This is a genomic window from Paenibacillus sp. GCM10012306, from assembly GCF_042649265.1.
Taxonomy (GTDB): Bacteria; Bacillota; Bacilli; order Paenibacillales; family Paenibacillaceae; genus Paenibacillus_AQ.
The window spans coordinates 230686-286603 of record NZ_JBHRYW010000007.1 but is presented as its reverse complement, the minus strand read 5'-3'; the positions used below and the strand labels follow the sequence as shown (position 1 = coordinate 286603).

Sequence of the window (55918 nt, the reverse complement as noted above, 5' to 3'; positions counted from 1 at the left end):
GTATTACTTTTTTATCCTCTTTAGTAGATTCAGTCCAATCGCATGTATAGGAATGATTGCATATATGAATACAGAACCCCATTCGGATAATGGTAGAGTTATTGAGCTGGAGTTGGTGCTGATACGCCATGGCCCTACACAGTGGAACGCGGAGCGGCGCTACCTGGGTCACACGGATCTCCCGCTGCTGCCGGACAGCGGAGGGTTATTGCTCAGGCTCAAGGAGCAGCTAGCCGGATACGAGAGCTTCAAGGAAGTGTGGTGCAGCGATTTGCTTCGCTGCCGGCAGACCCTGACTGCAGTCGCTTCCCCTCTCGCAGCCAGTGCTGTCTATGATCAGCGGCTGCGTGAGATGAACTTCGGTGAGTGGGAGGGCTGCAACTATGAGCAGTTGAAGGACCAAGCGCTTTACCGGAACTGGATCGATGATCCCGCCGCCTTCACCCCTCCAGGGGGCGAGTCTTGGGCACAGTTCTCAGATCGAGTGGCCCATTTTCTGGACAGTTTGGAGGTAGCCACAGGGGTGCCTTCTTGTTCTTCTCAGGGAGAGCTCTGCCAGCCCCGACGTGTGCTGGTGGTGACACATGGGGGCGTGATCCGTCAGCTGCTGGCCCTCACCCGAACGGGGACTTCATTCCGGGAGGCGATCGCTCCTCCACTGGGATCTTTACTGTTACTTCGGCTGCAATGGAACAGAGGCAGATGGAGCGAGAGAGCAGATCTACGCAGATAACGCAGTTACCGGGGAAATACTCATCACAGAGAAGGCCGTGTTTTCAACAGGGCCAAGGATAGGCACGGGAACAGAGGTAGGAACAGAGGTAGGAACAGAGGTAGGAACAGAGGTAGGAACAGAGGTAGGCACAGAGGTAGGAACAGAGGTAGGAATAGAGGTAGGAACAGAGGTAGGAACAGAGGTAGGAACAAAGGTAAGAACAGAGGTAGGAACAAAGGTAAGAACAGAGGTAGAAACAGAAGTAGGAACAAAAGTAGGAACAAAAGTAGAAACAGAAGTAGAAACAGAGATAGGCACAGAGATAATTATAGGTATTTGGAGCATCAACCAAACAAGATCATAACCCCTAAGAACCACGACTGGATGAAAAATCCGGGATCGTGGTTCTTTTTTTACCCTGCTAACTATGCCATGATAGCTATGGGGGCGATGATGGATGTTTAAAGATTTTAAGCTCATTGCCGGACGACCGGTATATATACAAATCAAAGACTATATGAAGCACTTAATTATAAAAGGCGCACTGCAAGGTGGTCAGAAGCTGCCGTCCACCCGCGAGATGTGTGTGCTGCTGCAAGTTAGTCGCAACTCTGTAATCGCGGCGTATGAAGGACTGGAGGACGATGGGTTTGTCTACGCCGTTAAAGGGCAGGGCAATTATGTAGCCTCTTCTGCACCCGGTACCGTGACGGTTTCTTCCCGCACTATGGACTGGAAGCGACATCTGAACGATCATGCCATGCTGGCGGAAGAACTGGATATTATGAAGCACGGGCTTCGTGCGGAAAAGGGTACTATTTCTTTTACCAGCATTGCGCCGGATGAGAGTTTATTCGATCTAGACAATGTTAAACGGGCCTTCATGGACCGTATGGCAGTGGAAGGCAATGTCCTGTTGAACTACGGCTACGCCAAGGGCTACAAACCGTTAATCGATTATTTACATCAATATATGGAACACAAGGGCGTGGACATGAAAGGCAAGGACATCCTGATCACCAATGGTTTCACGGAGGGCTTCAATATCGTATTGTCAGCCCTGAACCGGAAGAGTGGCCAGGTCCTGACCGAGAACCCTACGCATCACACAGCGATCAAGAACCTCAAGCTGCATGGCTTCGGGATTAAGGGCATTCCGATGGAGCGGGATGGTATTCATTTGGGTGAGCTGGAGAAGGCATTGGATGCGGGAGAGTATGATTGTGCGTACTTCGTGCCTTCGTACCATAATCCGACCGGGATTGTCATGTCTCCTGAGAAAAGACAGGGTCTGATGAAGCTGATGGCGGGATACGATATTCCGGTTATTGAGGATGGTTTTAATGAAGAGCTGCGTTATTCAGGATCGCATGTATCGCCACTGATTGCGACGGCGGGTGCAGGCAATAGTGTGATTTATCTCGGAAGCTTCTCTAAAGTATTGTTCCCAGGGCTTCGGGTAGGCTGGGTGCTGGCTGATCAGGAACTGATCTATTATCTGGAGAGCCTCAAGCGGGCGCAGACGATTCACACTTCTACTCTGGATCAGTCGATCCTTTATCAATATTTGTACAACGGCAATCTGGAGAAATATTTGAAAAAAGCGAGAGCGGAATATAAACGAAAATATGAGCTGACCCTGGAATGCTGTAAGCAACATGTTCCGTACCAAACGTTGACGAGTGATGGGGGACTGCATTTGTTCGTCGCATTTGCGGAGGGCTTTAGCACAAGAGCTTTGCTTGAGGCGTGCCGTGCGCAGGGGGTTATTTTTACGGCAGGAGAGATGTTCTATACCGATGGCGGCGGGCAGCATACGATGCGGATCGGCTTCTCTCGAGTGGCGGATGAGGATATTGTCAAAGGAATCGAAATCATTGGGAGAACGGCTAGGCAATTAATGGGATGAAGGGGTGCTGGAGATGAAGGTTGGCGTGATTTTGGGGGGCATTTCTTCAGAAATTGAGGTATCGATGAACACGGGCAGAGAGATGATGAATCATCTGGACCGTAATAAATACGAGGTGGTTCCGGTTGTATTCAGTTCACGGGAGGAGCTTGTAGAGAAGGTCAAAGGGCTTGATGTTGCTCTTCTAGCTCTGCATGGCGCTTACGGGGAGGATGGAACGATACAAGGAACGCTGGAGACATTGGGCATCCCGTATACGGGAAGTGGCGTGCTGGCGAGCAGCCTGTGCATGAACAAGGATCTGGCCAAAAAAATCCTCCGGTACGAGGGAGTCAACACACCCGACTGGCTGTGTTGGGACAGCATGGACGATTATTCCCCGGAAGCTGTGGAACGTTTGGGTTATCCCGTGATGGTGAAGCCGAATTCAGGCGGTTCCAGCATCGGAATGGAAAAGGTGAATGATGAGCAGGGGCTGCGAGGTGCGGTGCTGAAGGCTTTTACCAGTGATCCCGATCAGTCGATCCTGATTGAACGGTATACCGTAGGCCAGGAAATCACCTGTTCCATCCTGGACGGGGAGCTTCTCCCGGTGGTAGGCATTACTTCGGCGTCTTCGGAGTGGTTCGATTACAGTGCCAAGTATGAGGTAGGTGGGGCGCAAGAGGTTGTGATAACCCTGCCGCCAGAGGTGGAGCAGTTGGTGCGCAAGGCGGCAATGACCTGTTATAAGGCGTTGAAGTGTAGCGTATATGCCCGGGTCGATATGTTGTTGATGGACGGTGTACCTTATGTACTGGAGGTCAATACGCTGCCTGGAATGACAACAACGAGTCTGCTTCCTAAAAGCGCAGCGGCAGCCGGATTGTCATTCAGCGCATTATTGGATCGGATTATCAGCTGTTCTCTGACGGAACGCAGCAAGAATAAGGGGGTGCCGGTTCATGTTGAATAATTGGATAGCGCCTCGCGTACGGGACATCCCGCCTTCCGGAATCCGTGCATTCTTCGAGCTCAGTGCCGGCAACCAGGATATTATCTCGCTCGGCGTGGGTGAGCCGGATTTTGATACCCCGGAGCATATCAGAGAAGCTTGTATGGCGGCGCTGAGTCAGGGAGCAACGAGATATACACCGAATGCAGGCTTGCCGGAGCTTAGAGAGGAAATTGCTCACTATTTGCAAAATAACTTCAACCTGCGCTACGACCCTGCAAGCGAAATAGTAGTCACTGTAGGCAGCAGCGAAGCGCTGGATCTGGCGTTGCGGGCGTTCACTGCTCCAGGAGATGAGATTCTTCTGCCCTCACCCAGTTATATCGCTTACTCGCCAATCGCTTATCTTAATGGGGCTACCATAGTGGAGGTGGACTCGAGGGCGGAGGATGGCTTTAAGCTAACTGCCGAGGCGTTGCAAAAGGCAATTACCCCGCGTTCCAAGCTGCTGATGCTGAATTATCCCAACAACCCGACAGGCGCAATCATGACTGCCGAGGATTGGCAGCCGATTGCGGAGATCGTGAAGGCACACAACCTGCTGGTTATCTCCGATGAAGTTTATGCCGAGCTAACCTATGACCGGAAGCATGTCAGTATTGCCTCACTACCGGGGATGCAGGAGCGGACCATTGTACTCAGCGGCTTCTCCAAAGCGTTCGCCATGACCGGCTGGAGAATTGGCTATGCCTGCGGCCACCGCGAGCTGCTGGCAGCAATGCTGAAGATCCACCAATATACAGCCATGTGTGCCCCGGTGTTGGGACAGATTGCTGCAATAGAATCTCTGCGCCATGGCCTTGAGGCTATGAACGAGATGAGAGAAGTATACCGGCAGCGCCGGGAGCTGCTGGTAAACGGATTCCGTTCGATCGGGATGCCTTGCCATGTACCGGAGGGTGCATTTTATGCTTTTCCGAGTATCGCTCACACCGGGCTTGATTCTGAGACGTTTGCGTTGCAGTTATTGAAGGAAGTTGGTGTTGCAGCCGTGCCCGGTCATGTGTTTGGAGCGGGAGGAGAGGGGCATATTCGCTGCTCATACTCAGTATCCACAGAGAAGTTATCGCAGGCGCTGGAGCGGATGGAGAGCTTCATGAAGGTAAAAATGTAATTGTAAGATGTTTGCATATCCCCTATAATCCTTAGCAGAAGAAATGGGGATATGCATCAGAATGGCTATGGAAAGCTTCGCCCCCCTCTTTATAGAGCGGGGGTTTTTGGCGTAATCTGCTTCGAAGTCTAAGGCAGCATCTAAGGCGAAAGCAGTAACGAAGTCAAAACCAAAATCAAAATCTAAAGGGAAGGCTAAAGAAAAGCCAAGGAGAAGCTAAGCGGAGACGTTATAGTTACGAACTAACCCGGACTGAGAAGGACGCACAAGAATTTAATAAATCTGGAGGGGAACATTGGATGTTATCTGCAATTTATGAAATGACGGGAGAGATTGTCCCGCCGGATGAGGACGCCTCGCGTCAGGCACTTCTTCGCCTGAACAGCCTGACCAAGCCACCAGGGAGCTTAGGGCAGCTGGAGGCGCTGGCAGTCAGACTGGCCGGCATTTCTGTGACAGAGCAGCCGCTCTATAACAAGCGTACGGTGGTTGTGATGGCTGCCGATCACGGGGTATGCTGCGAGGGCGTCAGTGCCTTTCCTCAAGAGGTAACCCTGCAGATGGCGGATAATTTTCTTCACGGCGGCGCGGCGGTAAATGTACTGGCCCGCCACGCCGGGGCTGAGGTGAAGTTCGTCGATATCGGAATGAATGGCAATGTGAGCCACCCCGATCTGCTGAACGTCAAGGTGCGTTTTGGTACGGATAATATGGCACAGGGGCCGGCTATGAGCCGGGACGAGGCTTTGCAGGCGGTTTTGGCCGGAATTCGTGTGGCACAGGATGCCGTTGCGAGCGGCACGGAGCTACTGATTACCGGTGAGATGGGAATCGGCAACACGACGGCGAGCTCTGCCGTCCTGTGTGCGCTGGAAGGAGTCACACCGGAGACTGCAGTCGGCCGGGGAACCGGTATCAACGGTGAAGCTCTGAAGCATAAGATCACCGTGGTGGAACGGGCGCTGAGCATCAACAGGCCGGATCCAGAGGACGGGCTGGACGTGTTGTCCAAAGTCGGCGGGCTAGAAATTGCCGGGCTGGCAGGGCTGATTCTTGGGGCGGCTTCTTGCCGCATACCTGTTGTGCTGGATGGCTTCATTTCCGGCGCGGCGGCACTGGTAGCCAGAGCCATTGCCCCGGAGGCGAGCGCCTACATGATAGCTTCCCATGTCTCGGGCGAGCAGGGCCATCGTCTCCTGCTGGAACGGCTTGGGATGGAGCCGCTACTGAACCTTGGCATGCGGCTCGGCGAAGGCACAGGGGGCGTCTTGTGCCTGCATATGATCGATGCGGTCTGTCGTATCATGCGCGAGATGGCGACCTTTGAAAGTGCTGGAATATCCGGCGCGGAGAAGGAGCCGTCATGAGCATTCTGATAACGGGCGGGGCGCGCAGCGGCAAGAGCGGCTTTGCGGAGCGGCTGATGGAGTCACTAGCGGATCGGGCTTTATACGTAGCTACCGGACAAGCCTTCGATGGAGAGATGCAGGAGCGGATTGCCCTACATGTCAGGCAGCGGGAAGAAAGCGGCTATGCCTGGGAGACCGCTGAGGAGCCGCTGGACTTGCCGGGGCTGCTGGACAGCCTCTCTGGTGGGAGGGCAGTGCTTGTGGACTGCCTGACCCTGTGGCTGTCCAACGTGCTGCTGGCTGTGGAGGAAGATAATGAGCGAAAGCTGCTGGTGGAGCGGGAGATCGGCAGACTTGAACAGAGCGTGGCTTCTTTTCAGGGCACACTCATCCTGGTTACGAATGAGGTGGGCGATGGTATTGTCCCGGAGTACGCACTGGGGCGGCTGTACCGTGATCTGGCAGGGCGAATGAATGCCAGACTAGCTCAGCAATGCAGTCAGGTCTTTCTGGTGACCGCCGGGATTCCAATTGAATTGAAAAGCCGGGAGTACAAGCTATGAGGACCCAGAGAGACGCCGCTACAGCTGCTTTTCAATTTCTGTCGCGCTTTCCCATCCGCCGGGATGTGGGCTTTTCCAAGCAGCTGCTACAGCGCAGCGTGGTATATTATCCGCTGGTGGGTGCAGCCATCGGGTTATGCACAGCAGCGGTAGCGGGACTGTTCGGCCTGCTGCTACCACCGCTTCCGACTGCGGTTCTTAGCCTGATCGTCTGGGTGGCGCTCACCGGCGGACTGCATTTGGACGGCTGGATGGACACCGCCGACGGATTGCTTAGTTACCGTTCAAGGGAACGAATGCTGGAGATTATGAAAGACAGCCGCGTAGGGGCTATGGGTGTGCTCGCCTGTGTGCTGCTGCTCCTGCTGAAGGCGTCGCTGCTGGCAGCGATCTTAGCGGACAACTCCTATACGTCGCTGTTTTTGCTTGTGCTGGCCCCGGTCTGGAGCCGCTGGGCCATGGTGCGGGCCATGGTCCGCTGGCCGATTGCCCGCGGCGATGAAGGACTGGCCGCCAATTTTGCCGGCCTGACACCTACACATGAGCAGCGCGCAGGGATCTGCGCCACGCTGCTCTCACTCGCCGCCGCGGGTGCTGCGCTGGCGCTCGGCGGGGGCACAGCCTGGCCGCTGACGTTGGCCGCGGCCCTCCTGCTGCCAGTTGCCGCTTTCATCTGCGGCAACATGGCTGCCCACAGGGCGGTCAGCCGGCTCGGCGGCCTCACCGGCGACGTGTACGGCGCGCTGAACGAGCTGCTGGAGGCCGTACTCTTGCTGGTGCTGGCAATGCTCCAGCATATCCTGCTATGAACGAGTTGCCGTATCGCAGCCGCTATACGGCGCCTAAAGAAAGAGAGGAATCCCATGGATAAGATTCAAGACAAGAAGGGATCTGCAGCGGTGCTGATGCTGCAGGGAACCGCTTCTGATGTAGGCAAAAGTTTGTTGACTGCGGCCCTCGGGCGGATCATGAAGCAGGATGGGTACCGCACCGCGCCCTTCAAGTCGCAAAACATGGCTCTGAACTCCTATGTCACCGTGGACGGCAAAGAAATTGGCCGTGCTCAGGGGATGCAGGCAGAGGCCTTCGGCATTGAGGCAAACACCGATATGAACCCTATTCTGCTGAAGCCTTCCGGCGAGATGAGTGCGCAAATCGTCGTGCATGGGGTACCTCATACTGCGCTGAGTGCCAGGGAGTATCGCGAGAAATTTCTCCCGGAAGCCAAAGGCACGGTACTGGATGCCCTGAACCGCCTACGCAGGGAATACGACATCGTGCTGATGGAGGGGGCGGGAAGTCCTGCGGAAATTAACCTGAAATCACGGGATATTGTGAACATGAATCTGGCAGGCTGGGCCGATGCGCCGGTGCTGCTGGTGGCTGATATTGACCGAGGAGGCGTGTTTGCCTTTCTGGTGGGTACGCTTGAACTGCTGGAGCCGCATGAACTTGCACGGGTCAAAGGGTTCATAATTAATAAATTCCGCGGCGATCTATCGCTGCTGCAGCCTGGTCTGGATTGGCTGGAGCAGCGTACGGGTATTCCTGTGCTGGGTGTCTTGCCTTTTTTGCCGCAGCTTCGTATTGAAGCTGAAGACTCCGTGGTGCTGGAAGGAACGTCCGGGTACCGCCAAAAGGATGAAGGCAAGGAACTGGATATTGCCGTCATCCGCTATCCGAGAATCTCCAACTTTACCGACTTTGATCCGCTGGGGGAAGAACCGGATACCGCTGTACGGTATGTAACCCGTCCTCAAGAATTGGGGACGCCAGATGTCATTCTGCTGCCAGGTACGAAGAATACGGCTGCTGATCTGTCTTATTTACGTGAGCAGGGTTTCCCGGATGCCATTGATCGGGCGCTGGCAGGGGGGACACTTCAGCTTGCAGGGATTTGCGGAGGTTACCAGATGCTGGGCCTTGAACTGCATGATCCACATGCCGTGGAGAGTCATGAACCGGGGACAACTGCCGGACTGGGGTATTTGCCACTGTCTACAGTTTTTTTACAGCATAAGACTACTGTACGGGTTAGCGGACGCTTGGCTCCTGGCCATCCGCTTCAGCTGTATGGCGCTACTTCTGATACAGACTCGGTCAACGTTATTGCTGGTTATGAGATTCATATGGGTACAACCACGAGTCTTGATGCAGACGCTGTTCACAGCTTGTTCGAGCTAACAGGGGGGAACGGCGAGACGCTTGGCGAAGGATGGGGCACAAAGGACGGAAAAGTATGGGGAACCTATCTACACGGGGTGTTCCATAATGACCGCTTGCGCAGAGCCTGGCTTGACGGGTTGCGTGTCTCCAAGGGCCTGAAGCCGCTGGAGGCAACTTACTCGGCGGCTGCGCTCCGCGAGATGGAGTTCGATCGTCTGGCCGATGCTGCAAGACAAAGCTTGAACATGGAGGCCATCTATGGAATCATGGGGATAGACAGAGAAGGGGGATTTTAATGGCAATTGCTATACTGTTATTCATTGTTGCCGGCCTTGCGGAGATCGGGGGCGGTTATCTGGTCTGGCTCTGGCTGAGGGAATCCCGGCCGCTTTGGTATGGTATTGTCGGGGCTATTATTTTGGTGGGCTATGGTATCATTCCTACACTCCAGAAGTTTCCGTCCTTTGGGCGGGTGTATGCCGCCTATGGCGGAGTGTTTATCATATTGGCCGTGTTGTGGGGCTGGCTGGTGGACAAGAAGACACCGGATGTCTACGACTGGGCAGGTGCCTTGATTTGTATGGTAGGCGTGTCGGTCATTCTGTGGGCGCCAAGGCATTAAGACCAAGAAGATCTAATGGGTATGCCAGTCTGGTAACTGTGGGAAGCCTGATAACATTAAGCGACTATTATTACGGATAGAGGTGCACCCTTTATGTCCAAAAATACACAAACCAACTCCGGTGATGACGGAGCTGGCGCACAGCTGGAATCGGACTTTTCAGCCCTGGCCAAGCCGGCACAGCGAGCGCTTGCTGCAGCCGGATATGTGCGGCTTGAGCAATTGAGCAAGCTTGCCGAGCGCGAGCTTTTGCAGCTGCATGGCATGGGCCCCAAGGCGCTGGGCCAATTGCGCACGGCACTTGCCGAGAAGGGGCTGTCGTTCGCGGAAGGTTCCTGAGATCGGATGACTATGATCGTGAAAACAGCATAGAAGGGCAAACACAAAGAGGCTGCGGACAATAACCGGCAGCCTCTTTGCTATCAGGTGGTGCTATGATTTTACCTCCAAAATCACTTTAACCGAATAGCCTGTCAGAACCCAGCTTGTCCACTAAAGCCGGGTAGCTCACTGGAATCGCCAGTATGGACTGAGAAGTGCCTGAAGCAGCAGCCGGCCACCCAGCTTGAGAACCCGGTACGCTTAACTTCCAAAAGCAGATTTGTCCATATACTGGAAAAAATCTTTCAGGGCTATTATAGCATAGCAGTTGGAACGTTGTGGATTTCAAGAGCCTTCAGTGGGGAATAGAACGAGCGTTTCTAAAGACATATACAAGAGAGCCCCCGTCCATTATAGGACGGGGGCTGGTCACATCTTGGGAATATGTTAGATCTTGAACTGCCGCACGGCTTGCTGCAGCTTCGTGGCTTGCTCATGCAAATGCTCTACTGTACGAGAATGGCCTTCCAGTTCCGCACCCTGTCGCTCGGAGTTTTGGGAGAGTGTATTGGCATTAGCCTGTGATTTTGCAGTAATCTGCGCTGTTTCTTCCACTGAGGCGCTGACCTCCTCACTTCCGGCCGAGATTTGCTGAGTGGCTGCGGACACAGACTGAATGCTGTGGTCGATGCTTTGAATAAGTATCAACAGGTGATTGAACGCATTTCCCGCTTCTGCAACCTTGCCGACCCCGGATGCTACTTCCGAGTTGACGTGGTTCATCTCCGTGACAGAGCGATTCATATCCTCTTGCAAACCAAGTAGAAATTCACGAATTTGGTCGGTAGCTGTCCGGGATTGCTCTGAGAGTTTGCGTACCTCTCCGGCTACCACGGCAAAGCCGCGTCCATGTTCTCCGGCCCGTGCCGCTTCAATCGACGCATTTAGAGAGAGCATCTGAATCTGCTTAGTGATCTCTGTGATGCCCTGCACCACTCCACCGATCTGGAGGGAGCGCTCGTTCATGACCTGGAATTGGCTCAGTGACTGTTCGGAAGCTCGTTCAATCTGACGCATTTTTTCAACAGCCATCTGGGCAATTTCATTGCCGCCGAGCGCTTCGGCTGAGGCTTCGCTGATTTGTTCAGTAACTTCTCCTGCGGCGGAGGCAATATGCTGGATACTGTAATTAATCTCTTCCATAGCCCGCGAGTTGTCCTTCGCGCTGTGAGCTATGGATGTACTGCCTCTGTCAATCTCGATCACGGACTGGGCGGACTGCTCTGCCATCCCGTTCAGGACCTTCACACGCGCTTTGAGATCATTGGAGTCTTCGACAACCGTACTGGAGGTCTCCAGAACCTGGCCGAACATTTCTTTAAGGCGTTCAGTCATGGTTCGGAAACTTTCGGAGAGTTGGCCTACTTCATCGGTACCTTTTATAGTCAACTCCTGGGTGAAATCACCCTGCGCGAGCCTATTACTGTACGCTGCGAGCTGTGTTATAGGGCGTGTGATCCGCCGGCTCATAAGTAGGGCACCGGTGATGCCGAGGATGAGAACGAGCAAGGTGATTCCTGCACTAGTCCAGAGGATGCCGTTCATTCTTTCTGTGATAAAGGCTACATCAGAGCTTACGCCGATAACCATCGGACTGCCTTTAATAGCGATGTAGGCTGTTTTATGTACACCGTAATCGTCGCTATAGATATCGCTGAGCGTCGTTTTTTGGTCCTTGAAGGCCTGTTCCATAGCTGGGGTCACTTGCAGGCTGTCTCCTGCCTTCATTTTGGAGCCATGATCAGCGGTAAGTACGGTAGCTTGACCGTCGTTCAGACTCGCCAGAAAGATCGTTTCTACATCATGTTGGTTGCGTTTGTCCTTGAAATAGTATTCGATATTGGTAATTGACTGCTCATTCTTGCCTAGCGCCCGCTGGGCGTGGGTAGAATTGATGTTCTTGTATACATCCTGAACAGCTCCGGTCAGCAATTTGTTGATCTGCGGCAGTACATAGCTCTCGAACGTATTAGTCGATATGAAATAAAAGCTTGTACTTAACAAAAGAGACGCGAGCAACATGGCGACAAACAACAAGCGCGTGAATTTTCGGCTAATCGAATGCTTGAAACGAAACATTGGATTCTCTCCTTTTCTCTGATATGCCTTTCTATCCCAAGCCTGATGCCTTTTTATGTATGGATAGCTATGATAACTCCGTAAGTAGGGTCGTATATCAGGTTAATACTATCGCTCTGGTGGGATAAACACACATTGTTGATAACTATTTTATATAATTAACCTGCGGTTGAATAGTGAAAAAATCGATTTTCGCTGTATTATTTTCTGAAAAAGATAAAAAAGTGTCGAAACTTTCGAAAATTGAATAGAAGAGGATGGGAAAAAGAGGATTTACGCAAAAAACAAAATATTCTGGTGTCTTTGCTTCTGTTATGGTAGAGTATTTATGTTTTGTTCCGAAAATTCGGAACCGCGGTTCGTAACCATCCCGCGTAAACAAAACTAGGAGGAGTTATAAGATGTTTAATTTATGGTGGGGGATTCTCTTTGTCCTCGTCAATTTTGTGTTTTTTCTGCTGTGCTACCGACTGTTCGGCAAAAAAGGGATGTACGCCTGGGTGGGTGTTGCCACCGTCATTGCCAATATTCAGGTCTCCAAGACTATTTCCATGCCCCCGGGCATCGTCATGACGCTTGGTAATACCATGTATGTGACATTGTACATGGCCAGTGATCTGCTCAACGAGAAGTATGGGCGAGCGGAGGCGCGGACAGCGGTATGGTTTGGCTTTTTCACACTGATTACGACGACGGTGATCATGCAGATGGCGCTGGCGTTCACGCCGCAGGAAAGTGATATCGCCCAGTCTTCGCTGGAGACGATTTTCGGAATGATGCCACGGCTTGCACTGGGCAGTCTGGTAGCCTACTTCGTCAGTCAGTTCCTGGATGTGCGGCTGTATTCGTGGATTCGAAAGTATTATGGCAGCTCCCGCCAGCTCTGGATTCGTACCAATGGTAGCACGATGGTGAGTTCCTTTGTGGACACATTGGTCTTCTGTACGATTGCTTTTGCTGGGATTTACGACTTGAAGGTATGGACAGAGATCTTACTGACCACCTACATTATCAAATTCCTGCTCACTGCAGCAGGGACACCGGTACTGTATATTGCCCGCACATTTACTTTTGCGGAGGATAAACCGAATATGCCACTCCCGGAGGCTTCCGATACGAAGGCGACTACCGCCTAGAAGAGCCAGGAGTCCTTATAGAGCAAGTTAATGTATTATAAAACAGCACGTCTCCTGATTTGGAGACGTGCTGTTTTATATAATTATGCTGAGTTTTCTTGTCAAAAGGTGATTCGATGCCTCTTTATAAATGAAGTACAGTCAGAGCTTTAGGGAAGGTGGTCAGTGTCTGCGCACCGTCTTCACTGACGAAGACATCATCTTCAATGCGCACACCGCCTACGCCCGGTACATAAATGCCCGGCTCCACCGTAAAGACATTGCCCACTTCAATAATGTCTTCATTGAGCCCGTGCAGTGAAGGATATTCATGGACATCTATGCCGAGGCCATGGCCGACACGATGGACGAAGTACTCCCCGTACCCGGCAGCTTCAATGACTTCACGGGCCGCGCGATCCACTGACCCAAAGGTAGCTCCTGATTTAGCGGCGGCAATCCCCGCTTCATTAGCTGCAAGCACGGCATTGTAGATGCCGGTCAGCTTGCTGTCCGCCTCTTCCACGGCAAAGGTGCGTGTAATATCAGAGGCGTAACCCGCAGCATACAGCCCTAGGTCGAACATTAGGAAATCTCCTGGCTCGATGATCCGGCTACCTGGCTCGCCATGTGGGAGAGCGGTGTTCGGTCCCGAGAGTACCAGGGTATCGAAGGCTGGGCCAGAAGCGCCAAGCTTCTTCATCAAATACTCCAGCTCCGCTACCAGTTCAATTTCACTGACACCGGCCTTGACATGCTTCAGGCCACGGCGCAGCACTTCTTCCACTAGCTCTGCGGCATGTTTCATGGCAGCGACCTCTTCTGGCGTCTTCTTCGCGCGCATGCTCCGGAGTAAATAGCCGATATCGCTGAAGCGCTCTGCCGAAACGGCCCCTGCGAGCTGCTCAAATCGGGAAACGGTGAAATGCTCCTTCTCAATACCAACGGCCCCGAGCTTCTTGCCTTGCAGACGCAAGCGCAGCAGTTCATATGGATTATCAGTGTCACTGTGCGTGGCGATATTCTTCACGGAAGAGGCAGCATGGGCTGCTTCAGCATCAAGGGCCGGGACGATCAGGACCGGCTCTTCTCCGCGGACCAGGAGCAGTCCGAGAAAACGTTCATGCGGATTACTGGCGAATCCGGTCAGATAGTAGACATGCTTAGGATCGGTAACGAGCAGAGCGTCCAGTCCCTCACTGGTCAGCCCTTGCTCCAGGCTTTTCAATACATTGCTCATATTCATGGTTCCCCTCTCGGTTTTGCGAAGGTATGCTTTCTCCCATCCGCAAAATGATGTACCATTATATTAAGACAATCGCTCGCAAAAAACCAGAACAGGGGACCGGCCGCTTCTGCCGAATCCAGCCTAAGAGGAGTGAACCCGAATGAAAGGTAAGGTTGTAATCATCACCGGTGCTAATGCCGGCATGGGATTGGCTACAACAGTTGAGCTTGCCCGCAAGGGTGCCAGGGTCATTATGGCTTGCCGCAGTCAAAAGCGCGGGGAGGAAGCGCTAGTGGCCGCCAGACAGCAGAGTGGATCGGAAGAGATTGAATTGATGCTGCTGGATCTATCCTCGCTGGACAGCATTCGCAGCTTCGCACAGGAATTCGCCGCTCGTTATTCCGTACTGGATGTCCTGATCAACAATGCCGGTGTAGTTAGCACCAAGCGCCAGTTGACAGCTGACGGGTTTGAGATGGATCTTGGCGTCAACCATCTGGGACATTTTCTGCTGACTAACTTGCTGCTTGAGCAACTTCAAGCGGCAGAGCAGGGGCGGATCATTGTGGTTGCTTCTGGCGCCTACAAAATTGGATCGATGCACTATAAGGACCCGACATTGTCACGGGGCTTCAATGTGGCGAAGGCTTATGCCCGCTCCAAGCTCGCCAATATCCTCTTCACCCGGGAACTGGCATTGCGCTTACAGGGAACGCGGATTACCGTAAACTCAGTACATCCTGGCGCGGTGGGTACGAGCATTGGGGTGAACCGGGAGACTGGCTTTGGCCGATCAGCGATGAAGCTGATGTCTTACTTCTTCCTGACCCCGGAGCAAGGTGCGGACACCGCTCTTTACCTAGCCACAGCCCCGGAATTGCATCAGGTTACGGGAGAGTATTATTATCGGCGCAAGATTAAGGAGCTGTCGCCGAGAGCGACGGATTCAGTAGAAGCCAAGCGGCTCTGGCAATGGAGTGAAGAACAGGTCGGCTTGTCCTGACCGATTTCAGTAATCGTAAGAACCAAGCGTTATTCATGGCGGACATTCTATTTTAGTGGAGGAATGAAGATATGGATTGGCAGAACTACATCATTGAAGATGCCAAGCTCGCCGATTTGGCGGAAATTGTGGACATCTATAACTCAACGGTTGCCGGACGAATGGTGACCGCCGATCTGGAGCCTGTACGCGTAGAGGAGCGGGAACGGTGGTTCCATGAGCATAACAGCCATCATCGTCCGCTATGGGTACTGAGGAATAACGACGAGATCGCGGCCTGGTTCAGCTTCCAGTCGTTCTACGGACGCCCGGCTTACAATGGGACTGCCGAGATCAGCGTGTATGTAAGCGAGAAGTATCGCGGGACCGGTGCAGGCAGCATTCTGCTGACCAAGGCGCTGGAGACGGCGCCAACCCTTGGGCTGAAGAATCTCGTCGGCTTCGTGTTTGGCCATAATGAGCCTAGTCTGGGCCTTTTGCGGAAATTCGGCTTTACCGAGTGGGGACTGCTGCCCGGGGTAGCTGAAATGGACGGCGTTGAACGTGATCTGGTGATTATCGGCCGCAAGCTGTAACCTCGGAAGCACTTTTATCCGGCTTTAGACTGAACGCCAAAAAGGAAACCGGTATTCTCCGGTTTCCCTGCGTCACAGTATTATTTCGGTCTCCATCCTACGAAATGTGATTTCGTAGGGTCCAGTGAAGCTCTCTATAGTTAGGTAGGATCAGGATTGGCATTCTCCAGGTTCTATCCAGTTCTCGGACCATTGCTGGAGGTCGCGAATGACCGACTCAAGCGCCAGACCTTTTTCCGTCAAGGAGTATTGAATTCTTACAGGCGTCTCGGGAAAAACTTCTCGCAGAACAATACCTTCCTGCTCCAGATCTTTGAGCCGCTCCGAGAGCAGTCTTCCGCTGACGGGGAGCGAGGCTTCGATGGTGCTGAAACGCTGTGGTCCTTGAAGGAGCTGATAGATGATTAGGCCAGTCCAGCGCTTGCCCATAATATCCATGCTTTTTTGTAACCGGGGACATAAATCTGTGGCTTTCATAAGGCTCACCTCTTACAGTACATTATAAACGAAAAGTCCCGTGACTAAAACAAATTTGAATTAATAGTAGGCTGAAAGGATGATTTATCGTGGCAAAAAAGAAAAGAACTCAAACGCCTCCCCGCGCTGCCGCAGCGGACAGTCCGGCTACACTTAAGGACCTACTGAGCAGCGATGTGCTGAGTAAGCTGAAAGCGCAGGCAGATGAACTGAAGGCTGAAGAAAAGCAGCGTCAGGAAGCGGCCCGTCAAGCAGTGGAGGACAAGCGGAAAGCAGAGCAGAAGCGGCTGGAGAATGATTTTGCCCATCTGCTGGAGAACAGTAAACAAGATTGGCACAATTTTAAATAAACGGTTGTATGACCAATGGAGGACACTCGAAAGAGTGTCTTTTTTTATGTGTGATGAAAGAGCGAGCCGGGAGAGGGCAGGATGTGGTACTTTTTTCACAGGAAGCATTGGAATTCACATTGTTCGCAGGTAGTAGGCAGATTGGGGGTAGCCATGAAGTCAATTAAGGTCATTAGTCTGGATATGTTTCAAACGCTGGTGAATCTGGATAGGCGTACTATGAGCATGTGGAATGCGATTTTGGGCGATGACTGCAGTGAGGATCAGGCGAATAGTTATCAAGCCCGGTTATTGGAACATTATTATACTATTGCTGTGCAGATGAGGGGTGACGGCCAATTCCTGCTGACCAAAGAGATATACAGACGGTGTTTTACTAGACTCTTCTCCACGTATAATATCCGATTCGAGCCAGAGCAAGCGCTGGATATTCTCGTTCGGGAGCATTCGCAGGCAGAGCTATATGAAGAGACGGAAGACTTTATCCGCTATATTCTTGGAAAATATGATGTTTGCATTGTAAGCGATACGGACGAGGATATGCTGCCTGCCTTTTATACCCGTTATCCCATTCGCCTGTTCGCTTCAGAAACATATAAATCGTATAAAAATGATCATTCTAACACGCTATTTCAGCAAGTGATTGCTCATTATAATGTTCGACCTGCGGAAATCATACATATTGGCGATACCGCCTCTGACGTTCTGGGGGCGAAGCGCGCTGGAATCCGGGCCTGTTGGCTGAATAGGCTCTCCGTCCCCTGGACACTGGATAATCATAATGATCCGGATTTTATTATCCAAAATTTAAACGACGCCAGACCATTCTTGTAGAAACGTAGAATAACCAAGTGGCTATAAGGTAATAGAGAGCTCACGGCGAGCGAAACAACTGACCTAAACTTGCGTCTGCGGAGTGCAGATTATACAATAATCAGAATTAGTTGGATTCCTGAATAGAATGGAGCTGAGGACATGAAAGTAGGCGTTGTATCCGATACACATATGACCAGAATGGCCAAGGCATTGCCACAGGCCCTTACGGAGGAATTTCGCAAGGTGGACATGATCCTGCATCTCGGGGATTGGGTTGCGCTGGAGATTTACGATTGGCTGGCTGAGTTGGCTCCGGTAGAAGGGATTGCCGGGAATAATGACGGTCCGGAAATTATAGCGCGTTTTGGTGAACGCAAGATCATCACACTGGAGGGGGTCCGTATTGGCATGATCCATGGCCATGCTCCTTATTCGCGCAAAGGGACCGATGGCAACGCGTTGCTCGCTTTTGCAGATGAGGATGTGGACTGCATCCTGTTCGGCCATTCGCATCAGCCGCTGCTGCGCAGGGAGAACGGCATTCTATTATTTAATCCCGGCTCACCGACGGACAAACGGCGGGAGAAGCAGTACTCCTTCGGGCTACTGGATATTGAAGATGGCAAAATAGCCGACGCCCGTCATATCTTCTATGACTCCAAGGAATAGGGATAGCGCTGGAGATAGAGATGGAGATAGGGATGAAGGCAAAGATACAAATTATGCAGTAATCTGTCCATGGGCAGTCCGGCAGTAAGATATTACAATTATGGTAAAAAGGCTACAGCCGGAAAGCAGGATACGATATGCTAAAGAATGATGTACAGAACAATGATGTGCTGAAGGATGATATACAGAAGATCGTGATTAGACAGGCTGTTTTGGAAGACTTGGAGCTGCTCGCTCCGTTATTTGACGAGTATCGTGTGTTCTACAGACAGGAATCGGATCTGAACGGGGCGCGGGCGTTTCTGAAGGAGCGGCTACGGCTTGAAGAGTCTGTAATTTTGCTGGCAGTGGAAGAGGCAGGAGGTCAGCGGCAAGCAGCTGGCTTCACTCAGCTGTACCCCTCCTTCTCGTCAGTGACGCTGCAGCGGCTTTGGATCTTGAACGACCTGTACGTGAATGAAAAACTCAGGGGTGCCGGTATAGGCTCTAAACTGCTGGAGTCGGCGCGTGAATATGCAATGAGGACCGGAAGAAAGGGCCTGACGTTAACGACTACGACAGACAATAATGTGGCGCAGCATTTATATGAATCGAACGGTTACATCAGGGACGAGGACTTCTATACGTATGATCTTTTTTTCAAAAAGTAAATAGAGTAAGGAGACTTAATGTGGAGAACAGCAAGAAACTAGCGGTGTTTTTTGACCTGGATGATACACTGTATGACCATCTGGTTCCCTTCCGGGAAGCGGTGAAGGAAGTTTTGAAGCCAGCGGGTGAGAATCTGGACTTTGCGGATTTATTCTTTAAGGTAAGACATCATAGCGATTTGCTGTGGCCTAAGTATCTGAGTGGGGAAATTCCGCTGGAAGAGACGCGGGTTATGCGGATGGAGCGAGCTTTTGCGGATTTCGGAATGACGCTTGATCGTGCACAAGCAGCAGAGGTGCAGGCAGCCTACATCGACCGTCAGTACAGAATCGAAATGATCCAGGGAGTCCGGCAGCAGTTGGAGCGCTTTATTGCTGGGGGCCATACGGTAGGTGTGATTACGAATGGTCCGGCAGATCACCAGATGAAAAAGATTGTAGGTCTTGGTGTGGATCGCATCCTGCCTGCAGACCGGATTTTTATCTCTGATGCCGTCGGGATCGCTAAGCCGGACCCGGAGCTTTTCGCCTATGTGAACCGCAAAACCGGGACGACAGCAGAACAGTCGCTATACGTTGGAGATGCCTGGGATAACGATGTTGTCGGTGCGCTCGGAGCGGGATGGAAAGTATGCTGGTACAATCCACACGGGAGAGAGCCGCGCACAGCACATGAGCCGACACATACATTCAGTAACTATGAAGAGTTTGCCGGGTTACCGATCCTGTAGGAGAGTTCTGGAGTATACTCGGGTCTGCTCAAAAGTGATGTTCGAAGGAAATAGGAATGTCTCCATTTATCCACAAATTATAAACAAAAGGACCTCCGACTTCCACATTTCGTGGAGGCGAGGTCCTTTTTATAACCACTAATTGCACGGAACTTCAATTCTGAATGATGCTGCCGAATAAATCCCTGGGTAGAACAAATTAAGGGCAAATCTGTACCTTAGTTTGGATGAATAGAACAGATATAGGCAATTAACGGCATAAATGTATCTTAAATTCCATCGATTGCCCCCGAACGAGTGATTTATTGGAAATTAAGGTGCAAAATTGCACTTAATTCTCAAATGTCGAAGGAATTTCTAAATATAAGGTACAAAATTGCACTTAATTCCAAAATCCTGTTCATGTTAACACTATGTTCTGCATTCGACGCTCACATTCGAGGTTTTGCATCCGGTGTTCGGCATTCGGCGCCTGGCATCGACGTTCCACATTCGGCGCTCGGTATTCAATGCTTCGCATTCGCCGTTCCCCACTCGGCGCTCCGCATCCAACACCCGCCCTCAACCCAGCACACGTCCCCTCAATTAATTAGCAAGAGTATAGGTAGTGTCCGTCAGGTTCAGTCTGCCTTTGATGCCCGACGTGGCATAGATCTTGTTGTCATCAGTTATGAAGAACGCCTCGATCTTCTCCGGCAGTGCTTCAATGAATTTCATGCCTTCGTCCAGACCCATCAGGAAGATCCCGGTTGATAGTGCGTCTGCATCCATTGCGTTGGGGCTCATGATCGTGATGCTCTTCAGTCCATTCTGGGACGGAAAGCCTGTCCGCGGGTCGAGAATGTGATGATAACGGACACCATCCTGGATGAAAAAGCGTTCGTACACGCCGGAAGCATCAATGACCTCGTCCTCGATTTTGATCGTACCAAGCTGTGTTCCACGGCTCTGATCCGGGTCCTGCAGGCCGATGTTCCACTTCGCGCCGCCCGGCTTGGCGCCCAGCGCAATAATGCTGCTGCCGCCGAGATTAATCATGGCACTCTCTATGCCTTGTTCTTTCAAGTAATCAGCGATACGGTCAGCAGCATAGCCTTTACCAATCGCCCCTAAGTCGAGCACCATACCTTCTTTGGCTAGCTTAACAGTCTTCGCATTCTCGTCAACGATAACATCCTTATAATTGGTCAGACTTGCAGCCTTCTCGATAGCGGCTTTGTCCGGCACCTTGGTACCACCACTGCCAATATTCCAGAGGTCTACCAGCGGCCCGATGGTAGGATCGAATAGTCCGTTCATTTCTTTGGCATATTTAAGGGATTCCTTAATAATATCCAGAGTTTCGTCGGAGACGACAACAGCTTCTTTGCCTGCTGCTTTGTTCACGGCGTAGATTTCGCCACCTTCTTTGGTCCGGCTAAATTCCAAATCCATCCGTTCCATCATCGTCTGAATATCGTCCATATTCTTCTGAGCGATCTTGTCTCCGAAAATCTTGATGTTCACGACCGTATCATAAATGTAAAATGTCTGCGCCAGGGATTTCGTTCCGTTCTCTTCTACAATCTTGGAACCTTGTCCGTCCGGAGAGGTCGCAGATTCTTTGGTTTTGCCCCCGGTGAACAGCCAGATCCCGCCTGCTAAGGCAACAACAACGATGAGTGCGAGGATCAGCGTTAATTTTTTGTTTTTAAACATGTTCCACCATCCATAAAGTTAGTTTCTTAAACCATATCATGACTATCATACCGCAGATAGGAAGCCCCGGGAACCCATTTCTCCAGTCGGGCGACAATAAGCATACTCCAGGGAAAGGCCCACGAATAGTAACTTTGTCTCACCACAAAACAAAACACCCTCCCTGAAAAGAGAAGGTGTACATGCAAAATAGAGTGGCACTCGTGAGGGTGTGTAATGCGTAGGTGATAGTGTAAAGCCATATAACTCTGGCTTCAGTCCGTCATGTACTCCCTATACTTATTCTTGCGTGGGTTTAATACGAAGAGGATGCCCTGGACATAACCAGCAACAGCGCTCATATTGCGTTTTAACGTTGATTTCCCTGTTAAATAGGCAAGTGTCCAGAGCAAGGCGGCGTAACCGGTTAGCGGAGCCTTGCGTAGGTTCAGCAGATAATAATGATTGACTGCGGTCGCTCTGGCGACACGTCCGGCTTTGTCACGAGAGCTGGGGGATTCGTGATGCGTAATTTGTAGCCGGGGGTTGATGACTAGCTTGCCGTAGCGGCCGGCCAAATGACACATATAGATATCATCGGCTACCGCGTAGCTCGTCATCCAGGGGTAGGGCTTCATATCCTTTAAGGCAGATCGCCTGAAGGACATATTGCAGCCGTGAAAAAAATCGGTCTCAAACGTCTCCTCCGTCTCTCCCCATAGCAATAGAGAGCCAGCGAGGGTGCTTGCTGATAATTTACCCGGCGAGCCTGACATCTGGCAGGTCAGCCGGCCGAGCAATTTGCCTGAAGGGCTGCTGGACAGACCTTTGGCGATACCGCCTACACCGACGATGTTAGGGTCAGCGGCATAGGTATCCAGCATGCGACGGATATACAGTGGATCGTCCAGCTCAGCATCGTCATCGAAGGTTAAGAGGATATCGCCACTCGCGAGACTCACGGCTTCATACCGCGAGAGCCATACGCCCGGCTTGGTCTTGCGGTAATATCGCAGTTCTGTCTGCGGCATTCTGGCAAGTGCTTGGGTGAAATGCTCCAGGACTTCTTTCGGTATATCTCCGTCATCCATGATAAGCAGCTCTATAGAGATGTCCTCCAGCTGAACTTGTCCAGCAATGGATTCGATACATCGCGTGAGGTCACTGACCCGGTTGCGCGTTGGAATCACGATAGATAAGTCAGGCATGCCGTAGTCTCCTTTCAGGTATGTAATTCTCCTTGCTACTTCGCCGAATTTTCCGTTAGTTTCGTTATTTTCATTCTACTCCCCGTCCAAGATGAGCGTATATACCACTTTCGTTTACTTTTTTCTGAAAAATCCAAACATTTTTCGCAACTTATCCATGTCAAAATCTTAAATTCAACCTATATAAGATGAACTTAAGATTCGAACGTTAGGCTCGATCGTCACTACGGTGGAATGTTTGGACTTCCGGTCGCTGTTGTCTATAAGTTTGTAATTTCAGGGATTCAACTATATAATAGTAAGTGACTTGATTGCTGAAAGATCATTTGGGAGGTTATAACGATGAGAATAGATATTTGGTCTGATTATGCATGTCCGTTCTGTTATATAGGCAAAAGAAGACTTGAGCACGCACTGAGCCAGTTTGCAGGCCGCGATAACGTTGAGGTGGTCTACCGCAGCTTTCAGCTCGATCCCCACGCTAAATCTGACGGCGATGTGACCATCCACGAGATGCTGGCTAAGAAATATGGCATGAGTCTGGACAAAGCTAAAGCCATGAATGCACAGCTGACGGAACAGGCTCAAGGCGTAGGATTGGATTTCCGTTTTGATACTATGGTGCATACGAACACGTTCGACGGCCATCGTTTGAGTCACTTTGCAGCCAAGCAAGGAAAAGCTGCCGAGATGACCGAACGTTTGCTGCGCGCCTACTTCACGGATTCACTGAATCTGGGTGATCGGAGTGTGCTTGTCAAGCTGGCTGGCGAAGTGGGACTGAATGAAGCAGACACTACGGCGATGCTGGCATCTGATGATTACAGCGCTGAAGTTCATGCGGATATCGAAGAGGGTGCCCGCTTGAATATTACCGGTGTGCCGTTCTTTGTCTTCAACAATAAGTATGCTGTATCGGGTGCGCAGCCTGGACCGGTATTCTCGGAGGTGCTGGACACCGTTTGGGCAGAAGAGCAGGAAGCTCCGGCGTTGCAGGTTGTAGGTCAGCCCAAAGGCGGAGGCCAAGCAGCTGGCGATGACGGCTGTGCAGACGGCTCCTGCAGTCTGTAATCTGGCGCTTGGAACATAGAAAGGCGGAGAGAAGGGAATCCCTTGCTCTCCGCCTTTTTGGCATATGAATATTATTGCGACAATTATCTGAATGAAGTAATAAAGCTTGAGAACAGGCTTCGCACATCGTATTGATACTGGGTGATCGGCTCAATCGAGCGATTGATGCCCAGCAGCGTGTACACGGCAATTCTGGCGGCTCTCACAGAGTATTCCTCCGTGAAAACAACATCATCCGGAATTTCGCAATACTGTCCAATAAAGGCCAGGTTCGTGGAGCCTTCAGGCACCACTTGCGGTCTGTCGCTGTGCAGTCTCGGCATGAATTGGGACGTGATATAAGGCATCATACATGGGATACAGTTGGCGGTGGCCATAATTTCTTCCCGATGTGCTTCAAAATGAAGATGACCGATTAACTCCTCCATAATCTCTTCCCCGGTACAATCGCACATTCTCTTCTTCACGAAGTCGCCGACCTTGTCCGGGAACAAGCCATAACCCCAGAATACCCGAACATGCTCCGGCTGGTTGCGGAAGTGCGGCTGGAAGGCCAGCACAACCGACATGAGCCAACTGGACTCCTTGAAGGTGACCAGAGCGCCGGTACCAGCACGGTTACGTGTAAATTTCTCCATAAGATCGAAGAACTTGGTGTCCTTGAAGGTGACGGTGAAGGATTCCCACTTCGAACCATCCACATGATCTGCGAAAGAAGAAGGGTTACCGAGCCCCGGTTTCTTGGCGGCGATATTTTCCCACAGCTTCCAGGAGCTGCCCTTGCCGTTCAGACTTGGCGCTTCGGTCATAGAGCCGAGGCTGGAGCCTTCGGTCATGGAACCGTTGGTGATGATGACGAGGTCGCCTTCTTTTACATCAATTACATCCGCCACCCCTTGGCGCAGCACATTCATGCGGGTTACGGTAATGCCGTCACCGTCCTTGAATTCCAGGTCAGTCACGGTACATTTCAGGGTAAAGTCGACACCGAAGCCCTCCAGATATTTATGCATTGGAAGAATAATAGAGTCGTATTGGTTATAAGGAGTACGGGTTACGCCCTCCAGCGTTTGAATTCTTGGGAACTCGTGGATGAAGCGGACCATGTACCGCTTGAATTCAACCGCGCTGTGCCATGGCTGGAAGGCGAAGGTGGTTGCCCACATGAACCAGAAATTTGTTGTGAAAAAATGAGGGCCGAACAGGTCGTTGATCCGCGCTTTGCCGAGCTTCTCCTCTGGTGTGATGATCAGCTTGCCCATTGCCAGACGGTCGGCCATGTCGAAGCCCATCGACAGAACATCTTCTACCTCGCCTCGGCTATTGACCAATCTGGCGTTGGAATGAGTCGGGTTGGCCGTGTCGAAGGCCATGATCTCATCCCGCACAGACAGGCCCGGCCGGTCGATGGAAGGAATCGATGTCAGCAGCTCCCACGTATTCTCATAGGTCTCATCGTTGAGCATCCGCCCGCCGCGAATGACATAGCCGTTCTCTTCATCGCCGGCCCCGTCGTTGCTGCCGCCCAGAATTTTCATTTCTTCAATGATATGAATGTTCTGTCCGGGAAAGTCACAGTCTCTGACCAGGTAGGATGCGCCGGCCAGGGACGCAATGCCTCCACCTACAAAATAGACCTGTTTATCACTGTATTCTTCTCTCACAACTATCGCCTCCAAAGGGTGCTGTAATCACACCCCTAATGTAATACAAGGCGGCAAGCGTGAGTATAATCAAAACCTTGGAAATGTCGGGATTTTGGTCACTTGAGGGAAAGTGTCTAGTTTTTAGACAGGATTCAGCTTAAAGCAGCCACCTATAGGGATTGAGGCGACTTGTTCCCGTACGTGTGCAGGGCCTTAACAAAGTTGCCCTCGAGCAGTTCGCTTAGCTTTTCTATAATCTGCTCGGGTGGCTCCTTCATGCCGTTCTTTATCCATTGGATGACTAGTCCGGTAAAAGCCAGTGTGTAAAAGTTAGCAATGAATTCTTTATCGGCACTACTCACTTCCAGCCCTTCGGACAACTCACGAATCACCCCCATGATCATGTCATGGGTCACTGAATAGAGATAGGCATCAAGATGATTTCGGCCCAGGGAATCCAGGGTGTTGCAGCAGAAGGCTTTGTTGCTCTCGATATAGCGGAATACTCTATAGAAACAGTCCGTCCACGTGTTATAGCTGCGATACTGGGCGATGCTTTCCAGCGCTTCAGTATTATAGATCCAGCCTAGCAACTCAAAAATATCCTGAAAGTGATAGTAGAAGGTCTGTCTGTTCAGACCACAATCATCTACAAGATGCTTGACGGTTATTTTATTCAGTGGAGTATGCTCCATTAGACCTTTCAGTGAGTGAGCCAGCGCATTTTTAGTAAGTATGGCATTGGACAAGAGACATCACCTCCACATTTGGTTGCAGCGTGTGAAACTAGGAATTCCGCCACCACTTTGTCAGCCGTACGAGGCCCTCTACCATCAACCCGCAAGCGAAGCCTCCCAGTGACAATACGGAAAAGGCAAGAAACCCCGCAAGATCCTGCCAGCCAGACATTTCCCTGTAGGTATAAGTGAACATCACGAGAAAGCCTGCGATAATTCCGACAGTTGCCATCACCCAGACCAGCCGGGCACCAAGCCATCCGAAAGTATGCAGAACAGCGGATATCGTAAGGGCTAACAGGGCAAACCGCAGCAGAAGTACAGCTTCAACAGGCCGTCCGAGCAGGACGAAGCGATTGAGGCAGAGCAGCAGCCACAGCAGCAGACTGTAGATTCCCATCCACCAAAACCAGCGTGACTCTTTGGCAGCAGGCAGGAATGACATCGTGACATCCTCCATTCGCTTAGGGTTTGGCTACAAAGTAGAAACTATAAGGCTCCAAGTGCCTCGGCACTTTGCAAGACATGCTTCAACAGCTCTGGAATATCCTCCATCTGTTCCTCGGTAATTTGCCGCTTGAACTGCAATTCAATGCAGTTGTGATAGCCTACCTCTTCCTGACCGTATATAAAAGACAAGGATTGCACTGGCTGCAGATCCGGCCCCCAAATGGTATTCAGTGCACTGACCACAGCGGGGCAGGTCGTAGAGGCGTCGCTGACTTGCATATAAAAGCGGAGCAGCAGATAGCAGCCGGGATTGCTTCCCGGTGTCTCCAGAATCTCATCACTTAGCTCTTTTATAGAGGAACGCAGGACGATCTCGGCAGTGATATTCCCTTTCCCGATGAGCTGGAAGGAAAGCGTGAATTCACGTGACATTAGCGCCAGATCCAGTAGATCGGATCGGTCTGTAACGATAAGGAGTCCATCCAGGTTGTCGTAGTCGTAAATTTGGTTCTCGATAGCGATTTTAATGTTATCAAAGACAGTAGGATGGAACATGAAGGGCACCTTCTTACTTTTATTTTTATTGTAACATGTCGCTAGACGCCGTTAAAAATGCATAAAACTTAGTTGACAAGTTGGAATTATGTGAATATTATAAGTGTCGCGGGATGTAATTTTTTTCCTTAAAATTGAATTAAATAAAAGTTAGATTTGGTAGAATCCCTAGATTCATAGAGTTCTATATTTTTATAACCAATAAAATTTATGAGAATAGTTTGTTTAATGATTGATTTTATTTTCGGAAGCAGAGTAGGTGTGTATATGCAATTAAATTGGGAGTTTATGACGGAGAGTTTGCCGCTGTATGGTGCCGCGATGTGGCTGACCCTCAAGCTGGCCTTCTGGGGCATTTTGTTCTCGCTGCTAATCGGGTTGGTCTTCAGCGTGATTTTATATTACAGGGTCAAGATCGTTAGTCCTGTGATTCATGCTTATGTGGAGCTTTCCCGGAATACGCCGCTGCTGGTGCAATTGTTCTTTCTGTACTATGGCTTGCCCAAGGTCGGCGTTCATCTAAGTGAGACGACTTGTGCCATTATCGGCCTGACTTTTCTCGGAGGAAGCTATATGACAGAAGCATTCCGTAGCGGGATCGAAGCCGTGGGGAGAACACAGATAGAATCCGGTCTAAGCATTGGGCTGTCCAAGGTTCAACTGGCACGATATGTGATCCTGCCGCAGGCGTTTGCGATCAGTATTCCGTCGCTGGGGGCCAATGTAATATTTCTGCTCAAAGAGACGTCCATTGTCGGAGCCATCGCTCTGATGGATCTGATGAATGTGGCGAAGGATCTCATCGGCATGTACTACAAGACGGCGGAGTCGTTGCTACTGTTAGTGCTGGCCTATCTGGTTATGGTGCTGCCATTATCGCTGGTCCTGAGCTGGGTGGAAAGGAAGGTTCGATATGCAGAATTCGGGGATTAACGTGTTGTTTGAAGGTTCCAATTTCGAGCGGCTATTAGGCGGTCTGTTGGTTACGATAGAAATTGCATTTATCTCGATTATTATCGGTGTAGTGCTTGGAACGATTATGGGTCTCTTGCGGACACTGAATTCCCGGCCTCTGAAGTTCATTTTGCGACTGTATCTGGAGGCGTTCAGAATCATTCCAATTCTGGTCTGGCTGTACGTGGTGCACTTCGGATTCTCTCCGCTGCTCGGTATTGATATAGACGGGGAAGTGACAGCCATTCTGGTATTTAGCCTGTGGGGGGCGGCAGAAATCGGTGACATTGTCCGGGGAGGGCTGGAATCCCTGCCGCGCCATCAACTGGAATCGGGGAAGGCACTCGGCCTTGGTACCCGGCAGTTATACCGCCATATTCTCATTCCGCAGGCCGTGCGGCGAATGCTGCCGGGGGCGATCAATTTGGCGACACGGATGGTTAAGACGACTTCGCTGGTTGTACTGATCGGGGTGATCGAAGTGGTGAAGATCGGGCAGCAGATTATAGAGCTGGGTGTAATTAAGGCGCCGACGGCATCCTTCTGGGTATACGGATTCATCTTCATTCTTTATTTTCTCGTCTGTTATCCGTTATCCAGATTGTCCAAGCTGGCAGAGCGGCGATGGCAAAATTAGATACTAGGAAGGACAGATCGCAATGACACAGTCGGGGGAAATTTTGCTGGAGATAGAGGGGCTAGAGAAGAGCTTTGATGATCGTAAAGTGCTGGAGGGGATCGACCTGCAAGTGGGCAAGGGAGAAGTCATCGTCATTCTCGGCCCCTCTGGCTGTGGGAAGAGTACCTTCCTGCGATGTCTTAACGGCCTGGAACCTGTCCAGGCCGGGAGAATTCATTATCGCAATCAGGATCTGGCGAAGCCTGATGTGGATTTTCGCGAGGTGCGGCAGCATATTGGCATGGTATTCCAGAATTACGAGCTGTTCCCGCATATGACGGTTATCGAGAACATTCTGCTCGGGCCGCTGAAGGTGCAGAAGCGCAGCAGAGACGAAGCACAGCGGCAGGCGGAGCAGCTGCTGGAGCGGGTAGGGCTGCTTGACCGGAAGGATGCCTACCCACGCCAGCTGTCGGGGGGACAAAAGCAGCGGATTGCCATTGTCCGGGCACTATGCATGAACCCAGAAATCATGTTGTTCGATGAGGTAACTGCCTCGCTTGACCCCGAAATGGTGAGAGAGGTGCTTGAGGTCATTTTGGGGCTTGCCAAGCAGGGAATGACGATGCTTATCGTCACCCATGAGATGGGCTTCGCAAGATCTGTAGGTGACCGAATTGTCTTTATGGATCAAGGCAAAATTTGCGAGATATCATCACCGGAACAGTTTTTCACTTCACCGTCGACAGAACGTGCCCAGCATTTTCTGGATATATTTCAGTACGACAAATTATAGACTCAAGGGAGATGAAGAGAGATGAGAAAAGGATTGAAGTTGTTAACGTCTGTCGTGTTGGCCAGTCTGTTATTGGTGGGTCTTGCGGCCTGCAGTAACGGCAATTCGGACAAGGACAGTGGCAGTACCGGCTCCTCCAAGTTTGCTTCGATTGAGCAATTGAAGAAGAATGGCAAGATCCGAATTGGTGTATTCGCGGATAAACCGCCATTTGGTTATGTGGATTCAGCGGGCAAGAACCAGGGGTTCGACGTCTACATTGCCAAGCGTTTTGCGAAAGACTTGCTAGGCGATGAATCCAAGGCTGAGTTCGTTCTCGTGGATGCAGCCAGCCGTGTAGCTTATTTGGAATCCAATAAAGTAGATATCATTATGGCGAACTTCACGGTTACTGATGAGCGGAAGGAAAAGGTCGATTTTGCTGACCCGTACATGAAGCTGTCCTTCGGAATTGTGTCGCCAGACAGTGCCCCGATTACTTCCATTGACCAGTTGAAGGAGAAGGGCAAGAAGCTGATTGTCGCTAAAGGCACAACGGCTGAGTCCTACTTCACCAAGGAATACCCGGATGTGGAGCTGCTGAAATTTGACCAATACACAGAAATTTTCGCTGCCCTCAAAGATGGACGCGGCGCGGCGATTGCTAACGACAATACCGAGCTAATCGCTTGGGCCAAGTCCAACCCTGGTTTTACGGTCAGCATTCCCGAGTTCGGTGGCCAAGACACCATTGCTCCGGCTGTTGCCAAGGGCAATAAGGAGCTGCTGGACTGGATCAACAACGAGCTGGGCACACTGGGCAAGGAAAAGTTCATTCATGAGGCGTATAACGAGACCTTGAAAGAGGTATACGGTGAAGGCTTCACCGACCAACTGGTTGTAGAAGGCGGGAAGGTGCAGTAAGTCTTGAACATAAAAAAAGTCTGTCCCTCAGCTATGTTGATAGCTTGATGGGACAGACTTTTTTATTATCTCGATTCAGGCGAGGTATATTTCAAGAACGCTTTAGGAATCGGGCTCTCGAAGGTCAGCAATTCTTCTGTCTTCGGATGAACAAAGGACAGAACGCGGGCATGCAGTCCGAGCCGGCCTACGGTTTTGGTCTCTGCTCCGTATTTTTTGTCGCCTGCAATAGGGTGGCCGATATCGGCCATGTGGACGCGGATCTGGTTCTTGCGCCCTGTCTCCAGCTGCACTTCCAGCAAGGAGAAGTGGCGATTGGACTGGATCAACTTGTAATGGGTAACGGCATGCAGGCCGTCGCCTTCATAAGGACTGGAATACATCTTGAGAGTGGCAGTTTCCTTCAGCCAGGAGCTGACGGTGCCTTCCGGCTTTTTAACGGCCCCTTCGACAAGCGCCACGTAGGAGCGTTCTTTCACAGTATCCTTCCACGTATTCTGCAGGGCCTGCTGAATACGTTCGCTTTTGGCAAACATCATAACCCCTGAGGTGTCGCGGTCCAGGCGATGTACCACAAAGATTCGATTCTTCGGATTGCTGCGACGTACATGCTCCATGAGCTGGCGGTAGGCCGTCAATTCATTTTCTTCTCCAGTAGCAATGGACAACAGTCCCGCATCCTTCTGGATCACGATGATATCATCATCCTCATGCACAATGGTGAGTCCGTTCAGAACTTCCGGCTGCACCGGTTTTTCAGTTTCGATCACAATACTATAGCCCGGTTGAAGTTGGAAATTATGCTGGGTTGTCGTCTTGCCATTAACCGATACCTGACCACGAGCGAGAATGGATTTGATCGCATTGCGTCCACGTCCGCTGACGTGACTGAGCAAAAAGGATAACAGTTCCACTGGCTCAGTTACCGTATAGGTTTTTGGTGCTGCTGGTGTCTTGGCCTTTGGATTTGGTCTGCTATTTGGCTTGCTATGGTTTCTGGTACCTGCTTTGGGTTGTGTTTTGTGTTGGGGTTTGGTTGTGCGGGCAGGCTTCGCATTTCTTGCAGAGGTCTCCCCGGGATTTCGTCTTGTGTTCATGATTGCATTCTCCGTCCTCTGATATTGTACTCTTCAATATACCATGGCCTCTGAAGAATTACTATTGTTGGAATCAGATATAGAACAGGGTCGATGTATTCCTACTAATTATAGTTTTTATATAAAGCTTGGCTCAAACCTATTCTTTTTATGTGTCTTTTCCAAAAGAAGAAAGAGAGCTGGAAATGTGGTCGGGCGGTTGCTCATTACTCTGCTGCCCGGTAAACTAAAGAGAGATAGATCTAAGGAGTTATGATAGATATGACTATGCAAGCACCTACTATGGAACAGGCGCAGGTTGAACTGCAAAAATATTACGGCTATCCCGATTTCCGGGAGGGTCAGAAGAAAATCGTTGGAAATCTGCTGGAAGGGCGCGACACACTCGGTATTATGCCTACCGGGGGCGGGAAGTCCATCTGTTATCAGGTGCCAGCTCTGTTAATGCCGGGTCTGACCCTGGTAATCTCGCCGCTCATCTCGCTGATGAAGGATCAGGTAGATGCACTCATCACGGCTGGTATTCCGGCTGCGTATATCAACAGCACGCTGAGCGGCAAGGAAGTTAATGAACGCATCCGTGCGGCCCGCCGGGGTGACTTGAAGCTGCTTTATGTCGCACCGGAGCGGCTGGAGCTGGACTGGTTTCGTCTGGAGATGGCAGGCTTGTCCATCTCTTGCGTAGCGGTGGACGAGGCGCACTGTGTCTCCCAGTGGGGGCATGACTTCCGCACCAGCTATCTTTCCGTGTCTCCGTTCGTAGATGAGCTACCGCAGCGGCCCATTCTGGCGGCGTTCACGGCGACGGCCACGCCGGAGGTAATGGAGGATATCGTCCGTCTGCTACGCTTACGCGAGCCGGGCGTCTTCATGACCGGACTTGGGCGTGACAATCTGGCGATGTCCGTATTGCGTGGTGAGAATAAGCGTGAGTTCGTACTGGATTATACGGCTTCGCATACACACCAGCCAGGCATTATTTATGCGGCGACCCGCAAGGATGTTGACGATCTGTATCAACGGCTGCTGAATACCGGGATTGCCGCTGGGCGCTATCATGCCGGGATGAATGACCAGGAACGGGCGGAGAGCCAGGAGGGCTTTCTCTATGACGACATCCGGGTGATGGTGGCGACGAATGCGTTTGGCATGGGGATCGACAAGTCCAATGTCCGTTATGTTATTCACTACAACATGCCGAAGAATATGGAGGCTTACGTTCAGGAAGCAGGCCGGGCCGGACGGGATGGGGAGCCGAGCCAGTGTATTTTACTGTTCAGCGCCCAGGATATCATGACCCAGAAATTCCTGATCGAGCAGAATCCGCAGGACCCTGAGCGCAAAGCCAATGAATACCGCAAGCTTCAACAGATGATCGAATACTGTTATTCCACCCGCTGTCTGCGCAGTGCGCAGCTGGATTATTTTGGCGAGGTGCATAAGGACAAGCCTTGTGGCATTTGCAGCTCATGTACGGATGAGCGTGAGCTAGTGGACATGACCGTGGATGCGCAGAAAATTTTCTCCTGCATTCACCGCATGCGTGAGCGTTTTGGGGTTGCCTTGGTGGCCTCTGTGCTGAAAGGTTCCCGTAACCAGAAGGTGCTGCAATACGGCTTCGAGTCGCTGCCAACCCATGGCGCGATGTCCGGACGGACGGAGAAGGAGATTACGGAGAGCATCAACGTGCTGATCTCGGAAGGATATCTGGCCCTGTCGGAGGGGCAGTATCCGGTAGTTAGACTGCAGCTTCCGGCTGCAGAAGTGCTGCGCGGTCAGCGTCAGGTGCTGCAGCGGGTGGCTCGGCCATCGCGGGCTGGATCACCTTCAAGCTCGCGGGAGCGCAGCCGGGTGCGCGACTTGTCGCCGTCGGCGGTTAACGAGACGGTGTTTGAGCAGCTTCGCCTGATCCGGCGGGAGCTGGCAGGCCGGGAGCATGTGCCGTCCTATATTATTTTCAATGATGCGACCCTGCGTGAGATGAGTGTGGTTTGTCCACAGACCGAAGCGGAAATGCTGAGGGTGAAGGGTGTCGGTGAAGTGAAATACCGCAAGTATGGTAAACCGTTCCTTGAGTTTTTCCAAAATGACTTGTAAAGAGGGCGTAGCGCATGAAGATCATCCTGGCTACATTAAACGCCAAGTACATTCACACCTCGCTAGCGATCCGCCTGCTTAAGGCGTACAGCGAGCATGAATTCAGTGATATTCATTTGGCGGAGTATACGATTAAAGACCCTGTAATGAATATAGTATCTGACCTGTTCCAGAGACGGCCGGATGTGATCGGCTTCTCCTGTTATATCTGGAATATCGAGGAGACGATCAAGGTGATCGGTATCCTCAAGAAAGTCATGCCTGAAGTGACGATTGTGCTTGGCGGGCCGGAAGTGTCCTATGAGCCGCTGTACTGGATGAAGCGTGAGCCGGGCGTTGATTTTGTGGTGAATGGAGACGGTGAAGAGACGTTCCATCATTTGCTCCAGGAGCTGCGGGATGACCGCAAGTTCCATTTTGTGTACGGTGCGGCTTATCGCAAGGGAGAGGAATTGATCGTCAATCCTCCCCGGCCGAAAAGTGATCTGAACACATTGCCCACGCCGCATCGTTTTGCCGATGATTTGCCAGATTTAAGCAAACGGATCGTATATTTTGAGACCAGCCGGGGCTGTCCTTTCAACTGCCAGTTCTGCCTGTCCAGTATTGAGGTCGGTGTCCGGTATTATGATATTGAGCGCGTGAAGTCTGACCTGCTCTACCTGATTGACAATGGAGCCAAGATCATCAAGTTCCTCGACCGGACTTTTAATATTAACCGCAATTATGCGATGGAAATGTTCCAGTTCCTGATTGATAATCACCGGGGTTGTGTGTTCCAATTCGAGATTACGGCGGATATTATGCGGCCGGAGGTACTGGATTTTCTGGCGGAAAATGCACCCCCGGGCATCTTCAGGTTCGAGATTGGTGTGCAGTCGACCAACGATGAGACGAATGAGTTGGTCAAACGCCGCCAGAACTTTGCGAAGCTGTCGCGTACGGTGATGAAGATCAAGGCCAGTGGCAATATCGACCAGCATCTTGATCTGATCGCCGGACTGCCGCAGGAGGATTACGCAACGTTCCGCAAGACCTTTAATGATGTGTTCGCGATGGAGCCGGAAGAATTGCAATTAGGCTTTTTGAAAATGCTGCGCGGCACCGGGCTGCGGTCGCAGGCAGCCAAATATGATTACACATATATGGAGCACGCTCCTTATGAAATTTTGAGCAGCCATGTGATGTCTTTTGGCGACATTATCCGCCTGAAACGGCTAGAGGATGTGCTGGAGAAATACTGGAACAGCCATCGGCTGGATCATTCCATTAAGTATTTGATTCGCCATGTGTTTCCTTCACCCTTTGACTTCTTTCAAGAATTCGGCGATTACTGGGAGGAGCAGGGCTGGCAGAAGATTGGCCATCAGCTGGAGGACCTGTTCATAAGGCTACATGATTTCTTGACTGAGCGAGGCACGAAGTCGATGGACATTATCACCGGACTCATGAAGCTCGACTACTTCCTTGGGCATAAGTACAAGCCGCGTAAAATCTGGTGGGAGCCTACGCTCGGTAAGTCGCAGTGGGCCTCCTGGTTGAAGGAGATTGCTGCGAATCCAGAAATTTTGTCCATGGAACTTGCAGGAGTAAGAACGGGGATTAATGAACGTGAGCTGCAAAAATATGCCGTGCTGGAGCTGCTGCCCTTCCCGCTTGAAGAAGTGCTGACATCCATCAGTGGCTTGCGGGCTGATGAAGGAACGACGGTTGGCGGGGAGCTCCAAGCCATAGGTGAACCCGATAACGGCGCTTTCCTTGCTGTTGCCGGGATCTCCGCTACAGCCCGAGCAGGAGTCGAAGCAGCTGTTCCGGGTGAGGAGGGTTTGTCCGCCCAGGCATCTGAGCAGGCGAACACCTCCACGCTTGTCGCTGATGTTCCGGCCGGAGGGAACACATTGCTCATCGTGCTGTACCAGCAGGATGAGAGTGGAAAGCCGAAGTATTACACCATGCCCTTGGTCTAGGGAAGAGGAAAGAAGGGCTTATTCGTGAATCAAGGAATTTCATTGGCTCTGTATGAGGATAAATACAAGCAAGCGTTGCTTCGTTTTTACCTTCCAGAAGAGCAAGGGCAGTTCACCGGTATGCCCAGAGATACACTGGCAACTGCTTTGGAGGATGGCGACAGAACGGCCGTTGTCATCCTGGAAGGAGAGCGGCCGGTCGGTTTTTTCATTCTTCATGGTGGTGAGGGGATTTCCGATTTCTATCCGAATCATTCCGGAGCACTGCTGCTTCGTGCTTTCCTGATTGATTATGCGCACCAGGGGAAGGGTTATGCCAAGTCGGCGCTGTTATTGCTGCCGCAGTTCGTTCAGCTGCATTTTCCAACGGTAAGGGAAGTGGTTCTTGCTGTGAATGAAAGGAACCTTCCGGCAGAACGCTTGTATTCCCAGGCGGGGTTTGTCGATCATGGGTTGCGTCGAATGGGGAAAAAAGGCCAGCAGAAAATTCTTCAGTATGATCTGCTGAGCAGTTCAACATCGAAAAATCCGGCTGAGGCGGCAGACTTAAGCCAAAGACTGATCGGAATTATCACCGGAAGCTCCGTGTTAATGAATTTATTTCACGGCGCTCAGGCACTGGAGCCTTACCCGTATTATATTGGTGCAGGCTGTCTTGTCCAAACGGTCTGGAACGAGCTAACCGGGAGACCGCTCCATTATGGGATTGAAGATATCGATATTGTCTACTACGACAACACTGATCTCAGTTACGAAAGCGAAGATGCAATGATTGTGAAAGCCAAGGCGTTGTTCGCAGACATCCCTATTCCTGTTGATCTGAAAAACCAGGCCCGTGTCCATCTTTGGTACCGCGATAAATTCGGAATAGAGCTCAAGCCTTATACTACATTGGAGGCGGCGCTTGATACATGGCCTACAACAGCAACCTGCTTGGGTGCAAGGCTGAATAGGGATGGCAGCTGGCAGATTTATGCCCCATACGGTCTGGAGGATTTGTTTACATTGACCGTTCGTCCGAACAAGGCGCTGATCAATGAAACGATCTACCTCAGCAAGGCACAGAAGTGGGCGGATAAATGGCCTGAGCTGCAAATTGTACCTTGGTAAATCGTTCTATTCCTCTCTAACACAAAGACACCTTCGGGCAGTTGCCTAAAGGTGTTTTCGTCGCTATATTAAGCAGAAATGGCTAGAGTGCTGCCGTTAACTATTTTTTAGCGACAGCCAGCATATGTGGACTCATTCCTAGTAAGCTTTCCTGCTCTTCTACCAGTGAGCATATTTTCAATAGTTCTGCTCTACTGTGTTCGTTCTTCCACTTCTCAGTAAATGTAGGCACGATCCACACTGGCCCTTCAACGGCTAGCATCTTAGTGTCCATGAAGCCTGCCTCTGCAAGTTCGCTATTTAATTCCTCCGGTAGATGGAAAAAGGCCCGGGAGATAAACGAAGGATAAGCCTCTGGTCGAATATGCTGGCCATTTGTCAGTTCCTGTTTAATCATTGCTGAAAAAATGGGATCTTCCAAATAGTCATTTTGCCCTCCGTATACAGATAATCCCCATAAGGTTGAACTAAAGCGGGAGATCGCAGAGACAATGATAATTCCGCCAGGTTTCAGGACCCTTTTGGCTTCATGTATCGCCGCCATTCTTTCTTTTCGTTCAGGTAAATGATAAAGCGGTCCCATCAGTAATACAAAGTCAGCACTGTTATCAGGGCGCGCAATGCTTCGGGCATCGGCAACCTCAATGGTATGAATAGGTACGATTTGCTTGGAGTCCTGAAGCGCTCGCGCGTATTCCACAGCTTTGGGTGCAAGCTCGAACATATGAACCTCATGACCCAATTCTGCTAGCCACCTGGAGTATACGCCTATACCTCCGCCGATATCGTAGATGACTTTTAGTAGTCGAGAATCTGCTTCGTACCATCCAAATCAGTCACGTGTATCAGCCTCCTTATTATGAGAAGTATTTTACAGCCCATGAAGTAAAGACAGCTGTGACAAATTTACTTTCTGAGCAACTTGTATTTATTATGATCTGTGTTGTGATTATGTAATAATATGGATTGTGCTATAATAGGAATGAAAAAGGAGCCGTGCGGCAAACACGGTTCCCAGCGTACAACCACTGCTTCATAGCAGTCGGCCGTTATCGCTTGTGTGTGGAATAGACCGTTACCTTGCCGGGGCGGTCTATTTCTTTTTTAGATAGGCGAGCAGTGATAGTATAAACATGCCAAAAGCGAACATTAATGTTAGGGCATCCTTGACCTCCATGGAGTGTCACCTCCTTAGTAAGGAGATAGACCGCCGCTATTGAAGCCAGTGTTTGTACAATAAAATAATATCATAATTATGAAGTTAAAAAATGGAGCATTAGTAGATTTATAGTGGAGTGCAAAAAGACAGGCTATTCCGTAATTCGGAATAACCTGTCTTTGTTTAATTTAGGATTGCAGCAATGATTTCCCCGTGGGGAGGTGATGAACCAGCCAATCCAGTACATCTGCGGTTACCTGATCGCGGTTTACTTCATTTAGCATTTCGTGTCGGCCTCCGGGATATAACCGACAGGCTACATCCTGAATCCCCTTGTTCCTATACAGCTCTGCCAGCTTCAGTACACCTGTGCCCTTCATGCCGACAGGGTCCAATTCTCCAGAGAACAGATACACTGGCTTGTCTGTGCACAAGGAGGCGAGTGACGTCTCGGAATGGATATCACGCAACAGCCGGAAGAAGTCGCGGAAAAAGCGGGTGGTACAGATGGCACCGCAAAAAGGGTCGGATACAAACCGGTCAACCTCGTCTGGATCACTGCTCAGCCAGTCAAATGGGGTTCTCATTGGCAAGAACCCGCGGTTGTAGCTGCCGAATACGATGCTGTTTAACAATATGCTGCGATGCAGTTCTCCTTGAAGACGGTACTGGATGTTCGCAAGGGATTCCCCAAGCCTAAGCATACTGCGTGGACCGTTGGTACCGCTGAGAATATACCCGGCATAAGTCGAGCTGCCCTCTTCGCACATCAGCTTTTGAGCCAGAAAGGAGCCCATGCTGTGTGCAAACAGAAAGATCGGCAGATTCTCATGCCTGGAGGTTGCAATCTCAGCGACCTGCAGCAGATTGCGCCGCATCCAGTAGAAGCCATCCTGGCCGGTATCGCCAAGCAGATTCACTTGGCCTGCCGTTTTGCCGTGACCCCGGTGATCATTGGCATAGACAGCATATCCCGCTGTCGTCAGCGCCTTCGCGAAGCGGGCATAACGGGCTGCCGTCTCGGACATCCCGTGCGAGATCTGCACGATGCCCCTGACCGTAGCGCCGGGTTCCGGCAACCATTCATAGACATGTATATCGACCCCGATGGGATCCGTCATTGTAAAACTATTTTCCAACATAGCCCATCCTCCTGAACAAGATTGCGGGCAAAGACACTGGATTTAGGAAGTCTTATGGCAAATAGGAGCGAAGCACTGTGGATTGGCCTTCGATTCCATAAGCCCCCAGATTGGCTGGCAACAGGTAGCATTCGCCTGCAGCGTAAGGCTGTGATCCGCCTTCCCAAGTCAGATGGCCGCTGCCTTCACAGATCACGAGGATCGTGAAGCTGTCCGGAGTGGTGGCGAGATTCCATTCGCCTTGTACAATCCCTTTTTCCACAATGAAATAAGGGGAGGCAGCAAGCTGCAGCCATTCTCCAGGGACTGCACTGTCAGTCTTCATGGAAGTGGCCCCCGCACCTTCGTAGGCCGTTACGTTAAGGGAATCCTCGATATGAAGCTCACGCGGCTTGCCGTCCAGACCTGGACGGTCGTAGTCGTAGATACGGTATGTAGTATCCGAGTTTTGCTGAATCTCGGCTACAACAACACCTGCACACAGGGCATGCACTGTTCCGGCCGGAATATAGAATGTATCGCCTGCCGATACAGAGACTTCTTGCAGCGTGTCCATGACTGTACCGTTCTCCATCGCCTGACGCAATGTTTCGCGGTCAACGCCTTCCTTCAATCCGTAGATGATTTTCGCATCTGGTTTGGCGTCAAGAACGTACCACATTTCTGTTTTGCCCAGTTCGCCCTTCGGCAATCCTTCGTAATCATCGGTAGGGTGTACCTGTACGGAGAGATTATCGTTACAATCCAGGAGTTTGATCAGGAGCGGAAATCTGCCGCCTGCTTCCGAAATCCCTTTGCTGCCGAACCATTCCCGTCCGAATTGCTCGCGGATTTGATCCAGTCCTTGTCCGGCAAGGTCTCCGTTGACCACGGAAGAAGTTCCGTTAGGGTGGTCAGCAATCATCCAGCCTTCGCCGATATGGCCTTCTGGCAGGTCCAGTCCGAATTTCTCCAGGGCACGTCCGCCCCAAACACGTTCTTGGAATTCTGGTTGAAATTTCAATGGATAAGGTTGAGTCATGATTACATCTTCCTCTCTGATAGTAAAATTTAGCTGCTGTTAGACCTTGCGGGTGGATGCAAAAAACTCAATTTTTTCATGATCTGGTCCATCAAAAAAGAAAAACCGGCTGCCACCCTCCAATTGACGGATGGCGGTCAGGCCCTCAAGACCAAGGCTTTCTATTCGCTGGTACTCACCCTCGATCTCGGAGACCGTAAAGGCAATATGACTGACCCGGCCTTCATCAGGCAGGCCCTCCCATAGAGACTCAATCAACTCCACCTCGACAGAGGCTTGTCCCGGAAAAGAGAGAAAGGCCAGCCGTAGACGGTCGCCCAGCTCACCGACCGTTTCGGCCAGTGTCAGGCCAATGACGTTGCGATAGAAATCAATCGAGGTCTCAAGAGAAGAGACCTTGATCCCAACATGCTCAATTTTGTGTACGGCCATGCGGTCTTCAGCTCCTTTTCTTCTCCAGCGCCAGGCAGTAAGGGGCAGATGCCCGCTGTAACTGGCGGTATACAATGCTTTGGGCGACGACAGGCGGGATGGCAGCGGCCCAAGACTCCACGGCAGCGGCTTCCAGGTCGCCGCCGTCATGCCCGGGATACAGCACCGCTGTGATGATCCCGCCGGGGCGAAGTAGCTCGAGCGCGGCTTCCAGAGCCGCAAGGGAGCTGTCGGGCTTGGTGATGATGGTCTTATCGGCATCTCCCGCAGGGAGATAGCCGAGATTGAACATCACCGCCGACACGGTTCCGGGCCAGTCTTCCGGAACCGCTTCAAGCATGTCGGCGTGGCTGCTCTGCAGCAGCGTTACCGGGGCCAGCGTCCCAGGTGACGCCTCGCCCGCCGCGCGGAGACGCTCTTCAGCCAGCGCGAGCGCCTCCGCCTGGATGTCGAAGCCGCGGACTTCGCCGCGCGGCCCGCAGAGCTTCGCCAGGAACAGGGTATCAGCCCCTGTTCCGACGGTGGCATCAATGGCGCGGCCACCAGAGGATAGCCGCTCGGTGGTCAGCTTCTGGGCGAAGCTAAGAACAGACCAGAAGCCCATTAGCGTTGCCTCCAGTACTTGCCTTGCCAGGAGTTCCGGGCAATCAGCTCATTATCGATGCCGTTGAGGACTTCCCATTTCTTGAGGCTCCACATTGGCCCAATGAGTAGATCGCGCGGGGCATCACCGGTCAGACGGTGCACAATCATCTCTGGTGGCAGAAGTTCCAGGGAGTCGACAATCAGCTTGATATATTCGTCCTGCTCCATAAAACGAAGCAGGCCGGCTTCATACTGCTTCACCATCGGCGTCTTGCGCATGAGGTGAAGCAGGTGGATCTTAATGCCCTGTACATCCATGTTGGCTACGGCCGAGACCGTCTCCAGCATCATTTCATGGGTTTCCTGTGGCAGCCCGTGAATGATGTGTGTACAGATTCGGATGTCGTGTTTGCGCAGCTTCTCGACAGCTTCCAGATAACAGGCTGTATCATGAGCACGGTTAATCAGCTCTGAGGTGGAGTCATGGATCGTCTGAAGGCCCATTTCCACCCAAAGGTAAGTACGCTTGTTCAGCTCTGCCAGATACTCGACTACATCATCTGGCAGGCAGTCCGGCCGGGTAGCGATGGACAGTCCTATAACACCTGGCTGCTGAAGAATAACTTCAAAATATTCTCTCAGTTCTTCTACTGGAGCGTAAGTATTAGTGTAAGCCTGGAAATAGCCGATGTATTTGGCATTCGGCCATTTGAGATGCTGCCGATCACGTACCTTATTGAACTGGGTGATGAGATCATCGCGGCGGCTGCCGGCAAAATCTCCGGAGCCTCGCGCGCTGCAGAAGGTGCAGCCGCCTTTGGCAATGGATCCGTCCCGGTTCGGACAAGTGAAACCGGCATCGAGCATGACTTTGAACACTTTTGTATTCATCTGCTCACGCATTTCGTAGTTCCAGGTATGAAAACGTTTATCTCCCCACAAAGGGGCGGAGGAGGTCTCTAATAGGTTAAACATGGGTTGCTCCTTTGAAATTCGGTTCATTCTCTGCTATACGGTTAGTATATCGACTTATAAAGAAGACGCAAGTAATTTTATCATGCGTCATGAGTCCAATCCATTGTACCAAAAATCACCGTCCAGCGTAACAAGAGGCACTGTAAAGATCGCTGAAATTTAGGCCGGAAAATAGAAAAATTGGCTTGTTAATACTTACACCTTATGTTATATTTGAAGTGTAAAAAGTCAGTAATATCAAGACATTTTCCTTGTATTGAATTCATACTTTCGTGTCGTCCGGTCCATACTAATAACCGTGAGGTGATATCGATGAATTCTCAAACGGCATATGCCGATGGCAAAGGTTCGATTGACGTTACATTAACCCCTGATGAGGCCCTTGCATTGACAGGTGTAGAATTTAACGGTAACCACAAGATTAAGACGGAAGCGCAGCGCAAGATTCGTAATGCGTTCGAGAAGACGCTCGATTTCAATTCCGGAGCAAAGTAAGCTGAGCACACCACCGGTGGTGTAGTAAAGCATGACCCAATTTCAATAGTAATCAGTAAGGGATTCTCGCAGCAGCCTTCCTTGGGCTGGTATGATGGATTCCTTTTTTTTGCCGTTATGCCTTTACTTTTGGGGACAAGTTCGGCACAATATTGCAAGTGACAGTTACAGCATTCGATAAGCGGAGGAATACGCATGCGTTTACGTGGAAGAAAAGGAATACGTGAAAGTCTCGAGGGCCAGGCTGATCTGGTTGTCCTCGACCCCCGTAGCCATAAAGGGCAATGGGCTGCCTTGTTCGGGAATGACCATCCGATTCATGTCGAATTTGGAATGGGCAAAGGGCAGTTTATCAGCCAAATGAGCTCCAAATATCCCGATATCAACTTTATCGGTGTGGACATGTACGATGAATTGATCCGCCGTGCCGGAGAAAAAGCGAGAGCTGTATGGGAGCCGCAAGGTCATGAGACCCCGCCTAACCTGAAGCTGGCGCTTGCCAATATCGACTATGCGGAAGAAGTGTTTGCTCCGGAGGAGCTAGAACGCATCTACCTGAACTTCAGTGACCCTTGGCCGAAGAGCAAGCATGCCCGTCGTCGTCTAACGCATCCGCGTTTTCTCGACAAATATCGTGGCCTGCTGAGCCCTCTGGGCGAGATTCATTTGAAGACGGATTCCAGAAGTTTGTTCGAGTTCTCGCTGAATTCTTTTGCGGATTTCGGGTTGCAAATGAAGAACATTTCACTTGATCTGCATACGGACGGTGTGATCAATGAAGAGCATGTGATGACAGAATATGAGACGAAGTTCTACGGACGGGGAGTCAATATTCATCGCTGCGAAGCCATTGTGGGTTCAGAGGCGCTGGCACGTTATCAGGCCACCCGGATGGACAAGTACAGACTATAATGTTATCAGTTAAAAGCCGGCAAGCCTCCGTATTCACGAAGGACTTGCCGGCTTTTATTTCGGCCCTGAGGGCCGCTGTTTGCTTTTACTCCAGCATATCGAGAATGCTTTGGGCACTCTGCAAGGGATGGTAGCGGGCGATTCGTTCCAAATGGTGCTTCCGCTTGTTCTGCATATCCTCATAGTTGTTCAACAGGCGCTCCATCCATTTGACGACAACATCGAGAGACTCAATGGGCTCGCCGAACCCGGCCGCCGTGAAATAACGACAATTCTCTTCCTCCTGTCCGGGCAAGGGATGATGGAAGAGCATCGGAATGCCTTTGGCTAGGCCTTCACTACAAGTCATGCCGCCTGGCTTGGTGACGAGCAGATCAGATACCTCCATCAGCTTGTCGACCTCACGCGTGAACCCGAGGAGGCGAATATTAGGGTGGTTATACACCGGGTTTCTGCGCATTTCCTCCAGAAGCTTCTCGTTCTGACCAAGACAAAATACGATTTGGATCTGCTCCCGATACCCTGCCAAGAAATGATTGACCGTCTCGTCGTTCATCATCCCCCAGCCGCCTCCCATCACCATCACCGTTGGCTTATCATGAAGACCGAATTGCTCCAGAATCTCCGCTCTGCCAGGATGCTCCCAGAAATTGGGGTGCACCGGCATTCCCGTAACCTGTATACTGGCAGAGGCGACTCCGCGGCGAAGCAGCTTGGATTTCACCTCCGGCGTAGAGACGAAATAACGGTCCACATGTGGACTGATCCAGCTGGCATGCGCATCGTAATCGGTGATGACAGTGCAGAGCGGAACTTTAAAATCCGGGTCCAGCCGCTTCAGGCGGGAGATCACTGCACTGGGAATAAAGTGGGTGCATACGATGATATCCGGCTGCAACTGCTTCATAATATTTTTGGTATGGGTATAAAAAATGCGATGCAGGGCAAGCGTGGTAAGGCGGTTAAATGATTTCTGATGACGGTAGACATACCCCATCAGCCGTGGCTGAGTGGTCACCGTCTTCCGGTAAGCAGATACGATAAGAGGTGCCATTTTAGGATTTAGAAAGTTCCCTAATTCAAGCACCTTCGTTTGAACATTGGGCGACAGCTTGCGCAGGCTGCTGGACAGCGCATAGGCTGCCTGCGTATGACCTGCGCCAAAGCCTTCCGACAGCAAAAGCACTCTTTTTTTGCGCAATGTATAGTTCACCTGTTCTCAAAAGGGATTCTAATATTCTAGCCTACCCTGTTCAGGACCATAAGGCAATTGTGCCGGCAGCAACTCCGGTACCTATTACAGCACCTGCAAGCACATCGGACGGATAATGCAGGCCCAGGTACATCCGTGAGAATCCGACAGTGCATCCTAACGGAAGCAACACAAAGGCGAGCGGCGGAAAGGCTGCCATATAAGGAACGAGCCAAGCAAAGATAGCAGTAGTATGACCTGATGGAAAAGAATGATCCTTAAGCGGGTTGCGAAACGTCCGTGTACCCGGAAGGGCCAGATAGGGGCGCCTGCGCGGATACAGCTTCTTGGCGATAGCCACGGGCACATGACTGACAGCCAGCGAAGCTAGCGCCTGTATCGCCGTTGTTCTCCATGGCTGGGGAGCGAAGGCCCAAATCAGCAGATTAGTGCCGATTGCGAGGGTTGCTCCACCCAGATGCGTGAGATGGTAAAGCCAGAAGTTCAAAAACCGGTTATGCATCCGGCCGTTAATCCATTGAAAAAGACGCCGCTCCCAGAGATGCAGTTTCATGAATAAATGTCTCATAATCGTTGTCCCTCCGCTAGTCCGGCTATCGGTTTAGCATTGATGCGGCAATCCGTTCTTAAAAAGTGAAGCCGTCTTTATCATACTTTTTTAAGGGAGCCCATTCAAGAAAAAGCTCAGCTTTGCGCGAAAATTGCCAGTTTTGACTTGGGATACCCTTACGCCTTACAATGATTCAAGCAGGCCGAACGTGTTTAAAAGGTAACAGAGAAAAATGGGTTTCACCTCAGGGAATCCGAACAATCCTTTAGCGCGGAAGATATAAAAAACCAGGACCCTGCCAACAATAAGTGAATGCTTGTAGTCTATTTTGTAAGGGATGCAACAAAAGGGTCAGAAAGAACGTTTTACAAGCCAGAGAGAAAAAGAACACCATGAGTGAAAAAAAGGGGGCATTAAAAAAGGTCATGACAGACGCACTGTTTGTTACGCTCCAAGTGATCTTGGCGGCGATCGCGATTTACCAGTTTTCGTTCTCGCTGTTCGGACTGCAAAAGAAAAAAAGAAAAGAGCAGTTCAAGCCGGAAAAATCGTTTGCAGTACTTGTTGCGGCGCACAATGAAGAAGAAGTAGTTGGCGCACTGATGGAAAACCTGAAACAGCTTAATTATCCGCCGGAGCTGTACGATGTATTCGTGATTTGTGACAATTGTACGGATGGGACGGCCCGGATTGTTCGGGAGCACGGCATGAATGCCTGCGTCCGTACCAATGCCAATCTGCGAGGTAAGGGCTATGCGATTGAATGGATGCTCAAGGAACTGTGGGGCATGCAGCGTCAGTATGACGCCGTCGTGATGTTCGATGCCGATAACCTGGCGCACACCGAGTTCTTGATGGAAATGAACAATGATCTCTGTTCAGGGGCACGAGTGATTCAGGGCTACATTGATACGAAGAATCCAGAAGATTCATGGATTACGGCCGCTTACGGTGTATCTTACTGGTACATCAACCGTCTATGGCAGCTCTCCCGTCACAACCTGGGCATGGCGAATTTCCTTGGTGGCACCGGCATGTGCTTTGAGACCAAGCTGCTGAAGGAAATGGGTTGGGGAGCCACAAGTCTGGTTGAGGATCTGGAGTTCACCATGCGCAGCGCTTCGAAGGGTGTATATCCGAAGTTCAACTATGACGCCAAGGTCTTCGATGAGAAACCATTGACCTTCAAGGCCTCCTCAAGACAACGCCTACGCTGGATGCAGGGACACTTCACGGTGGCCCGTCGTTATTTCTTCCCGCTGCTGTGGCAGAGTATTAAGGAACGCAGTCTGACGAAGTTTGACCTCGCCCTTTATGGGGCAAACGTATATATTGTGCTGCTTACATTCCTGATGACAGCGGTCATGTGGATCGACAATGCCTTCTTTAACGGACCGAACATTGCTAATATTTATGGACACCTTCCATTATGGCTGGGCTTTGTGGCTATAGGAGGGAACCTGCTTACGTTCTTCTTGGCGATGATCTTAGAGAAGGTCAAGTTCAAGAAGGTATATGCATATTTGCTTCTGTTCCCAATCTACTTGATCTCGTGGTATCCGATTACGTTCTATGCGTTCTTCACGCAGAACAACAAGCAATGGAGCCACACCAAGCATACGCGTGTCGTAAGGCTGGAGGAAGTGCAAAGCAAGCAGGGATAGTGGTTTGCTGATGTTTTTTTGTAAAAAGTCGAAAACCTGTTGACATTCATATAGACAACAGTGTATAGTATTTAAGTGTGAAAAACATAGAGATTGCAAGAAGAAGCACCGGCTTCTCACCTGACTGGCATTATGCTAGCTGGTTTTGATCTCAATGCTTTATGAATGTTAATGTTCATGAACGTTGATCAAACAGGGGTGTCGGGAGTTACCGGCATCCCTTTTTTATGAAGTTGTGCTGAAGTTTATCGTTAACAAGATCCGGAGGTGGAGAGTTATCAGTAAGGAACATATGATCAATGATGAAATTCGGGCCAAAGAGGTTCGGTTGGTAGGTGCGGAAGGTGAGCAAATCGGAATTAAACCGATCCGCGAGGCACTGCAAATGGCGATCGATCTTAATCTGGATTTAGTCAACGTAGCGCCACAGGCGAAACCGCCGGTATGCCGCATCATGGATTACGGCAAGTTCCGTTATGAAACGCAGAAGAAAGAGAAGGAAGCGCGTAAGAACCAGAAGATCGTTGATATCAAGGAAGTCTGGTTCCGTGCCAACATTGAGGAACATGATTATCAAACCAAGTTCCGCAATGTGGTTAAATTCCTGAACGAAGGCGATAAGGTGAAGTGCTCGGTTCGTTTCCGCGGACGTGAGATTACACATGCCAATATCGGCCAGAAGATCCTGGAACGCGTTAAGAATGAAGTTGCTGAGATCTCTGTTGTGGAACGCCTGCCTAAGTTGGAAGGCCGCAGCATGATCATGATTTTGGCTCCTAAGCCTCAATAACTCCGGAACCCTTTGCTCAGCAATGGGGACCACATAATATTCAAGGAGGAAACACAATGCCTAAAATGAAAACACACAGCAGCCTTAAAGGCCGCTTCAAAATTACCGGAACTGGTAAAGTAACACGTTACAAAGCACACAGAAATCACTTGTTGTCCCACAAATCCAAACGTGCTAAGCGCGTATTGGGAACGAACCCTGTTATGGCCCCTGGGGATGTAAGACGTTTGAAACAACAATTGGGTAATTTGTAATATTTACTACACATTTTTGGGAGGTTTATTAATATGGCAAGAGTTAAAGGCGGATTCGTCGTTCGTCGTAAACATAAAAAAGTATTGAAGTTGGCAAAAGGTTATTTCGGTTCCAAACACCGCATTTTCAAAACAGCTAAAGAACAAGTAATGAAATCGATGGTTTACGCATACCGCGACCGTCGTCAAACTAAACGTAACTTCCGCAGACTGTGGATCGTTCGTATCAATGCTGCAGCTCGTTTGAACGGTTTGTCTTACAGCAAACTTGTACACGGCCTGAAACTGGCTGGCGTAGAAGTAAACCGCAAGATGCTGGCTGATCTGGCTGTGAATGATATCAACGCATTCAACTCGCTGGCAGTTGTAGCCAAAGAGAAAATCAACGCGTAAGTGTTGTAATATAACCGAAAAGCACCGCTATACGGGGAACCCGCAGGCGGTGCTTTTTTGTGGGATGAGAGAGTTCTTCCGGAATTTTTGACTAAGACCGAGCCTTAACAACGATCTTGCGTTGGGGCTTTTTATCGCGGCAATTATCTATTCCCAGTATTTGGTGGTGTTAAGCTGAAGAGCAAGCTTTTTGCTAATACCCCGTCTGACTTTCCGTAGCTCGGCGCGTTCTTCAGCTGACTCGCTGATCAACTTCTCTTCATCGGTCTCAGGAATGACTGTCGGTACTGCAGCTGGCCGTCCGTCCTCGCCAATAGCTACAAATGTCAGGAAAGAGGTCGCTGCAACAGCACGTTCGCCAGTGTAGAGGTTCTCTGCGATAATTTTTACGAATACCTCAATACTGGTGCGTCCGGTCCAGGAGACGAAGGATTCGAAGCATACGGAATCGCTGGGCTCGATCGGGCGCAGGAAATCCACAGAATCGGTGGAAGCGGTGACGACGTTGATCCGGCAATGCCGCATGGCTGAGATAGAAGCAACTTCGTCTATTCCGCTCATCAGCTTGCCGCCGAATAATGTTTTGTGATTATTGACATCATTAGGGAAGACTCGTCCGGTTTTGAATACGCGGGATTCCCGGCAGTATTTGAAGGCGGGAGCCGCCGCTGGGATTTCTTTGTTTTCACTCATTTTCTGAAACTTCCTTTCCTGCTTTGTAAGCACTCATAATAATAGAAATTGCGATTCTGTGCAATAATATTAAAAAGAAGAAAGCGGAAGCTGCTGCAGATGTTTCGACTTATCTAACGTGTTTTGTATGCTTTTGTTACATATTATGACAGGGATAGCGCTTTCTTGAGTCGAAAAGACAAATTATTATTGACCTTCGGTCATTAATAGACTGGATTTTAGCATTTTTTGCGGGTATAATTTGAGCTAATGGATGTCCAATTAGAAACACAGAGGACGACCAATTTATTAAGGGGGATCACTATCAATGAAAAAGGTTTTCAAGCTGTCTCTCGTTACGATGCTTTCTCTAACAGTAATCTTGTCTGGCTGCGGAAAAAGTAATAACGCCGGCACTAATGCAGCAAACGGTGGAGAAGCCGCTCCTAAATCCGATGTTAAGATCGGTATGGTTACTGACGTAGGCGGAGTTAACGACAAATCCTTTAACCAATCCACTTGGGAAGCGCTGCAAGCCCTTCAGAAGGAAAAAGGTGTAGAGGTTAAATACTTGCAAAGTAAATCTAATGCAGACTATCAGCCGAACTTGAACCAATTCGTAAAGGGTGGATACAACCTGACATGGGGTATCGGTTTTGACCTTGGCGATGCTATTAAAGTAGTAGCTGGAGAAAACCCTAACGCCAACCTGGCAATCATCGACAGCGTTGTAGATGCTCCTAACGTTGAATCCGTTACTTTTGCTGAGAACGAAGGTTCTTTCTTGGTGGGTGTTGTTGCAGGTCTAACAACTAAAACTAACAAAGTAGCTTTTGTTGGCGGTATGGAAAGCCCGGTTATCAAACGTTTTGAAGTTGGCTTCAAAGCAGGTGTACTCGCGGTTAACCCAAATGCTGATGTGAAAATTACTTATGCTGGTGCTTATGATAAGCCTGATACTGGTAAGTCCTTGGCAGCTACATTGTATGACTCTGGCGCGGACATTATCTTCCCTGCTGCTGGTGCAACAGGAACTGGTGTGTTCAACGAAGCTAAATCCCGCAACAAATCGGGCGGAAGTAAAGTATGGGTTATCGGTGTAGATAAAGACCAATCTCTGGAATTTGGTGATGATGTAACCCTGACTTCCATGATCAAACGTGTAGACCAAGCGGTTAAGAAAGTATCTGAGCAAGTAATCGATGGTACCTTCAAAGGTGGTACAGTTACCAATCTTGGCTTGAAAGACGATGGCGTAGGTCTTCCTGAAACTTCGAAGGCTAACGTAAGTCCGGAAATTCTGGCTAAAGTAGATGAGTACAAGCAACAAATCATCGACGGAAAGATCACAGTTCCTGCTGAGTAATACTGCCTCACTTTTTCGTGTATTACACAATAGTACAAGGGAGCAAGGCCGGTTATACAGCTGGCCTTGTTCTTTGGTTAAGGCGTTAATTTGTAAGTAGGTAGGCAGTGATGACGTCCTGGATGGGGCGATAAATCGCTTTCTTAAGAGAGTTTTTACTCCGTTGTATTATATTCTGTGATGAGGGTGATTCCATGAGTGCTGCGGCTCCAGTCGTAGAGTTGAAGCAAATCACAAAACGTTTTCCTGGTATTGTCGCCAACGATTCCATCAGCCTGACTCTTGAAAAAGGGGAAATCCACGCATTGCTCGGTGAGAATGGTGCAGGGAAGTCCACTTTGATGAACATCGTATTTGGGCTGTATCAACCAGATGAAGGCAGTATTGAGATTGACGGGAAACCGGTGATGATCGATAGTCCGAATAAAGCCATTGAGCTTGGTATCGGTATGGTTCACCAACATTTCAAGCTAGTAGATCCTTTTACGGTAACCGAGAATATTGTTCTTGGCATGGAACCGAAAAAAGGTCTTAAAATCGACTATAAATCCGCTGCGGAGCAGGTTCGGAAACTGTCTGAGCAGTATGGACTTCAAGTCAATCCAAATGCCAAAATCCATGATATTTCTGTAGGCATGCAGCAGCGGGTTGAAATTATGAAGACCCTGTATCGCGGAGCGGATATTCTCATATTTGACGAGCCAACTGCTGTACTTACACCGCAGGAGATTAAAGAACTGATGGACATCATGAAGCGACTCGTTGCTGAAGGTAAATCCATTATTCTGATTACTCATAAGCTTAAGGAAATCATGCAGATCTCTGATCGGGTTACCATTATCCGTCGCGGAAAAGTTATTGATACCGTCAAGACTTCTGAGACTAACCCTAATGAACTGGCCGAGAAAATGGTAGGACGCGGGGTAACCTTTAAAGTGGACAAGAAGCCTCCAGAGATCGGTTCAGCCGTACTGAAGCTTGATAATGTCAACAGCAAGAACAAGGACGGCGTGCCTGTATTGAATGGACTTAGCTTTGAAGTTAAAGCAGGAGAGATTCTGGGTATTGCTGGTGTCGACGGCAACGGACAGAGTGAGTTAATCCAGGCGATCACCGGTCTGCGTAGGATTGATTCCGGTTCCATTAGTATGGAAGGCCAGGAGATTGCGAACCTCTCCCCGCGTAAAGTTACCGAGAAGAATGTCTCCCATATACCGGAGGACCGTCATAAACATGGTCTTGTCCTTGATTTCTCGATGAGTGAGAACATGGTGCTGGAAACTTACTATAAGAAGCCATATAACCAAAGTGGATTCTTGAATTATGACATTATTAATAAGCATGCAGGAGAGCTTATCCAGCAATTCGACGTGCGGACACCTTCTCTGGAGACGAAGGCTCGTTCCTTGTCCGGGGGAAATCAGCAAAAAGCGATTATTGCGCGGGAAATAGATAAAAATCCGACATTGCTCATCGCGGCTCAGCCAACCCGTGGTCTTGATGTGGGTGCGATTGAATTTGTGCAAAAGCAGCTTATCGCTCAGCGTGATCAAGGCAAAGCTGTTCTGCTCATTTCCTTTGAGCTGGACGAAATTATGAACGTATCCGACAGAATTGCCGTTATTTATGAAGGACAGATTGTCGGCGAAGTGTATCCGCAGGACACAAATGACCAGGAACTGGGTCTGATGATGGCGGGTAGCTTGAAGCGGGGAGGGAAGACGGTTGAATAAGCTTAGAAAAATCTTTGCGACGGACAGCTATATTATTCCTCTTGTCGCGATTATCCTTGGATTCCTGGTCGGCGCTATTGTCATGCTAGCGGGAGGATATGATCCGATTGCAGCATACTCTGCGCTGTTCAAACGCGTATTCGGCAGCACGTATGACATCGGGGAAGCCATCCGTGAGATGACACCGCTTATGCTGACCGGACTTGCCGTAGCTTTTGCCTTCCGTTCAGGGATGTTCAACATCGGTGCGGACGGACAAGTTCTGATTGGGATGACAGCGGCATCGGTAGTCGGCATTAAGCTGGCTGCTCTGCCATCCTTCCTGCTTGTTCCACTCGCTGTGATTGCTGCTGGACTCTGCGGCGGTATTTGGGCCGGTTTTGCCGGTTACCTTAAGGCTAAACGTGGGATTAACGAAGTTATCACGACCATTATGTTGAACTGGATCGCATTGTTCTTTGCGAATTATATCGTTAGAACCTTCTTGTTAATTCCGGGTCAGAACCGTTCGGAAGATATCCCAGCTTCGCTCTCTATGACCTTCCTTAATTCTTTCTTCGACAATGCCCGTCTCCACTGGGGAACAGCCATTGCGTTAGCAGCCGCCGTCTTCTTCTATGTTTATCTATGGAAAACAAAGCAAGGATACGAAATGCGTGCGGTAGGTCTTAATCCACATGCTGCAGAGTATGCCGGGATGAATGTCGGCCGAAATGTCATCAAAGCGATGTTTATTAGTGGGGTATTCGCGGGTCTAGCCGGAGCAGGTGAAGTCCTTGGTGTATTCCACTACCAATCTGTCTTCGCAGGTTCGCCGGGCTATGGCTTCGACGGTATTGCGGTAGCACTGCTTGGTTTGACCCATCCGTTCGGTGTCATTTTGGCAGCGATATTGTATGGTACGCTGACCTACGGTGCAGCAGGTATGAGTTTTGGTGCGGATGTACCGCCTGAACTGATCCGTATCGTTATCGGTTCGATTATTTTCTTCATTGCTGCACAAGGTATTGTGCGCTGGGTACTCAAACCATTTTACTTCAAGCGCAAGAAAGAGAAGGTGTTATAGATGGATGTGCTGACGCTATTAGGCCAGTTGCTCAATACGACGCTTGTATTTTCCACAGCGCTCATTTTCGCCTCCCTCGGCGGCATCTTCTCGGAACGCTCCGGTGTAGTTAACATTGGGCTTGAAGGTTTGATGATGTTTGGTGCTTTTGCCGCTGCTGTAGGGGGATATTACGCCCAAGAAGCCGGCATGGGTGAATTGGCGCCCTGGGTAGGGGTGCTGTCTGCGATGGCAGTGGGGATTATCGGTTCATTAATTCACGCCGTTGCCTCGATTACGTTCAAAGCAGATCAGACCATCAGTGGTACGGTGATCAACTTCTTGGCGGCAGGCAGTACGCTTTATATGGTAAAGCTATTGTTTGAAGGCTCGGGAGAGACTCCATTATTGGATGGTTTCAGCAAGTTTGCTATTCCAGGTCTGTCCAAAATTCCGGTTATCGGAGAAGGAATCTTCAATTCCTATCCGACGACTTATCTTGCCATTGTGCTGGTGATCATTGTTTACCTGGTACTCTTCAAGACGCCGTTTGGTCTTCGTTTGCGAGCTGTGGGTGAACATCCGAGTGCTGCGGATACGCTGGGTGTTAATGTAAACAAAATGCGTTATATTGGCGTAATGATGAGTGGTATGCTCGCTGGTATTGGCGGCGCCACGATTACATTGACGACAACGGGCACCTTTGCCCATAATACGATTTCGGGTCAAGGCTTTATCGCTATTGCAGCGATGATCTTCGGAAAGTGGAACCCGCTCGGTGCTTTTGGTGCGGCCGTATTCTTTGGCTTCTCTCAAGCGATCCGCAACTACGTACAATTGTTCGAATGGTCCAAGAACATTCCTCAGGAATTTATCTTTATGATTCCTTATGTGCTGACGATTATCGTGCTTGTAAGTACTGTAGGACGTTCGTCAGCTCCTAAGGCTTTGGGGCAACCGTACGATCCAAGTAAACGCTAGATCAGAGTAACAGGTTAGGCAAATATAGTTCAAGCCGCATTTTCGGTATTTCCGGGAATGCGGCTTTTTTTGTTTCCATACCTGAAAGTAAATTTAGCAGAACAGGCGGATGAACAGGCAGGCGTATTATCCAGCGAATACACTGTTTTGAAGATGTAAGCAAAGGACTGACAAGAGCAGAGCCAATTGAATGCGAAGAACATTCGAAGGGATGGGTTTCGTACAACATTTGAGGAGGGATATTATGGCACAAGCGGTCACCAAGAAGCAGGTCATGAAGCTGGTTGGCAAACATATCGTAGCGGTCAAAAAAGATGGAACGAAGGTATCAGGAAAATTGGTCCGCATTTCCGGAAATCGTTTGATATTGCAGCGTTCTAGTGGCAAAAAAGTGCAAACGAAGGCATTGATTCCGCTGGTGCTGTTTGATTTGCTCGCTGTAGGGACGGCTCCATATGGATATGGCGGATACGGCGGCGTACCTTATGGTGGCGGATATGGATATGGCGGCTACGGTCCTGGATACGGGTACGGTGGAGCACCTTATCCTTATGGATTTTACTAAGTGGATATAGCCGCATGGGTTTTAAGATAATTGTTTTTCCATCTCATAGATGTACCCCTGTTTATGATAACGGGTCGTCTTGTAGCCCAGCTTACGATAGAAGGTAAGGCCGGCTGTATTACCGGAATCTACCGATAACTTGGCCCGCTGGCACCCGCGTGATAGTGCAAATCGCTCTGCCCGATCCATGAGCAGATTCCCCCAGCGTTTGCGCCGAGCGGCGGGTGTGATGGCCAGCATGTCGATATAAAGCAGATCCCCGTGCAGCATAAAGTGGACAAACCCCAGCGGATCACTCTCGTAATCGGTGCAGGCAACAAGCGTCACACCGTGACCTATCCGGCGGGGCAAATCTTTTCGTACCTGGGAAATCATTTTCTGTGGCAGATGGGATAATGGGACGAGCTGCTTCTCGATCAAGTCGAGGATGACAGCATCGTCCTGTTTCGGTCTGCGGTAACGGATCATATGGCGCCCCCTTTCCACGCATTGTCGTACCATCATATGACAGTAGGAGGGGGAAGCGTTCCGTAAGGGTGAAGGGGACGAGAAAGTTTTTTAAAAATATGGGTATTGACTAATCCGTGTGAGGAATCATATAATGTGTCTAAACATTTTAACGAGCATACATGTATCGGCAATGATGAGGACGAAGTTTTAAGGGCTCTTTTGCTCAGAGAGTGTGAGGATTTGCTGCAACCTCCACCGAAATCCCTTATATACGAGCTCACCTCGGAGCTGTTTTCCTGAAAGGTCCATCAGTAAGAGCGGTGGAATTATTAGGGGGAATCGTTTGGTCCGCGTTAGGGACTTCAGGTTACAAAGATTGGGCCCTGCCTACATCGATGGATTTTTGTATACCTGATAAGGCATATCATCGCGAGATGAATGCAAACATGGGTGGTACCACGGAAGATCAACCTTTCGTCCCTCACACGCTTAATTTGCGTGTGGGAGGCGGAAGGTTTTTTTGTTGTTAAAGAACGCCGCCCCTAACTAAAGTTGTTGTTAAATTGACGGTCCGTCATTTTTGAATACTGAACGTTAAACATCGAAGGAGGAAGACTGATGAGCGCGCAAATACCGAAATTGCGGTCGACAGATGAGTTACGTGAGAAATGGAAACAGCCGGAGATCATTACCGGATCGGAGATTCTGCTTCGCAGTCTTGTACTCGAAGGTGTTGATACCGTATTTGGATATCCTGGTGGTGCAGTATTGTACATCTACGACGCGCTGCACGGCTTTAAAGATTTCAATCACATCCTTACTCGTCACGAGCAAGGCGCCATCCACGCAGCGGACGGGTATGCTAGAGCAAGCGGCAAGCCTGGTGTCTGTATCGCCACCTCGGGACCAGGAGCAACTAACCTGGTAACAGGTATCGCGACCGCGTTTATGGACTCTGTACCATTGGTTGTCATTACAGGTAACGTATTCTCCAGCTTAATTGGTACGGATGCGTTCCAAGAGGCAGACATTACTGGTATTACAATGCCAATCACGAAGCACAGCTACCTGGTGCGTGATGTCGAGGATCTGCCACGTGTGATTCACGAAGCGTTCCATGTAGCCAAT

At 50.3% G+C, this 55918-nt stretch carries 60 protein-coding genes and 1 riboswitch (1 of these 61 cut by a window edge); of the genes, 39 read left to right on the top strand and 21 right to left on the bottom strand.

Annotated elements, in window-relative coordinates:
• The first annotated feature begins 64 nt into the window (after positions 1 to 64).
• From ACFORK_RS17220 to ACFORK_RS17170, 11 genes are all read left to right on the top strand, one after another.
• Positions 65 to 733, top strand: a complete 669-nt coding sequence (locus ACFORK_RS17220; RefSeq protein WP_379201073.1) for a histidine phosphatase family protein — start codon at positions 65 to 67, stop codon at positions 731 to 733.
• A 37-nt stretch (positions 734 to 770) separates the two neighbouring features.
• Complete coding sequence (locus ACFORK_RS17215; RefSeq protein ID WP_379201071.1) at positions 771 to 1079, top strand: hypothetical protein; 309 nt, start codon at positions 771 to 773, stop codon at positions 1077 to 1079.
• A 93-nt stretch (positions 1080 to 1172) separates the two neighbouring features.
• The gene (locus ACFORK_RS17210) at positions 1173 to 2624 is read left to right on the top strand and encodes an aminotransferase-like domain-containing protein (protein WP_379201068.1); all 1452 of its coding nucleotides are present in this window, start codon (positions 1173 to 1175) and stop codon (positions 2622 to 2624) included.
• A gap of 13 nt (positions 2625 to 2637) precedes the next feature.
• Entirely contained in the window at positions 2638 to 3579 is a 942-nt protein-coding gene (locus ACFORK_RS17205) for a D-alanine--D-alanine ligase (protein WP_379201260.1), read from the top strand.
• Positions 3569 to 4732 carry a pyridoxal phosphate-dependent aminotransferase gene (locus ACFORK_RS17200; protein ID WP_379201066.1) on the top strand — a complete coding sequence of 388 codons (1164 nt, stop codon included), beginning with the start codon at positions 3569 to 3571 and terminating at the stop codon, positions 4730 to 4732. Before ACFORK_RS17205 ends, ACFORK_RS17200 begins: the two co-directional genes overlap by 11 nt.
• 299 nt (positions 4733 to 5031) lie before the next feature.
• Positions 5032 to 6099 (top strand): nicotinate-nucleotide--dimethylbenzimidazole phosphoribosyltransferase, encoded by a 1068-nt coding sequence (cobT, locus tag ACFORK_RS17195; protein ID WP_379201064.1) that lies wholly within the window; start codon positions 5032 to 5034, stop codon positions 6097 to 6099.
• Positions 6096 to 6644, top strand: coding sequence for a bifunctional adenosylcobinamide kinase/adenosylcobinamide-phosphate guanylyltransferase (cobU, locus tag ACFORK_RS17190; protein WP_379201062.1), 549 nt, complete (start codon positions 6096 to 6098; stop codon positions 6642 to 6644). The genes cobT and cobU overlap by 4 nt, the downstream gene beginning before the upstream one ends.
• Positions 6641 to 7453 (top strand): adenosylcobinamide-GDP ribazoletransferase, encoded by an 813-nt coding sequence (gene cobS, locus ACFORK_RS17185; protein WP_379201060.1) that lies wholly within the window; start codon positions 6641 to 6643, stop codon positions 7451 to 7453. Before cobU ends, cobS begins: the two co-directional genes overlap by 4 nt.
• 54 nt (positions 7454 to 7507) lie before the next feature.
• Positions 7508 to 9106 carry a cobyric acid synthase gene (locus ACFORK_RS17180; RefSeq protein WP_379201058.1) on the top strand — a complete coding sequence of 533 codons (1599 nt, stop codon included), beginning with the start codon at positions 7508 to 7510 and terminating at the stop codon, positions 9104 to 9106.
• Positions 9106 to 9432: a YnfA family protein gene (locus ACFORK_RS17175; protein ID WP_379201056.1), complete on the top strand. Its 327-nt coding sequence runs from the start codon at positions 9106 to 9108 to the stop codon at positions 9430 to 9432. Before ACFORK_RS17180 ends, ACFORK_RS17175 begins: the two co-directional genes overlap by 1 nt.
• Before the next feature lie 93 nt (positions 9433 to 9525).
• Complete coding sequence (locus ACFORK_RS17170; protein ID WP_379201054.1) at positions 9526 to 9771, top strand: helix-hairpin-helix domain-containing protein; 246 nt, start codon at positions 9526 to 9528, stop codon at positions 9769 to 9771.
• A 429-nt stretch (positions 9772 to 10200) separates the two neighbouring features.
• On the opposite strand, the gene ACFORK_RS17165 is transcribed toward ACFORK_RS17170, so the two are convergent.
• A complete protein-coding gene (locus tag ACFORK_RS17165; protein WP_379201051.1) occupies positions 10201 to 11892 on the bottom strand; it encodes a methyl-accepting chemotaxis protein in 1692 nt (563 codons plus the stop codon).
• A gap of 348 nt (positions 11893 to 12240) precedes the next feature.
• Positions 12241 to 12286, top strand: a riboswitch (PreQ1 riboswitch).
• A 7-nt stretch (positions 12287 to 12293) separates the two neighbouring features.
• On the opposite strand from ACFORK_RS17165, the gene ACFORK_RS17160 reads away from it, so the two are divergent.
• Entirely contained in the window at positions 12294 to 13028 is a 735-nt protein-coding gene (locus ACFORK_RS17160; RefSeq protein WP_379201049.1) for a queuosine precursor transporter, read from the top strand.
• Positions 13029 to 13152: 124 nt separating this feature from the next.
• Here the strand turns inward: ACFORK_RS17160 and ACFORK_RS17155 are convergent, their stop codons facing one another.
• The gene (locus ACFORK_RS17155) at positions 13153 to 14247 is read right to left on the bottom strand and encodes a M24 family metallopeptidase (RefSeq protein ID WP_379201047.1); all 1095 of its coding nucleotides are present in this window, start codon (positions 14245 to 14247) and stop codon (positions 13153 to 13155) included.
• A gap of 148 nt (positions 14248 to 14395) precedes the next feature.
• Here ACFORK_RS17155 and ACFORK_RS17150 point away from each other — a divergent pair, with 148 nt between their 5' ends.
• Together ACFORK_RS17150 and ACFORK_RS17145 are read left to right on the top strand one after the other, a co-directional pair.
• Positions 14396 to 15238, top strand: coding sequence for an SDR family oxidoreductase (locus ACFORK_RS17150; RefSeq protein ID WP_379201045.1), 843 nt, complete (start codon positions 14396 to 14398; stop codon positions 15236 to 15238).
• A 71-nt stretch (positions 15239 to 15309) separates the two neighbouring features.
• Positions 15310 to 15813 carry a GNAT family N-acetyltransferase gene (locus ACFORK_RS17145; protein ID WP_379201043.1) on the top strand — a complete coding sequence of 168 codons (504 nt, stop codon included), beginning with the start codon at positions 15310 to 15312 and terminating at the stop codon, positions 15811 to 15813.
• A gap of 150 nt (positions 15814 to 15963) precedes the next feature.
• On the opposite strand, the gene ACFORK_RS17140 is transcribed toward ACFORK_RS17145, so the two are convergent.
• Positions 15964 to 16290, bottom strand: coding sequence for a winged helix-turn-helix transcriptional regulator (locus tag ACFORK_RS17140; protein ID WP_379201040.1), 327 nt, complete (start codon positions 16288 to 16290; stop codon positions 15964 to 15966).
• Between the two features lie 89 nt (positions 16291 to 16379).
• Here ACFORK_RS17140 and ACFORK_RS17135 point away from each other — a divergent pair, with 89 nt between their 5' ends.
• The 5 genes from ACFORK_RS17135 to ACFORK_RS17115 all read left to right on the top strand — a co-directional run bounded on the left by ACFORK_RS17135 (position 16380) and on the right by ACFORK_RS17115 (position 19506).
• Positions 16380 to 16640: a YqkE family protein gene (locus ACFORK_RS17135; protein ID WP_379201038.1), complete on the top strand. Its 261-nt coding sequence runs from the start codon at positions 16380 to 16382 to the stop codon at positions 16638 to 16640.
• 153 nt (positions 16641 to 16793) lie between these two features.
• Entirely contained in the window at positions 16794 to 17474 is a 681-nt protein-coding gene (locus ACFORK_RS17130; protein ID WP_379201036.1) for an HAD family hydrolase, read from the top strand.
• 141 nt (positions 17475 to 17615) lie between these two features.
• Positions 17616 to 18125, top strand: a complete 510-nt coding sequence (locus tag ACFORK_RS17125; protein ID WP_379201034.1) for a metallophosphoesterase family protein — start codon at positions 17616 to 17618, stop codon at positions 18123 to 18125.
• A gap of 191 nt (positions 18126 to 18316) precedes the next feature.
• The gene (locus ACFORK_RS17120; protein ID WP_379201258.1) at positions 18317 to 18775 is read left to right on the top strand and encodes a GNAT family N-acetyltransferase; all 459 of its coding nucleotides are present in this window, start codon (positions 18317 to 18319) and stop codon (positions 18773 to 18775) included.
• Between the two features lie 20 nt (positions 18776 to 18795).
• Positions 18796 to 19506, top strand: coding sequence for an HAD family hydrolase (locus ACFORK_RS17115; protein ID WP_379201032.1), 711 nt, complete (start codon positions 18796 to 18798; stop codon positions 19504 to 19506).
• A gap of 585 nt (positions 19507 to 20091) precedes the next feature.
• Here the strand turns inward: ACFORK_RS17115 and ACFORK_RS17110 are convergent.
• Entirely contained in the window at positions 20092 to 21204 is a 1113-nt protein-coding gene (locus ACFORK_RS17110) for an FAD:protein FMN transferase (RefSeq protein WP_379201029.1), read from the bottom strand.
• Between the two features lie 254 nt (positions 21205 to 21458).
• Entirely contained in the window at positions 21459 to 22391 is a 933-nt protein-coding gene (locus ACFORK_RS17105) for a glycosyltransferase family 2 protein (protein ID WP_379201027.1), read from the bottom strand.
• A 342-nt stretch (positions 22392 to 22733) separates the two neighbouring features.
• On the opposite strand from ACFORK_RS17105, the gene ACFORK_RS17100 reads away from it, so the two are divergent.
• Entirely contained in the window at positions 22734 to 23462 is a 729-nt protein-coding gene (locus ACFORK_RS17100) for a DsbA family oxidoreductase (RefSeq protein ID WP_379201025.1), read from the top strand.
• An 83-nt stretch (positions 23463 to 23545) separates the two neighbouring features.
• Here the strand turns inward: ACFORK_RS17100 and ACFORK_RS17095 are convergent, their stop codons facing one another.
• The 4 genes from ACFORK_RS17095 to ACFORK_RS17080 form a co-directional block, all read right to left on the bottom strand.
• Positions 23546 to 25126, bottom strand: coding sequence for an oleate hydratase (locus ACFORK_RS17095; RefSeq protein WP_379201023.1), 1581 nt, complete (start codon positions 25124 to 25126; stop codon positions 23546 to 23548).
• A gap of 152 nt (positions 25127 to 25278) precedes the next feature.
• Complete coding sequence (locus ACFORK_RS17090) at positions 25279 to 25857, bottom strand: TetR-like C-terminal domain-containing protein (protein WP_379201021.1); 579 nt, start codon at positions 25855 to 25857, stop codon at positions 25279 to 25281.
• 37 nt (positions 25858 to 25894) lie between these two features.
• Positions 25895 to 26290, bottom strand: a complete 396-nt coding sequence (locus ACFORK_RS17085; RefSeq protein ID WP_379201019.1) for a hypothetical protein — start codon at positions 26288 to 26290, stop codon at positions 25895 to 25897.
• A gap of 44 nt (positions 26291 to 26334) precedes the next feature.
• A complete protein-coding gene (locus ACFORK_RS17080; protein ID WP_379201017.1) occupies positions 26335 to 26850 on the bottom strand; it encodes a hypothetical protein in 516 nt (171 codons plus the stop codon).
• 267 nt (positions 26851 to 27117) lie between these two features.
• Here ACFORK_RS17080 and ACFORK_RS17075 point away from each other — a divergent pair, with 267 nt between their 5' ends.
• Genes ACFORK_RS17075 through ACFORK_RS17060 form a run of 4 tightly spaced genes read left to right on the top strand, consistent with a single transcriptional unit; the run spans position 27118 to position 30122 of the window.
• A complete protein-coding gene (locus ACFORK_RS17075; protein WP_379201015.1) occupies positions 27118 to 27783 on the top strand; it encodes an amino acid ABC transporter permease in 666 nt (221 codons plus the stop codon).
• Positions 27764 to 28441 carry an amino acid ABC transporter permease gene (locus ACFORK_RS17070; protein ID WP_379201013.1) on the top strand — a complete coding sequence of 226 codons (678 nt, stop codon included), beginning with the start codon at positions 27764 to 27766 and terminating at the stop codon, positions 28439 to 28441. Before ACFORK_RS17075 ends, ACFORK_RS17070 begins: the two co-directional genes overlap by 20 nt.
• Before the next feature lie 22 nt (positions 28442 to 28463).
• Complete coding sequence (locus ACFORK_RS17065) at positions 28464 to 29219, top strand: amino acid ABC transporter ATP-binding protein (RefSeq protein WP_379201011.1); 756 nt, start codon at positions 28464 to 28466, stop codon at positions 29217 to 29219.
• 21 nt (positions 29220 to 29240) lie between these two features.
• Positions 29241 to 30122, top strand: a complete 882-nt coding sequence (locus ACFORK_RS17060) for a cysteine ABC transporter substrate-binding protein (protein ID WP_379201008.1) — start codon at positions 29241 to 29243, stop codon at positions 30120 to 30122.
• Between the two features lie 65 nt (positions 30123 to 30187).
• Here ACFORK_RS17060 and ACFORK_RS17055 read toward each other — a convergent pair whose 3' ends face one another.
• On the bottom strand, positions 30188 to 31219 hold the full coding sequence (locus ACFORK_RS17055; RefSeq protein WP_379201006.1) for an RluA family pseudouridine synthase: 1032 nt from the start codon (positions 31217 to 31219) through the stop codon (positions 30188 to 30190).
• A gap of 261 nt (positions 31220 to 31480) precedes the next feature.
• Here ACFORK_RS17055 and recQ point away from each other — a divergent pair, with 261 nt between their 5' ends.
• The 3 genes from recQ to ACFORK_RS17040 are packed head-to-tail and all read left to right on the top strand — an operon-like array spanning position 31481 to position 36393.
• Positions 31481 to 33316: a DNA helicase RecQ gene (recQ, locus tag ACFORK_RS17050; RefSeq protein ID WP_379201004.1), complete on the top strand. Its 1836-nt coding sequence runs from the start codon at positions 31481 to 31483 to the stop codon at positions 33314 to 33316.
• A gap of 14 nt (positions 33317 to 33330) precedes the next feature.
• Positions 33331 to 35283, top strand: a complete 1953-nt coding sequence (locus ACFORK_RS17045; RefSeq protein WP_379201002.1) for a B12-binding domain-containing radical SAM protein — start codon at positions 33331 to 33333, stop codon at positions 35281 to 35283.
• A 24-nt stretch (positions 35284 to 35307) separates the two neighbouring features.
• Positions 35308 to 36393 carry a nucleotidyltransferase family protein gene (locus ACFORK_RS17040; protein WP_379201000.1) on the top strand — a complete coding sequence of 362 codons (1086 nt, stop codon included), beginning with the start codon at positions 35308 to 35310 and terminating at the stop codon, positions 36391 to 36393.
• A gap of 100 nt (positions 36394 to 36493) precedes the next feature.
• Here the strand turns inward: ACFORK_RS17040 and ACFORK_RS17035 are convergent, their stop codons facing one another.
• The 7 genes from ACFORK_RS17035 to mnmL all read right to left on the bottom strand — a co-directional run bounded on the left by ACFORK_RS17035 (position 36494) and on the right by mnmL (position 41707).
• The gene (locus ACFORK_RS17035) at positions 36494 to 37186 is read right to left on the bottom strand and encodes a class I SAM-dependent methyltransferase (protein ID WP_379201256.1); all 693 of its coding nucleotides are present in this window, start codon (positions 37184 to 37186) and stop codon (positions 36494 to 36496) included.
• A gap of 300 nt (positions 37187 to 37486) precedes the next feature.
• Positions 37487 to 37570, bottom strand: a complete 84-nt coding sequence (locus tag ACFORK_RS17030; RefSeq protein ID WP_379201254.1) for a putative holin-like toxin — start codon at positions 37568 to 37570, stop codon at positions 37487 to 37489.
• A 170-nt stretch (positions 37571 to 37740) separates the two neighbouring features.
• Positions 37741 to 38694: an alpha/beta fold hydrolase gene (locus ACFORK_RS17025; protein WP_379200998.1), complete on the bottom strand. Its 954-nt coding sequence runs from the start codon at positions 38692 to 38694 to the stop codon at positions 37741 to 37743.
• A gap of 52 nt (positions 38695 to 38746) precedes the next feature.
• On the bottom strand, positions 38747 to 39715 hold the full coding sequence (locus ACFORK_RS17020) for a type I phosphomannose isomerase catalytic subunit (protein ID WP_379200996.1): 969 nt from the start codon (positions 39713 to 39715) through the stop codon (positions 38747 to 38749).
• A 39-nt stretch (positions 39716 to 39754) separates the two neighbouring features.
• Positions 39755 to 40147: a VOC family protein gene (locus ACFORK_RS17015; protein ID WP_379200994.1), complete on the bottom strand. Its 393-nt coding sequence runs from the start codon at positions 40145 to 40147 to the stop codon at positions 39755 to 39757.
• Between the two features lie 7 nt (positions 40148 to 40154).
• On the bottom strand, positions 40155 to 40751 hold the full coding sequence (gene mnmM, locus ACFORK_RS17010) for a tRNA 5-(aminomethyl)-2-thiouridylate-methyltransferase MnmM (RefSeq protein ID WP_379200992.1): 597 nt from the start codon (positions 40749 to 40751) through the stop codon (positions 40155 to 40157).
• On the bottom strand, positions 40751 to 41707 hold the full coding sequence (mnmL, locus tag ACFORK_RS17005) for a tRNA modification radical SAM protein MnmL/YtqA (RefSeq protein ID WP_379200990.1): 957 nt from the start codon (positions 41705 to 41707) through the stop codon (positions 40751 to 40753). Before mnmL ends, mnmM begins: the two co-directional genes overlap by 1 nt.
• Before the next feature lie 312 nt (positions 41708 to 42019).
• Here mnmL and ACFORK_RS17000 point away from each other — a divergent pair, with 312 nt between their 5' ends.
• Both ACFORK_RS17000 and trmB read left to right on the top strand, forming a co-directional pair.
• Positions 42020 to 42202, top strand: a complete 183-nt coding sequence (locus ACFORK_RS17000) for a hypothetical protein (protein WP_379200988.1) — start codon at positions 42020 to 42022, stop codon at positions 42200 to 42202.
• 195 nt (positions 42203 to 42397) lie between these two features.
• On the top strand, positions 42398 to 43114 hold the full coding sequence (trmB, locus tag ACFORK_RS16995) for a tRNA (guanosine(46)-N7)-methyltransferase TrmB (RefSeq protein WP_379200985.1): 717 nt from the start codon (positions 42398 to 42400) through the stop codon (positions 43112 to 43114).
• An 85-nt stretch (positions 43115 to 43199) separates the two neighbouring features.
• Here trmB and ACFORK_RS16990 read toward each other — a convergent pair whose 3' ends face one another.
• The gene (locus ACFORK_RS16990; protein WP_379200983.1) at positions 43200 to 44315 is read right to left on the bottom strand and encodes an MGDG synthase family glycosyltransferase; all 1116 of its coding nucleotides are present in this window, start codon (positions 44313 to 44315) and stop codon (positions 43200 to 43202) included.
• Between the two features lie 52 nt (positions 44316 to 44367).
• Entirely contained in the window at positions 44368 to 44895 is a 528-nt protein-coding gene (locus ACFORK_RS16985; protein WP_379200981.1) for a phosphatase PAP2 family protein, read from the bottom strand.
• 407 nt (positions 44896 to 45302) lie between these two features.
• Here ACFORK_RS16985 and ACFORK_RS16980 point away from each other — a divergent pair, with 407 nt between their 5' ends.
• The 4 genes from ACFORK_RS16980 to rplT all read left to right on the top strand — a co-directional run bounded on the left by ACFORK_RS16980 (position 45303) and on the right by rplT (position 47978).
• Positions 45303 to 46541, top strand: a complete 1239-nt coding sequence (locus ACFORK_RS16980) for a glycosyltransferase family 2 protein (RefSeq protein ID WP_379201252.1) — start codon at positions 45303 to 45305, stop codon at positions 46539 to 46541.
• A gap of 292 nt (positions 46542 to 46833) precedes the next feature.
• Positions 46834 to 47331: a translation initiation factor IF-3 gene (gene infC / locus ACFORK_RS16975; RefSeq protein WP_379200979.1), complete on the top strand. Its 498-nt coding sequence runs from the start codon at positions 46834 to 46836 to the stop codon at positions 47329 to 47331.
• A gap of 56 nt (positions 47332 to 47387) precedes the next feature.
• Positions 47388 to 47585, top strand: a complete 198-nt coding sequence (gene rpmI, locus ACFORK_RS16970; protein ID WP_066373235.1) for a 50S ribosomal protein L35 — start codon at positions 47388 to 47390, stop codon at positions 47583 to 47585.
• Between the two features lie 33 nt (positions 47586 to 47618).
• Complete coding sequence (gene rplT, locus ACFORK_RS16965; protein ID WP_379200976.1) at positions 47619 to 47978, top strand: 50S ribosomal protein L20; 360 nt, start codon at positions 47619 to 47621, stop codon at positions 47976 to 47978.
• 147 nt (positions 47979 to 48125) lie between these two features.
• Here rplT and ACFORK_RS16960 read toward each other — a convergent pair whose 3' ends face one another.
• Positions 48126 to 48671, bottom strand: coding sequence for an acyl-CoA thioesterase (locus ACFORK_RS16960; RefSeq protein ID WP_379200974.1), 546 nt, complete (start codon positions 48669 to 48671; stop codon positions 48126 to 48128).
• 307 nt (positions 48672 to 48978) lie between these two features.
• Here ACFORK_RS16960 and ACFORK_RS16955 point away from each other — a divergent pair, with 307 nt between their 5' ends.
• From ACFORK_RS16955 to ACFORK_RS16935, 5 genes are all read left to right on the top strand, one after another.
• Positions 48979 to 50016 carry a BMP family lipoprotein gene (locus tag ACFORK_RS16955; protein ID WP_379200972.1) on the top strand — a complete coding sequence of 346 codons (1038 nt, stop codon included), beginning with the start codon at positions 48979 to 48981 and terminating at the stop codon, positions 50014 to 50016.
• A gap of 194 nt (positions 50017 to 50210) precedes the next feature.
• On the top strand, positions 50211 to 51749 hold the full coding sequence (locus tag ACFORK_RS16950; RefSeq protein WP_379200969.1) for an ABC transporter ATP-binding protein: 1539 nt from the start codon (positions 50211 to 50213) through the stop codon (positions 51747 to 51749).
• Positions 51742 to 52815 (top strand): ABC transporter permease, encoded by a 1074-nt coding sequence (locus ACFORK_RS16945; RefSeq protein WP_379200967.1) that lies wholly within the window; start codon positions 51742 to 51744, stop codon positions 52813 to 52815. Before ACFORK_RS16950 ends, ACFORK_RS16945 begins: the two co-directional genes overlap by 8 nt.
• The gene (locus ACFORK_RS16940) at positions 52816 to 53775 is read left to right on the top strand and encodes an ABC transporter permease (protein ID WP_379200965.1); all 960 of its coding nucleotides are present in this window, start codon (positions 52816 to 52818) and stop codon (positions 53773 to 53775) included.
• Positions 53776 to 54019: 244 nt separating this feature from the next.
• Complete coding sequence (locus tag ACFORK_RS16935) at positions 54020 to 54340, top strand: hypothetical protein (protein ID WP_379200963.1); 321 nt, start codon at positions 54020 to 54022, stop codon at positions 54338 to 54340.
• A 21-nt stretch (positions 54341 to 54361) separates the two neighbouring features.
• Here ACFORK_RS16935 and ACFORK_RS16930 read toward each other — a convergent pair whose 3' ends face one another.
• A complete protein-coding gene (locus tag ACFORK_RS16930) occupies positions 54362 to 54808 on the bottom strand; it encodes a GNAT family N-acetyltransferase (RefSeq protein ID WP_379200961.1) in 447 nt (148 codons plus the stop codon).
• 600 nt (positions 54809 to 55408) lie between these two features.
• Here ACFORK_RS16930 and ilvB point away from each other — a divergent pair.
• A protein-coding gene (ilvB, locus tag ACFORK_RS16925; protein ID WP_379200959.1) for a biosynthetic-type acetolactate synthase large subunit crosses the window boundary here: on the top strand, positions 55409 to 55918 show its beginning. Its footprint extends 1233 nt past the window's final position; 510 of the gene's 1743 nt are visible here — the first part of the coding sequence; the start codon lies at positions 55409 to 55411; the stop codon falls past the right edge of the window.

Coding starts and splice junctions, on each gene's coding strand:
- ACFORK_RS17220 (WP_379201073.1), top strand. CDS start 65: ATGAATACAGAACCCCATTCGGATAATGGTAGAGTTATTGAGCTGGAG.
- ACFORK_RS17210 (WP_379201068.1), top strand. CDS start 1,173: ATGTTTAAAGATTTTAAGCTCATTGCCGGACGACCGGTATATATACAA.
- ACFORK_RS17205 (WP_379201260.1), top strand. CDS start 2,638: ATGAAGGTTGGCGTGATTTTGGGGGGCATTTCTTCAGAAATTGAGGTA.
- ACFORK_RS17200 (WP_379201066.1), top strand. CDS start 3,569: ATGTTGAATAATTGGATAGCGCCTCGCGTACGGGACATCCCGCCTTCC.
- cobT (WP_379201064.1), top strand. CDS start 5,032: ATGTTATCTGCAATTTATGAAATGACGGGAGAGATTGTCCCGCCGGAT.
- cobU (WP_379201062.1), top strand. CDS start 6,096: ATGAGCATTCTGATAACGGGCGGGGCGCGCAGCGGCAAGAGCGGCTTT.
- cobS (WP_379201060.1), top strand. CDS start 6,641: ATGAGGACCCAGAGAGACGCCGCTACAGCTGCTTTTCAATTTCTGTCG.
- ACFORK_RS17180 (WP_379201058.1), top strand. CDS start 7,508: ATGGATAAGATTCAAGACAAGAAGGGATCTGCAGCGGTGCTGATGCTG.
- ACFORK_RS17175 (WP_379201056.1), top strand. CDS start 9,106: ATGGCAATTGCTATACTGTTATTCATTGTTGCCGGCCTTGCGGAGATC.
- ACFORK_RS17170 (WP_379201054.1), top strand. CDS start 9,526: ATGTCCAAAAATACACAAACCAACTCCGGTGATGACGGAGCTGGCGCA.
- ACFORK_RS17165 (WP_379201051.1), bottom strand. CDS start 11,892: ATGTTTCGTTTCAAGCATTCGATTAGCCGAAAATTCACGCGCTTGTTG.
- ACFORK_RS17160 (WP_379201049.1), top strand. CDS start 12,294: ATGTTTAATTTATGGTGGGGGATTCTCTTTGTCCTCGTCAATTTTGTG.
- ACFORK_RS17155 (WP_379201047.1), bottom strand. CDS start 14,247: ATGAGCAATGTATTGAAAAGCCTGGAGCAAGGGCTGACCAGTGAGGGA.
- ACFORK_RS17150 (WP_379201045.1), top strand. CDS start 14,396: ATGAAAGGTAAGGTTGTAATCATCACCGGTGCTAATGCCGGCATGGGA.
- ACFORK_RS17145 (WP_379201043.1), top strand. CDS start 15,310: ATGGATTGGCAGAACTACATCATTGAAGATGCCAAGCTCGCCGATTTG.
- ACFORK_RS17140 (WP_379201040.1), bottom strand. CDS start 16,290: ATGAAAGCCACAGATTTATGTCCCCGGTTACAAAAAAGCATGGATATT.
- ACFORK_RS17130 (WP_379201036.1), top strand. CDS start 16,794: ATGAAGTCAATTAAGGTCATTAGTCTGGATATGTTTCAAACGCTGGTG.
- ACFORK_RS17125 (WP_379201034.1), top strand. CDS start 17,616: ATGAAAGTAGGCGTTGTATCCGATACACATATGACCAGAATGGCCAAG.
- ACFORK_RS17110 (WP_379201029.1), bottom strand. CDS start 21,204: ATGTTTAAAAACAAAAAATTAACGCTGATCCTCGCACTCATCGTTGTT.
- ACFORK_RS17105 (WP_379201027.1), bottom strand. CDS start 22,391: ATGCCTGACTTATCTATCGTGATTCCAACGCGCAACCGGGTCAGTGAC.
- ACFORK_RS17100 (WP_379201025.1), top strand. CDS start 22,734: ATGAGAATAGATATTTGGTCTGATTATGCATGTCCGTTCTGTTATATA.
- ACFORK_RS17085 (WP_379201019.1), bottom strand. CDS start 26,290: ATGTCATTCCTGCCTGCTGCCAAAGAGTCACGCTGGTTTTGGTGGATG.
- ACFORK_RS17080 (WP_379201017.1), bottom strand. CDS start 26,850: ATGTTCCATCCTACTGTCTTTGATAACATTAAAATCGCTATCGAGAAC.
- ACFORK_RS17075 (WP_379201015.1), top strand. CDS start 27,118: ATGCAATTAAATTGGGAGTTTATGACGGAGAGTTTGCCGCTGTATGGT.
- ACFORK_RS17070 (WP_379201013.1), top strand. CDS start 27,764: ATGCAGAATTCGGGGATTAACGTGTTGTTTGAAGGTTCCAATTTCGAG.
- ACFORK_RS17065 (WP_379201011.1), top strand. CDS start 28,464: ATGACACAGTCGGGGGAAATTTTGCTGGAGATAGAGGGGCTAGAGAAG.
- ACFORK_RS17060 (WP_379201008.1), top strand. CDS start 29,241: ATGAGAAAAGGATTGAAGTTGTTAACGTCTGTCGTGTTGGCCAGTCTG.
- ACFORK_RS17055 (WP_379201006.1), bottom strand. CDS start 31,219: ATGAACACAAGACGAAATCCCGGGGAGACCTCTGCAAGAAATGCGAAG.
- recQ (WP_379201004.1), top strand. CDS start 31,481: ATGACTATGCAAGCACCTACTATGGAACAGGCGCAGGTTGAACTGCAA.
- ACFORK_RS17045 (WP_379201002.1), top strand. CDS start 33,331: ATGAAGATCATCCTGGCTACATTAAACGCCAAGTACATTCACACCTCG.
- ACFORK_RS17030 (WP_379201254.1), bottom strand. CDS start 37,570: ATGGAGGTCAAGGATGCCCTAACATTAATGTTCGCTTTTGGCATGTTT.
- ACFORK_RS17025 (WP_379200998.1), bottom strand. CDS start 38,694: ATGTTGGAAAATAGTTTTACAATGACGGATCCCATCGGGGTCGATATA.
- ACFORK_RS17020 (WP_379200996.1), bottom strand. CDS start 39,715: ATGACTCAACCTTATCCATTGAAATTTCAACCAGAATTCCAAGAACGT.
- ACFORK_RS17015 (WP_379200994.1), bottom strand. CDS start 40,147: ATGGCCGTACACAAAATTGAGCATGTTGGGATCAAGGTCTCTTCTCTT.
- mnmM (WP_379200992.1), bottom strand. CDS start 40,751: ATGGGCTTCTGGTCTGTTCTTAGCTTCGCCCAGAAGCTGACCACCGAG.
- mnmL (WP_379200990.1), bottom strand. CDS start 41,707: ATGTTTAACCTATTAGAGACCTCCTCCGCCCCTTTGTGGGGAGATAAA.
- ACFORK_RS17000 (WP_379200988.1), top strand. CDS start 42,020: ATGAATTCTCAAACGGCATATGCCGATGGCAAAGGTTCGATTGACGTT.
- trmB (WP_379200985.1), top strand. CDS start 42,398: ATGCGTTTACGTGGAAGAAAAGGAATACGTGAAAGTCTCGAGGGCCAG.
- ACFORK_RS16985 (WP_379200981.1), bottom strand. CDS start 44,895: ATGAGACATTTATTCATGAAACTGCATCTCTGGGAGCGGCGTCTTTTT.
- ACFORK_RS16980 (WP_379201252.1), top strand. CDS start 45,303: ATGACAGACGCACTGTTTGTTACGCTCCAAGTGATCTTGGCGGCGATC.
- infC (WP_379200979.1), top strand. CDS start 46,834: ATGATCAATGATGAAATTCGGGCCAAAGAGGTTCGGTTGGTAGGTGCG.
- rpmI (WP_066373235.1), top strand. CDS start 47,388: ATGCCTAAAATGAAAACACACAGCAGCCTTAAAGGCCGCTTCAAAATT.
- rplT (WP_379200976.1), top strand. CDS start 47,619: ATGGCAAGAGTTAAAGGCGGATTCGTCGTTCGTCGTAAACATAAAAAA.
- ACFORK_RS16960 (WP_379200974.1), bottom strand. CDS start 48,671: ATGAGTGAAAACAAAGAAATCCCAGCGGCGGCTCCCGCCTTCAAATAC.
- ACFORK_RS16955 (WP_379200972.1), top strand. CDS start 48,979: ATGAAAAAGGTTTTCAAGCTGTCTCTCGTTACGATGCTTTCTCTAACA.
- ACFORK_RS16950 (WP_379200969.1), top strand. CDS start 50,211: ATGAGTGCTGCGGCTCCAGTCGTAGAGTTGAAGCAAATCACAAAACGT.
- ACFORK_RS16940 (WP_379200965.1), top strand. CDS start 52,816: ATGGATGTGCTGACGCTATTAGGCCAGTTGCTCAATACGACGCTTGTA.
- ACFORK_RS16935 (WP_379200963.1), top strand. CDS start 54,020: ATGGCACAAGCGGTCACCAAGAAGCAGGTCATGAAGCTGGTTGGCAAA.
- ACFORK_RS16930 (WP_379200961.1), bottom strand. CDS start 54,808: ATGATCCGTTACCGCAGACCGAAACAGGACGATGCTGTCATCCTCGAC.